The sequence below is a fragment of the Algoriphagus alkaliphilus genome, assembly GCF_900103735.1.
In the GTDB taxonomy this organism is placed as follows: Bacteria; Bacteroidota; Bacteroidia; order Cytophagales; family Cyclobacteriaceae; genus Algoriphagus; species Algoriphagus alkaliphilus.
Genome location: NZ_FMXE01000036.1, coordinates 1,707 through 46,191, shown reverse-complemented (window position 1 = coordinate 46,191; position 44,485 = coordinate 1,707). Strand labels below are relative to the sequence as shown.

Here is a 44,485-nt window from a genome sequence, read left to right as displayed (position 1 = left end):
TGATGCACGTGGACTAGATTTGGGGTATTTTGTATGCGGATACACGTCCACAGACGACTGTCAACAGTCCACAGCACATTCAATTGGAACTTAATTCTACCTTTATTTGGGTACGTGCAGCTAACCGAATACACATAAAAATTAAATTATAAATCATGAATAAATCGATTCTCCTTTTTTTCGTCACAATGGCCTCCTTTTCCTCTTTTGCTTTGGCCCAAAGCAAAAATGATGTGATTCACCTGATAGAAGGCCCTATGGAAGTTCAAGTCATAGAAGTGGGATTTAATACGATCAAGTATTCATTCCCCAACGAAAACACGGTCTATAGTATAAGTAAACATCAGGTAAGCAAAATCGAGTTTGCAAGCGGAAGAGAAGAGGTATTCAATAGCCCTTTTAAACTCGTAAATGGGCTTGACGATTTTCAGAACGTGTATATCTCCTACAATCCTGAGGATGTGGTAGGATTGGATCCTAGAGGAGAGCTTTTCAGCAAAGCCACCGGTGTCACCACTCTTTCCAGTATAAATAATGTAAAAAACAGGGCCATGGATAAGCTAAAAGCAGAAGCATCCATGCTCGGTGCAAATGTGGTATTGGTAGGTAATGTTTTCCAAAGAGGCAATCAATATGGTGGTGAAAATCAAGCCGGAAATTCCACCCAAACCACATTTTCGGGAACGGCCTACAGCACTCAAAAGCTTGATTTAGAAAAGGCAAAAAGCATGCTTTTGGATCAGTCATTCCATCATTACCAAACGCACAAACTAAATCGGAATTCTTGGAGTCCTGAACGTGCGATTGCTACTGTTTATGATAAGGACAGGAAGCCTTTGATGTTTGAATTTGATAAATTGATAGAAAAAGAAGATGGCGTTTATGTCTCAGCTTCCAAAATCCCAACCAAAACTAAGGAACTTAAGGTGATCCATGCTGATAATGAAATGGTGGTAGTAATGGAAAGAAATGACAAGATTATCACCAATTACATCCTGATCTCAAAGGACAATAAATACTTTAAAAATTTTGCTTCAAGAGTGATTCTTTAACCAAAAAAAAAAAGAGGCTGTCTCAAAAGGTTTTTCGATTTCGCTCAATGTGGTAATCGTGAATTATGAAAAAGCCTCTCTATTTTTTTACCATTGCTGGTGGACTTCCGATTTGATGTACTTTTCATAGACTTTGGCGGCACTTTCCATTTGATCCGGAGTCAAGGAAGGAAGCCCCGCAGCACTGATATTTTTCTCCACCTGATCCACACAGGATGCACCCGGGATTACTGTTCCAACCTGTTTATGCATTAAGATCCAACGAATAGCCTGCGAGGCTAAATCCAAATTTTTGGCGAAGTCATTTTTCAATTCTTCCAAAGCAGGAAAGGCCTTTTCCAAAGGCACTCCGGAAAAGGTTTCTCCTTTGTCAAAGGCTTTTCCCTCCCGATTAAAATTGCGGTGGTCATCTTTTTCAAACTTGGTTTCTGGTGTTATTTTCCCAGAAAGCAAACCACTGGCAAGAGGAACTCTCACGATCAATCCTATGTCATTTGCTGCTGCATAGTTGAAAAACAATTCAGCCGGTCGTTGTCTAAAAAGATTGAAAATGATCTGTACCGTGGAAACAATATCATATTTCATTGCCGTCATCCCTTCGTTTATCCGTTCTACACTTACCCCCATGGCTGCGATTTTTCCTTCTGCCTTCAAATCTTCGAAAAGTCTGAAAATCTCTTCCCGCTCATACACAGGTCCCGGAGGACAATGCAACTGAATCAAATCCAATTGATCCAAACCCATATTTTTAAGGCTGTCTTCCACGTATTTCCTCAGCCGCTCAGTGGTGTATCCTTCATGGGTGTGTGGCTGTATACGCCGACCGCATTTGGTCGCTACAAAAATTTTTTCACTCCGATCACGAATAGCCCTACCAACTGCCGCCTCACTCAGACCTCCATCATAAACATCCGCAGTATCCACAAAATTAATCCCCTTGTCAAAAGCCGTATGCAGGATTTCTTCGGCTCTTCTTGGGTCAAAGGGCTTCCCCCAGCCACCTCCTACTTGCCAAGTTCCCAAACCTATTTCGGAGACTTTCCAACCCGTTTTTCCTAGCTTCCTGTAATTCATAGATCAAATCTAGTATATGTTCTACTGCTCATTAATTTCATTTCAACCCTTTGATGACCACATTTCCCGTCCCACCAGACAGGCAGGGATACTGAAAGTCAGCTTTGACTCTTTTGGAGTTATTTATGGTAGCATAAAATTCATCTACATAATTGATTGTAGACTTGATAGACTTTGAGTCTAATAGTTTACTTTCAGCGTAGAGCGCATAAATCGCATCCTTTTTGGCATTAAATTCTGAAAATATCGATTCGAAAAGCTGCATTTCCTCCATACAATACCCCCGGTACCTTCGATCAGCCACCGTTGCCAACTTTAGTTCCGGCGCAGGCATGGCATAGGGAGGGCGGACTATGCCGGCATGATCAAAATCATAGGGAACTGCCACTGGTTTTTGATTTTTCGAGGGACTGATGAGTTTGATATTTTGCCTGTATTGAATAGACCAATCGGTATTGCCAATCAGGTACTGAAAAACTGATATCCTCAAAAAGTCATCGAGCTCAATGGATTCAGGCTTGACTAATTCTTTGTCAAGGGCGGCCATTTGGTTTCTTTTTGCCATCTGCTCTTCTTCCTCAATAAGGAAACCTAAAAAGGAGGCGTAATTTTTAGGCTTATCAGAATCATCTACAATAGTTAATCGGACTAATCGGACCTTAAAGCTTTTTGGCGTAAGCTGATTGTAAACTTTGTAAGCATAAAACTCTCTCAATACATATTTTTCTCCCTGACAGGGCATGACAAGTTTAAGCTTATCCTGCCCGGAAAAAATCGTATTACCCGAGTTCTCTTTGGCGAAATTCAACAGCAATGGAGGATAGTCACAGAGATTCATTTGTCTCCTGAAATGACCACGTGTCCGGACCCGCAGTGGAATTGAGTGTTGGGCTCCAAGTTCGTCAGCATATCCAAGTGAAAAATCAAAATATTGGGCCTCGCCTTTTGTGTTTTTAAAAAGTTGCCTGACATCTCCCTTTAAACTAAGCTCCAATATTTCTTCGCTTTCAAATAGAGTCGAATCTTGTCCAAAGCCGGAATTTGGCACGACGAAAACCGCAAAAAATAACAGAAAGGGCCTAAAGCAAGTAATTATCTTAGCCATGCTTGTGAAATTTTAGAAAAAAGTTTAGCGATACTTTGAAATCCAAATCAATAAATAGACAGTACAACAAACAAAGCAAACCATTCCTATTATCTAAAAGCAATTTAAATTTTTATCTTTAAAACTTGGTCAGATTGACCCTGTCAAACCTGATTAAACCGAATAAATACAATTTAACACATGACTTCACGAAGAAAAGTACTTCAAACCTTAGGCCTAGCGAGTGCTTCGGCCATTTTACCTTTTCACACAATCGCCTCAACTATGCCCTCACAAAAAATGATTCACCAAGTTTACTTTTGGTTGCACAATGATTCCGATCTAAATGAGTTCAAAACAGATGCAGCACCTATGCTTGGACGCTGCAAAGACGTAGCAAACTTTATTTTGGGAACTCCGGCACCTACTGAAAAGCGTGAGGTAGTAGATCACAGCTTCCATGTCTCCTGTACCCTGTTCTTTGATTCATTGGAGGCTCAGGCAGCATATCAAACAGATCCATTGCATTTGGAGTTTATAAAGAAGTATTCCCACATGTGGAAGGCCGTAAAAGTGTATGACATATCGATTTAGCATAAACCTAAGTTGAAGGTTTTGACGTAAAGGTTTTATTATTAATTGAAGGTGACTATGAAAAAGCTAAGATGGGTTATCGGATTGGTGATAGTGGGCATGTGGGCATGTAATCCTAAGGACGACCCAACTCCTACAATCCCGGGACAAGAAGTCAAAAAAGCAATATTTGACAGCATGACCGAATGGTATTTCTGGAATCAGGAAGTCCCGGCTTCGGTCGATTACTCAAAATTTGCAACCAATGAGGATTTACTTAACGGAATCATTTTCAAACCCTTGGATCGGTTTTCTTATCTGACCACACAGGAAGCATTCAACAATGCTTTTGTTGGCAGAAATGCTGGTCACGGTTTTGGATTTGCTTTCACAGCAGATGAAAGACTCTTTGTCTCCTTTGTATTTAGCGAAGCTCCTGCAGGAAAGGATGGCTGGAAACGGGGCTGGGAAATCACCCAAATCAACGGAAAACCAATTGCGGAATACAAAACCTCAACAGGAGGTTATGATTTCAAATTGGGAGCTCCTGACCCGGGGATCTCCAATTCATTCACCTTCAAACTTCCTGATGGCACCACAACCACACGAACCAATGTAAAAGCCGAATACCAATCCAATTCAGTTTTGGAGCAAAAAGTGTTTGATGAAGGCGGAAAAAAGATAGGCTATTGGGCCTATCAAAGCTTCAAAGCAACAGCGGGACTTACTCCGACACGAAGTGCAGAGGTACAGTCCTCTATGGAGTTTTTCCAAAGTCAGGGGGTACAGGATCTGATCATTGACCTAAGATACAATAGCGGTGGCTCGGTGGCCGTTGCGGAGCAAATATCCAATTACCTCATTCAGAGCTCCAATTCCGGAAAGCTGATGTACACCAATAAGCTGAATGCTTCGAAAAGCAGCCAAAACACTTCCAAAAACTTTACAAAAATTGGAAGTCTGCAATTTTCCCGATTGATTTTCATCACTTCGAGGGGCTCTGCTTCTGCCTCGGAATTAGTCATTAACAACCTGACTCCTTACATGCAAGTTGTGTTGATTGGAGACAGAACATTCGGAAAGCCGGTTGGATCATTTCCATTATCCAGGTTCAACAGAGTATTGAAAGACAACAACGTGGAAGTGGTACCCATTACTTTTGCCACAGCCAATTCTGCCGGAAAAGCTGAGTTTTTCGAAGGGTTCCCCGCAAATTTCAGCGTTGGTGATTCCCCTCAATTCGGTTGGGGTGATCCCAAGGATCTTCGATTAGCCGCCGCCTTGCAGTTTGTGAATAACGGAACTGTCAGCGGTAGAATCGCGGACACCTACTTCAAACCCAAATGGGAGATGATTGATGCTTTCAAAGGGTTGCAGCAGGAGTTTCCTGTCTATTGAAAAAATGAAGCCCGGTCAACTGATCGGGCTTTTTTTTTTTGAAAATTACCCACCCTTGAAAGAGGGATAAAATATTCTTTTCCTAAATGCAAAACTAAATTGGAAAACAATACCTTTTACTAGCCTATCAAATTTAAGCCCCGATGATGCCTGTGGTCTTTACCTTAATTATCTGGAATTAGAAAATCACCTCTTTTTACCAATTTTTGATCAAATAAAAGATCAGCAAGCGATTGCTGTAATTGAAGATCTTTTTCCAACAAAAAAAATCATTCCCATTTTAGGAACGGAGCCTTCAAAAGACACAGGGATAATAAATTGCCTTTCTTGGAATATCATTAAACAAGAGCCAAAGTAAGTGACACCACTCACCTATTCCAGCTAGTGAAGACACTACCTGGGCACAGAATACCAAGACAACCCTCCAAGGGATCTTAAACCCTTGGAGGGTAAATTCACTTCCCTCGCTCCGGTCTGTGTCTTCGCAGACCGGAATACAATCACTTCCCAAACTTCCCTTTCAGCATCGCCAGCTTATCGGCCATAGTCCCTTGAGGTTCTTCGGCTTTTGCATGCTTTGGTGCAGGGGAAGGATTATTTGGGTTTTTGCTCCGTTCGGCAAAGGGATCAGCTTTCATGCTCAGTCCAATTCGCTTTCTGACTATATCCACCTCCATCACGGTCACCTGTACCTTTTGATTCACGGTCACGACTTCGTTGGGATCTTTGATGTAACGATCTGCCAGATGACTCAGGTGAACCAAGCCATCCTGATGCACTCCCACATCCACGAATGCGCCAAAGGCCGTGATATTGGTTACCACTCCCGGAAGCTTCATTCCTACTTTAAGATCGGCCATGGAATTGACTCCCTCCTGAAAATTGAAAACTTCAAACGATTCACGCGGATCACGACCCGGCTTGGCCAATTCCTGTAAAATATCCTCCAGTGTAGGCAATCCCACTGTTTCGGACACATAGTTTCTCAGAATGATCTTGCTTCGCAAATCCTCCGAACTCATCAGATCTTTGACCGAAGCATTCACATCCTTTGCCATTTTCTCTACCAATTCATAACGTTCAGGGTGAACAGCCGAAGCATCAAGCGGATGTTTTGCCTTAATGATTCTGAGGAAACCAGCCGCCTGCTCAAAGGCCTTTTCTCCCAATCTTGGAACCTTTTTGAGCTGAGCACGACTCGTAAATGGCCCGTTTTCGGTTCTGAAATCCACGATATTTTGCGCCAAAACAGGACCTAAACCTGAAACGTAAGTCAGCAATTGCTTGGAAGCAGTATTCACTTCCACTCCTACTCCGTTTACGGCGGACATGACCGTGTCATCCAGAGAATTTTTCAGTGCATTCTGATCCACATCGTGCTGATATTGGCCCACACCGATGGACTTCGGGTCTATTTTCACCAATTCAGCCAAGGGATCCATCAATCGACGACCAATCGAAATCGCTCCCCGAATCGTCAAATCCAAATCAGCAAATTCCTCTCTTGCCACATCTGAAGCCGAATAAATTGATGCTCCTGCTTCATTAACCATTGTCACAATCACAGATTTGGGAAGACCCAAGCTCTTGACAAAAGCCTCCGTCTCCCGACCTGCCGTACCATTGCCTATAGCAATGGCCTGGATCGAATAACTTTCCACCAAACTTTGGACATTTTTCCCAGCCTCCACAGCTTTCCATTGCGCTTCGTGAGGGAATATGGTTTCATAGTGTAAAAACTGCCCCTGAGGGCCGAGGCACACCAACTTACACCCTGTTCTGAAACCGGGATCAATCGCCATCACAGACTTTTCGCCCAAAGGAGCACCCAACAATAGCTGGCGCAGGTTTTCTGCAAAAACCCGGATAGCTTCTTCGTCTGCCTTTTTCTTTGTCAACAGGCGGACTTCAGTCTCCATACTTGGTTTGAGGAGTCTTCGATAAGAATCCTTAATAGCCAATTTGACTTGATCCACAGCAGAATTTGCGGCATGTTCGAGGATTTCAAGTTCGATTACCGCTGTCGCGGAAAGTTCCTCAGGGCAGGAATCCAGCATCAAAAAAAGCTCTTTCTCTCCCCTCCTCATCGCCAAAACACGATGTGAAGGCGCTGTTTTGATCGGTTCAGACCACTCAAAATAATCTTTGTATTTGATGGCTTCGGATTCCTTCCCGGGAATAACCCTAGCTGTGAAAGTACCTTCATTAAGAAATAACTTTCGCATCTTTTCACGGAGATTGGCATTCTCATTTATCCATTCGGCGATAATGTCCCGTGCTCCCTGTAGAGCTTCTTCGATGGATTTCACTTCGTTCTCCTCACTGATATATTTTTCGGCCTCTGCCTCCAAGTCAAAGGAAGTCTGCCCAAAAATCCGCTCTGCAAGTGGCTCAAGTCCTTTTTCCCGGGCAATAGTCGCCTTAGTTCTTCGCTTTGGCTTGTAAGGCAAATAGATGTCCTCCAGTTTGGACATAGTCTCAGCGCCGTTGATGGATTTTTTCAGTTCGGGAGTAAGTTTCCCTTGTTCCTCGATGGATTTGAGGATAGCTTCCCTGCGCTTATCCAATTCACGAAGCTGCTCGATTCGATCACGGATAGTGGCAACCTGCACTTCGTCCAGTGTTCCTGTGGCTTCTTTTCGGTATCTGGATATAAAGGGAACTGTCGCCCCACCATCCAACAATTCGATCGTGGCCTGCACCTGATGCGGTTTTACCTGGAGCTCGGCGGCGATTTTAATCTCGTAATTCATATTCTTGGGTAATTCAATTCAAATTTGGGACTGCAAGATAAACTTCCTTCGAAAGAGAAATCCGCTTTTATGTATGACATGTCACTAAGAAGCTGGAAATGTGAGGATAAATTTGATTTTAGATTTATGACCTCATCCTTCATCATTCGAAATTCCTCATTCGACGTTCGATACTCATTATTTATGGATTGGAAAAATTAAAAATTGAAAAATTGGAAGATTGGGTTGGAAGGTGGGAATGCTGTAAGGTTGGTCAACGGTCGATAGCCGACGGACCACTGTCACAGTGCAAGGTTCAGTTGGTAGACTGTCTCCGGCATCTTCATTATTCGAAATTCAGCGTTCAGCTTTCGATATTTTCAAATTGAAATATTGGAACATTGTAAAATTGAAAAATTAGTCTTCAAACTCAAACCTTCAGGGTTACTTAAAACCTCATAGGTTGATGTGATAATCTCAGCTGCTGTAGCAGCTATATTTCTCCGCAAAGCGGAATATTTCGCGTAGCATATCTCTTTATCAAACGAGACCACAATTGTTATTCACACGATACTTTGTACTTGGTACATTGTACATTATACATCCAAAATGAAAAAAGAATTTAAATCTTGGGGCCTGATCTTGGCATTTTTTGCATTTCTTTACTTCACAGGATTGCTTCCCGTGATTCAGGGTGGACTTCAGTCTGTCTTACTTTCTACAGGTTTGATAAAACCTAAAATCGAAATCCCGGATCTGACCAACCAAAAGTTTGACTACCGGGGTCAATTCAAGGACTTTGAAGGAAACCTCATCGACCTTCAAGATTATCGGGGAAAAACTGTTTTTATCAACCTTTGGGCTTCTTGGTGCGGGCCTTGTCGAGCTGAGATGCCACACATTTCCGAACTTTACAAATCAGTAAAAGACACGCCTGATCTTGCATTCCTGATGATCGGGTTAGACAATGATTTCAATAAAAGTAAAAATTTCATGGAGGGCAAATCCTGGACTTTCCCCACTGCCCATGCAAGCTTTGGACTCAATCAAAGTCTTCAAAGCGGATCCATCCCAACTACTTTGGTGGTAAATAAAGATGGTAAAATCGTCTTTTACCAAGAAGGCATGAGCAATTTCAATACCGACGAATTCCGAAATTTTCTCCTCGCCCAATAGCAAAGCAGTCTATTTGAGCATTCAACGGGCTTTTTTAAGAAAACCGGTTGGCAGGATTAATGATTTATCATAATCTTAAATCCCAACCCAAGTAACCGATGAAAAAGACCCTAGCCATACTCCTTTGTTCATTTTTCACTGTGCTGATCACTTTTGCACAAAAATCAGTGCTTTGGTATGAAAAACCAGACGAAAAATGGAAGGATCCCCTCTCAATCGGCAATGGGCGATTTGTGGTTGGATTTTGATTGGAAAGAAATCACGGATTACAAACGAAGTCTGGATTTGGACGAAGCTATTTCCTGCACTGAATTCAAAAGCGAAGGATATCAGGTGATACAGGAGACTTTTGCTTCGGCTCCAAATCGGGCTATTTTGATAAAACTCCACACGACCCATCCCGGTGGATTCCGATGCCTGATCCGCATGGACCGTCTTTTGGATCAAAATTTCCCAACTGCTGTAACCAAAGCCATAAATAACAACCTACTCGAAATGAAGGGCATGGTGGCTCAGCGTGGCGGACAGCTAGACTCCAAGCATTACCCGATTTTGAATGGAGTCAAATTCAATGTTTTTTTTGCTGGCGCAAAATCTGGATGGCGAAATCAAGGCTACCGACGAAGGCCTTCAAGTGAACGGGGCGAAAGAAATTCACTTAAAACTGGCAGCCGAGACGAGTTATTTCCACCGGGACTTTGAAAAAACTGCAGAGGACAATCTTGATGAGATTGCCTTCAGCAGTTGGGGTCTATTACAACAAGCACATCTGCGAGAATACAAATCATGGTATGATCGGATGAGTCTGAGTTTAGGAAAACCAGCCACAGATGATACTCCCACAGATCAACGAATTCAAAATATAAAGGCGGGTCAAACAGCCCTACACCTTGGGAAATTACTTTTCGATTTTGGACACGACCTTTTCGATACTCATCCTCCTTACCAGATTGATGGAAACTTTGGATATACAGAAGGGATCGCCGAAATGCCCCTTCAGTCCCATGAAGAGGGAATCATTCGAATCCTCCCTGCCATACCAAATGCTTGGCAAAGCGGATCGGTAAAAGGACTGAAGGCAAGAGGAGGATTCACCTTGGATTTTACTTGGGAAAGTGGTGAAGTGAAAACCATCAGACTGCATTCTTCAAATGGCAGGTAGGTGATCCTTTTTGCCGATGGATCAGAAATCGATCTGGAACTGAGGGCCGGAGAAAGTATTGAGACGGAGTTCTAAAACCTTTTAAACTGCCAGATTCCAGACCTGAAAAAATTTCCTATCTTCCACAAATGAGCAAGTTGTCACCCCTAGTTATCATTGTCGGAGGAGGATTTTCAGGTATTGCTGCCGCAAAAAAACTTTACGAAGCCGGAATTTCATTCTTGGTTTTGGAAGCCAGAGAACGACTGGGAGGCCGTGTATTTACCAAAACCATTTCTGAAGGACTTTATCTTGATTTAGGAGGCCAATGGATCGGTCCAACCCAAGATCGTATGTATCAACTTTGCGAAGAACATGGCTTGGAAACCTTCGAAACCTACGATCAGGGCAAAAACATCTTGGATCTGGGAGGAAAAATCCGGACTTATGCCGGAATGATTCCCAAAATGGATCTGATTTCTTTGATAAACCTCGATCTGATCCTGAAAAAACTGGAAAAGCTAGCCCGGCAAATTGACATTAACTATCCCTGGTCTCATCCAAAAGCCAAAAAGTTCGATGCAGTTTCATTGGATCATTTTATCAGGAAAAACAGTCTGACCAAATCCTGCGAAAAGGTAATCCGGGTAGGATGTGAAACCGTCTTCGCCTGCGAGCTTAATGAAATCTCACTTTTGCATGCTCTTTTCTATATCCGATCCGGCACTTCTCTCGAATGCCTCATCAACATCAAAAACGGTGCCCAGCAGCACAGAATCAAAGGGGGAATGCAACCCTTGGTGGAACAGATGGCACTCCCCTTTCAGGATAGAATCCGATTCAATTCCCCTGTAATTAGAATTGAAAAAACAGGAAATGAAGTTCAGGTGAAAGGAAATGATTTTGAATATACAGCCCAAAAAATAATACTCTCGGTGCCTCCTCCGCTTTTAGCCAAAATCAGATTCACTCCTGATTTACCTACTGAAAAACGCCAACTCCTGGAACGCTATTCCATGGGGCATGTTGGCAAATGTTTCATGGTCTATGAAAAGCCGTTTTGGAGAGAAAAAGGATTCAGTGGTCAAGCTGTGGCAGACAAAAACTCCCCATTTCAGACCTTGTTTGACTGTTCTCCTGCTGATGGGCGATTTGGAGTTTTAATGGGATTTACTATCGGAAACAGGGCTAAATCCTTTTTTCTTCAAGATGAAAATGCCAGAAAAGCACAATTGCAGGAAATTCTGGAACTGTACTTTGGACAAGATTCAAAACATCCCATATTGTATAAAGACTTCACTATGAGCGACGAAATCTGGTCTTCGGGATGCTATGCGGGGATCATGCCAACAGGTGCATGGACAGGTTTTGAAGATGCTTACAGAAAACCTTCAAACCCTTATTATTTTGCCGGGACAGAAGCCTCTACAAGATGGAACGGGTACATTGAAGGCGCTGTCCTGGCAGGTGAAGCGGCCTCTCTTCAGGTTATAAAATCCTTGCAACATGACTAATCGGGTTATCAGTTTTCTGATCTTATGTCTGTTTGTTTGGCTTATTTGGTCCAATTCGGGCAAAAAACCTAACCTTCCTGAAACAGAGGATTTTATTTCTGTGGTACAGGAAATCAATCCTTCCGACAGCTTAACCAGCAACATTATTGGGATTCAGCCTTATATGGTCTTGGAAGATTATTTTACAAAAAACCAGTTCAAAGAAAAAATCGGGAAATACATCCGAAGAGCCGAAGCTGAAGGACTGATAAAAGACAATACGATCCTGTTATTTCCTGAATACATTGGTACTTGGTTAGTTTTGGAAGGAGAGAAAATGAGCTTGGCCAAGGAAGAAACTATGGGAAAGGCTCTCACCAAAATGGTGCTGAGCAATTTTTTCAAATTTGCATGGGAATGGTTGAATACAAGTACTGAAAAAGATAAGGCTGCGGCCGCGATTTTTCGCATGAAGTCCCAATCCATGGCGAAGAGCTATTTCTATACCTTCAGCGAACTGGCCAAGGAAAGTAATTCGTATATCGCGGCTGGATCGATCATCCTTCCTGACCCAACTGTGAAAAACGGAAACTTGAACGTCAATAGACGGGGTCCTCTCTATAACGCCTCTTTTATTTTTGGTCCGGATGGTAAAATCATAGGTGAGCCCATCTTAAAGGCCTTCCCAATTGAATCCGAATTGCCATTCGTAAGCGCAGGAGAAGTTGCGGAGATCCCGGTTTTTGACCTTCCTTTTGCCAAAACAGCCTTGCTGGTTTGTGCCGACAGCTGGTTCCCGGATGCCTACCAATCCGTCAATTCAAAAGGCGCGGAAATTCTTCTTGTACCGTCCTATTGTACAGGAGATGGGACGATGGGGAAATTATGGCAGGGATACAGCGGACAGCCTGAACCGAAGGAAACAAACCTTCAGGACATCAATTCCATTACCGAAAAAGAGGCTTGGGAGAAATATGCACTGCCCGGACAATTGAGCAAAACCAATATTCAAATTGGCATGAATGTATTCTTACGAGGAGCTCTTTGGGATTTAGGTGCTGATGGTCAACCATTGGTCTATTTCCAGGGTAACCTTATTCCAGTTTCTCATGCAGAAAAGGCCGGAATCTGGTCTTTAAATTTCTAAGCGATGTGCGACACCTTGGTTGCCCTTCCGGCAAAAACTAAAAATGGTCACTTAATCCTGGGGAAAAATTCAGACCGGGAACCACTCGAAGCCCAAGAGTTAATTCGGTTTGCCCGTAGAGAATGCGAAGAAAAACAGGTCGCATGTACATACATTTCTATTCCTCAGGTCAGGGAAACTTTTGAAGTGGTCCTCTCCAAACCTTTTCAAATGTGGGGTGCTGAGATGGGAGTAAATGAATTTGGTGTTGTAATCGGCAATGAGGCAGTTTTCACCAATGTCAAATTCCGTAAGGATGAGCTTGGACTTACAGGAATGGACCTGCTACGCTTGGCATTGGAACGCAGCACTACAGCCAAAGCCGCGTTGCCTACGATTATGGATTTACTTGAGGAGTTTGGGCAAAATGCATGCGGAGGATACCAGAACAAGGATTTTTATTACCACAACAGTTTTTTGATCGCCGATCCTGACAATGCTTTCATTCTTGAAACTGCCGGAAAATCCTGGGCCTACAGAAAGGTGGAAAACACAGGTAGTATCTCCAACGGACTGACAATCGGAGAAGATTATCTGGAAGTAAATTGGAAAAATGAGCCCCGAAACTTCCAGAAACTTTTCGCTGGTAAACGGGAGAATTTCCGGGAGTACTTCTCGGACTTACTTTATACCACAGCAGGTAAATCCAAGCTACGGCAGGCCTGTACTTTAGGCTTTTTGGAAAAAAAAGAAAAGCCAGGAGTCTTGGATTTTATTCAGGCTTTGCGCCAACACAATGTGGCATACGGTGAATTTGAATCCAAAAAAGCAACTACGGGAAGTATCTGCATGCATGCCACCGGTTTCACCAATCCATCAGACACCACAGGAAGTATGGTAGCAGAAGTCAGAAAAGGACAACCTTCAACGGTTTGGTTGAGTGGAACCTCCTACCCCTGTCTGAGCTTATACTTGCCTATTTATTTTGGAAAAGAGCTGGATCCCAAAGTATTTTCTCCTGGTGCAAATCCGGACCAAAGTCTTTGGTGGCAGGCTAAAAAAATCCATCAGCAGATTCTGAAAAATTACAAAAAGCTTCAATCTGAATACCGCATGCAGCTGGATGAAATCCAAACCAAGTGGATTGAGGAAGACTTTAAACTGATCCAACTGGGTGCCACAGAAGAGGAATTACAGTTGTTTTCAAGTTTATGCTTGGATCAATACATGGACTTACTGAGAAAATACCGGACATAGATCCATTTTTTTATGATCAAAATCAGTTGGTGACAAAGCATATAACAGCTAAGTAATATGGTTTAAGTGTGCTGTTGAAGGTAATTTTGAGTATTAATCAGTATCAATTACCCGCACACTATCAATGCATCAAACTTCAGGACTTCACACCTTTCATATCCCTGTGATGGGATTGGGATATACCGTTGACACCCCACTCAAAGTCGCCAAATTTGGAATTTCCAGTGTAGTTTCCATTATGGATGATATCCTTCTGGAAGACATGAGAAAAATCCATTCCCAAAAGCTGAATCTACCTTTTGAACCTATTTCAGAAGAGGAGGAAGACTATCGGGCCAAGCGGATTCAGGCTTACCTTGACTTTCTACATACTGTCATCCAATCGCAGCTTGAGACATTGAAGAGCGAAAATTGGAACAAAGACGGGATCATGAAGGAGCTGGTAGCACTGCTGCCCAAAGAAAATGAGATTGCCCGATTATTTGATGCCTATCTCCTCGCTGATCATTTTGAGAAATGTGATTTAAAATCTCAGATCCTCACCTTGTTGACTCCTGGATCAATCGATGTCAATATTATGACCAAGGTAGACAAGCTCAATTTCGACAAGGAAGGAATCGAACTTCCACGGGAATATTCGGATGCCTTATCAGCTTTGAGAGGCTTTGGGAAAAGTAAATTGGAAGCTGCCGTCGTTTTTTCAGCCGGAATGAATCCTGCACTTTACAGTTACGTGGAACAGTTTTCCGACTTTTTCCCAAACGAAAAAGGGGAAATCAAAAAACGAATAATTCTAAAGGTAAGTGATTATCGATCTGCCCTGATCCAAGGAAAATTTCTGGCTAAAAAAGGCCTCTTCGTGTCCGAATTCCGGATCGAATCCGGCCTAAACTGCGGAGGTCATGCTTTTGCAACAGACGGATTTCTGGCAGGACCTATATTGGAAGATTTCAAAATCAACAGGGAAGAACTCATCGAAACGATCAGGCAATCCTGCAATCAGGCATTGCTGGCCAAGGCACAGACTCCTTTGGCCAATAGTGAATCTATCAAAATCACCTACCAAGGGGGAATTGGTACCGCCGGTGAAGACAACTTTTTGAGAAATTATTATCACTTGGATAGTACAGGTTGGGGCAGTCCGTTTTTGCTCGTCCCCGAAGCCACCTCGGTAGATGATGAAACGTTACAGCGCATTATCGAAGCCAAAAAATCGGATTTTTACCTGAGCCATGCTTCACCTTTGGGTATTCCATTCAATAATTTAAGAACCAGCAGCGGGGAAAAACAACGCTTGGAGCGAATCGAAAAGGGCCGCCCGGGAAGCCCTTGCTACAAGAAGTTTTTGGCCTTCAGTACTGAATTCACAGAAAAGCCGATTTGTACAGCTTCAAGGCAATACCAAAATCTCAAGGTGAAATTATTCAATGACGGGAAAGTAAGCCGGCGTGAATTAGATGAAATCCTGGAAAAGGATTGCCTGTGTGAAGGACTGAGTGCGCCCGCTATTTTAGCACAGGGCGAACTACCCAGAAGAAACCTCAAAGCAGTGACCATCTGTCCGGGACCAAACTTAGCCTATTTCAAAGGGATCTATAGCCTCAAAGAAATGGTCGATCATATCTATGGCAAAATCACCCTCACGCTTGATTCAGACCGCCCGCATGTTTTTGTGAAAGAAGCTCAATTGTATGTGGATTACCTGAAAAAAGAATTTCAAAAACTGATTCCCGAAGCTCCCTCCAAGCAGGAGGCCTATTTGGAGAAATTCAGGAGAAACCTCGACATAGGCCTTACATATTACCAGAATTTAGTTAATTCTATCAAAATGGATTCAGAAGAAATTCTCGAAAAAATGAAAGTTCAACTTGAGGAATTGAAGGCTGAGCTAGAACAATTAAAACCGGTTCTAAGCTAATTCACCTAAAAAGGCAGCTGATAAGCTGCCTTTTTATTTTTGACCGGTTTTGTGAGTGTCCAATTTAATTCTTAAACCTATCTTGTTGCTTCGTACATCGTAGTTGGCACTTCCAGTTCAGTGTCTTTCACCTGAGAGCACCTTAAAGGAATGCAAAACAGCCGGGAAGACCGCATCCATAGATTCTCCTGCACCAGCCACCGAACCCGGCAAAGCCAAGACAAGCATCTTGCCCATCGTCCCTGCTACTGATCTCGATAGCATGGCTGTCGGGACACGCTGCTGACCGTAGCTCCGGATAGCTTCTTCAATTCCGGGAATCCGACGATCCAAAAGCGGCTCCAAGGATTCAGGTGTAAGGTCTCTGGGAGATAGTCCTGTTCCTCCTGTATAAATCAAAATATCGATTCCCAAAGCCAGGGCATCATTTGCAGCACTTTGTATTTGATCGCTGTCGTCGGGGATGACCTTGTAATCCAAGACCTGAATACCAAAGCGCTCTAATTTCCCAATGATTACTTTTCCCGATTTGTCCTCCCCCACGCCTTTGGCTATTGAGTCAGAGCAAACAATCACTGCCGCGCTTAATTCGCTGAAATCGGTCTTTTGATCTGACTTCCCTCCTCTTTTTTCAATCAATTTGATTTGCTCAATACTGATCCCCTTGTCTAATGGCTTGAGCATATCATACATCGTCAGTGCTACCACCGATGCGGCATGCATTGCCTCTACTTCCACTCCGGTTTTGTAAATCGTATGAATTTCCACCAAAATTTTGATTTCCATTTCTCCAAGTTCATAGCTCACAGCAGTGAACTCGATGGGAAGTGGATGACAATCCGGAATCATATCCGCCGTTCGCTTTGCTGCAAAAAGCCCGGCCGTCTTTGCCATCTCGAGTACATCTCCTTTGGGGACCCCATGGTTTTTTACAGCAAGAATGGTTTCCGGCTTACTGACCTTGACGATGGCCTGTGCTATGGCTTTTCTCAGCGTAGGACTTTTGTGCGTGATGTTGATCATGGTATTTTTGTCAACGGTCGACAGACGACGGTCAACCGTTTGTCTTTATTAATCTCTAAGGTTATTTCCAGAACAAAACTCGTCAAAAATCGGCTGTGGACCGTCAACTGTCGACTACACATTCACTTTCCAGACATGGTTATCCGTGTCCAGAATTTCCTTGCCCCAAACCGGAAGTTCTTCTTTGATTCGCTCCACAAGCTCATCGCAAGCTTGCATAGCAGCTTTACGGTGTTTGGAGGAGGTAAACACAAACAGACAAAGTTCACCGACTTTCACTTCTCCCAAACTGTGATAAATATGCATACAGGTCAGCGGATACTTGGCAAAAATAGCCTCACGAATCTCAAAGGCCTTCTCCAAAGCCATTTCTTCATAAGCGGTATAGTCAATGGCGATTACTTTACCTTCAGGTTTTTCATCAGATCTTACCTGTCCCAGAAAAATACTGTGCCCTCCGATCACCGTATTGGAACTGTGATTGGCAATGGACTTGGCGATTTTTTCTGGTGAAATAGGTCCCTGAACAAATATATTTTTTGGAGTCCTTACTTTTTCCATGGCCTTGTTAGTTCTTTTTTAGTGCGTTGATTCCTCCTTTGATGGAGTAAATCCGCTTTTCCGGAAATTCATTTTGGAGCTGTTCAGCCGCCTTTTGGCTTCTTATTCCGCTTTGACAAAAGAACAGGACCTCATCTGTATCTTCCAATTGGCTCAATCGATTTGCCAACGTAGATAAAGGGATTTTTATCAGTCCAGTACACTCCAAGGGAGGTAATTCTCCCGGTTCTCGGACATCGACAAAGGCGATATCCATTCCCATTTTACCCATTGCCTCATCCCATGTCAATTGCTTAATTCCCTCGCAGGCAAGTTCGTAATCCATTTGCTCAAAAGCCTGGAAAGAATTTGGAATGGAACTTCCGGAGTTTGGATTTGCTGCGATCTCTACCTCATAGGTTTGAGAGGAGCGGCTATTGAAAAAGAGTACGCGATTTTTCAGCGGCATCCCAAAATCCGTCAAAACTTTGATCACTTCCAGAGCCATAAGGTTGCCTATAATTCCCGGCAAAACACCCAAAACCCCGGTTTCAGAGCAGTTGGGAATCTCCTTTGCAGCCGGCATCTGCGGATACAAATCCCGGTAGTTGAACCCGTTTTCTCCCAGATTAAAAACAGATACCTGCCCCTCATGCTGGTAAATTGCTCCAAAAACCAGTGGTTTACCGAGTAACACGCAAGCATCATTCACCAAATAGCGCGTGGGGAAATTATCCGACCCATCTATCACCAAGTCATATTCAGCGATGATTTCCAGGGCATTTCCCACTGAGATAAATTCAGGAATAGCTTCAATTTGAATGTCGGAATATTTGCCTTTGAAGTAGGAATATACTGCTTCGACCTTAGGCTTCCCAAGGTCTTTTTCCCCGTATAATACCTGCCTGTTCAGGTTGGAAATAGATACTTCATCGCCATCCATCACCCCGATTTTTCCCACACCGGCCGCCGCAAGGTAAATCAATACGGGGCATCCCAAACCTCCTGCACCGACCAGCAGCACTTTGGAGTTTTTAAGTTTTTGCTGTCCTTCTATCCCAAAGCCGGGGAGAATAATCTGTCTTTCAAATCTGCTCATATCATCCTCCTGAGAATGGTGGTAATAATGCTATTTCGGCCCCGCTTGGGATTTCCTGATTTCCGCTGACCAGCTTTTTATTGATTGCCAGGCTGAATTTAACAGATTTCAGCACCGGGAATTTAACCAGTAAAACCTCCAGTAATTCGGAAGAATTTCCAGAATGATCAATTACCAACTCAGCCAAACCGATCCTTTCAGCGACCATTCCAAAGGCTTTGATGTGGATTGTGTTGTGCATTTTTATATTAATTCAATTACTAAGTTAAGGTTTAGTATGTCTTTTCTCCCACAGATTACTTCACAGATTATCACATAGCCTAAAAATCAGTGTTAATCTGTGTCTTTTTCTGCGAAAATCTGCGGGGAAACTTTTACCCAATAATCAACTTCACTGCCGCAAACAGCAGCACAAATGCCAAAAGATATTTCAGTAGTTGAGGACTGAATTTCCTAGCACCCAGATAGGCTCCAAATGCGCCTCCAGCAATAGTCAGCGGCAAAATAATCCAAAGCTGAGTTGTCAGTTCGATATGGAATACTGATGCTCCAAGAAAGCCTGCCACCGAATTGAGAAAAATAAACAGTGCGCTCAATGCTGCTGTTTCCTTCACTCCTGCCCAACCCAGCATCAGGATAATCGGTGTCAGGATAATGCCTCCACCAATTCCGATCATGCCGGAAAGCAAACCGATCCCAATACCCAAAAGCGGAGCCATCCACCACTTTTGCTCCACTTTTGATGTTTGAGAAACCGGGAATACTCCCGCAAACTTGAGTACGGGAAACAAGAGTAAAACTCCCAAAACCTGCTTGTAAATCCCCGCATCCAACAAAATTGTCCCGCCCAGATACGCGGCAGGAATCGAGAAAATGGTAAGGGAGAGAAACAGTTTGGTCGGAAAGACACCTGATTTCCGGTAATTCAAAAAGGCAATCATCGACACGAACATATTCAAAATCAACGCCGAGGGCCGGATCTCCTCCGGAGCAAAACCCATCAATGCCAAAATCATCAAATAGCTGCTTGCCCCTCCGTGCCCGACGGAAGCATACATAAATGCTGCAAAAGGCATCAGAAAATACAGAAACAAATCCCAAGTTTCCATTACCAAGGATAAAATGCCACCAGACTCCCTTCTTCGGTATGATCTGCATCTTGGGGGATTTCCACCAAGCCATCAGCAACCCCAAAAGGCAACAGATTAAAAGATTCCTGTCCGGGAAGAAGTTGGACTTTTCCTGAATCAATTTTTGCTTTAAGAAAAAAGGTCATCGGAATTTTTTTATCAAAATCCTTTTCAATCGGCAAATAGCTTGGTCCATTCCAAGCTTGTGGATTGCCCATCCATTCCAGCAGACAAGGCTTCACATATTGGCTAAAACAGGAAAGGACAGAAGCTGGATTTCCGGGTAGTGCGAAAATCAACTTTTCAGATCTTTTACCTACAAAAAGTGGCTTTCCTGGCCGCTGTCGTATTTTATAGAATAATTGTTCTACTCCATTTTGCTCCAAACTCCCCTTAACAAAATCATAATCCCCTACAGAAATCCCACCCGTAAGCAGTAGGAAATCAGAGTTTTCCAGTGCCTCACTTATCACTTTTGTTACTTCACTTGCTTTGTCTTTTACCTTGTAGATCTTGACTTCATGGATCCCCAGCATTTCGAAATAGGACTCTAACGCAGGGCCATTTGAATTGTAGATTTGACCCGGCAGTAGTTCATTCCCCAAATCCAAAATCTCATCTCCTGTCAGGATCAGCGACACTTTGGGAGAGGGGAAAACCGGCACTTCCCGAATTCCCAATGAGGCCAACAAGCCGATTGTTCCGGGAGTGATTTTGGTCCCTGCAGGCACAACCTCCCAACCTACTTTACACTGTGCTCCTTTTTTGCGGACATTGGCTCCCCTGAAAAACTTCTGAGCATTGAAAAAAATCATTTCATCTGTTCTGACGATTTCTTCCTGTGGAATCACGGTATCCGCTCCCTCGGGAACCGGTGCGCCGGTAAAAATTCGGACAGCTTTTCCTTTTTCCAAAACAAAATCAGGCTTGGCACCAGCCTGAATGACCTCCACTACTTCTCTACCCTCTCCTTTTTCATCCCAAATGATCGCATACCCATCCATGCCAGAGTTGTCAAAAGAAGGAACATCCATCGGTGCCAAAACCGAGGAAGCTGTGAACTTTCCCAGGCTTTTTTGAAGTGACAAATGGACGGAGCCACCCCTGATTTTCTGAGACTTTAGAATACTTTTAGCTTCTGAAACAGTGACAAATTCTTTCATTATCCTCCGATGGAAATCATGCTGCGGTTATCAATTTTGTCCGGATCGGCTTTTAAATAGTCGGATGAAAACTGTCCACCCAAAGCCTGATGTTTTCTGGAAATGGATTGTTGAATCAGCGGGATTACCTCTTGTCCGTTTCGCATTGCAGCCAAGAGATCCAGTTCCTCCTTGCCAAAAAGACAGTTTTTGATTTTACCATCTGCTGTCAACCGCATCCGATTACATTCCCCGCAAAAATGGGCACTCATCGTGGTGATAAAGGCAAAAGTCCCGGCAAATCCCGGAACCTGATATTTCTTGGCGGTATCGTGTTTTTTGTCTTCCAACTTGACGATCTCAAATTCCTTTTTAGCCAGATCAAGCATTTGAGTAGCGGTTACCACCTGCTGACTGGACCAATGATTGCCTGCAAAAGGCATGAATTCAATGAATCTCACATGAAGCGGGAGCTTTTCGGTCACCCGGATAAAATCACAGATCTCTTCCTCAATAAACCCGTGCAGTGCCACCGCATTGACTTTGACGCGAAAACCCTCCTGTAAAAGCAAAAGTATATTCTCCCAAACCTGATCAAACTGATCGCGTCGGGTGAGCTGCTTGAATTTTTCCCGATTCAGGGTATCGAGACTAACATTGACCGAGTGGACGCAGGCGCCTTTCAGATTTTGAATATGTTTATGAATTAAGATGCCATTGGTAGTGAGTGTTTGCTCCACAGGCATTTTTGCAATTCCGGCCAAGATTTTCGGGAATTCCTTCCTGACCAAAGGTTCCCCTCCTGTGAGACGGATCTTTTTTACCCCAAGGGAGACAAAAATCTCAGCCATTTTCAGGATCTCATCTTTACTCATCAGTTTGGACGAAGGCATCCACTCCATTTCCTCCACCGGCATGCAATAGCTGCAACGGAAGTTGCAGTTATCTGTCAGCGAGATGCGCAGGTAGTCGTGAATACGTCCGAAAGAATCTTTAAGCATTAGACAAGTTTAGGAAAGGATCCGCAGGAATCGAAGAATTATTTTCTAAAGGGAGATTTTAATTTTTAAGCATTTTTAATCGTCAATCAATTCGCTTAACAATGATTTTAGAAAGATTTTTTATGTGCCTTCTTCCTGTCCGGATATCGGTTTTGGAGATTAGCAGTAGTCCATCCTCCATTGCGTCGAGTGATTTTCCATCTTCGGCAGTAATGAGGTAAACTTCCTTTCCCTGTGGCTTATTAAACAGCTCATTGCAGGAAAACACCATTTTGTATCCGTCCGTTGCTTCGAAAACAAGATAAAATTCATCTTGTTTAGTTTTTCCTAAACTGTGTAGGACTCAAGTTAAGTTGCTTTTTGAAGAAATTATTGAAATGGGTGACTTCGTTGAATCCAAGTGAAAACGCTATTTCTGACACATTCCAAGAACTGTGTTTCAACAACACTTTGGACTCCTGAAGAATTCGCTTACTGATCAGTTGAGTGGTTGTTTTGCCGGTCATTTCTTTCACTGCACGATTCAGGTGATTGACATGGACATTTAATTGCTCCGCAAAATCCGAAGCGGCTCTCAGCTGAATCGAAGAATGGCTCTCATCGATCGGGAACTGACGTTCGAGCAATTCCAGAAAAATAGACGCGATTCTTAGAGATGCATTTCCATGTTGGGTATGCTGCACAGCTGCAGGCTGCAGCTTCATCCCAAAATGAATCAACTCAAAGACGAGATTTCGCAATACGTCGTATTTGTATTTGTACTCCGAATCAAACTCCCCTTTCATTCGGGCAAAGATCTCCTCCACCCTTTCGGTCTCCTCATCAGTCAGCTCAAAGACGTGGGTACCGTTGGGCTGGAATACCTCGTATTGCTGGATTTGTCCAAAATTCATGAAAAAATGAGGATTAAAAATGCAATACACTCCGGATGAATTGGTACTGATGTGATCCCACTTGTAAGGCACCAAAGGGTTGGAGAAAGACAGTGCCTTCTTTTTGACTTCATAGACACGATCCGCGTAGTGAACGATACTCGCACCTTTGAACAGCATCACTTTGTAGAAGTCCCTTCTCCGATAGGGAACCGCTTTGAGTTTTCCCTCCAGGTAAGGTTCCAAATTGAACAGATTGAAGTGTCCAAAGTCATTTTTCAGACTCTCAGGAATCCAGTTAAACTTCCGCTGGTAAAATTCTTCCAGCGTTTCTGATTTTTCCATGCCTATTTTTTAGAAAAAGTAGTTGAAAAGTTGTAGAGCAGACCCAGGTTCCAAACCAAGTCATCTCCGGGGACAGTAGAATTGATTTTCTGGTTGAAAAAAGCCTGAAAATTCACAGGAAAATCCCCTTTGGAAAATGTAAATGCCGAGTTCAAATAATAACCTGAATCCGCATCGACTTTTAGAAAGAAAACCTGGGGATTGATCCGGAGTTTGAAGTCACTGATCAATCCGATGTTAGAAATCTGGGTGTTAAAAGCCAGAAAATTGGTGTTTTGAGGCCCTAGCGCTTGAATTGCCGTTCCCCGGAGATAGTAAATCCCCATCGAAACTCGATCTGAGAGCTTATAATTGGAATTGAGCTCTCCTGCCAGGTAGCGGTTGGTTACCATCATGATTTCCTTTTTCCCGTTGACCATCATCTCTGTTTCCTGAAAAATGAAAGCCGGATGACCACCCACGGTAAAGGTAAACCGGTCTTTATTGATCAACTTATACCTTCCCCAAAGCACAAAAGCCCAAGGCTTGCCATCCATGGCAAAGCGCAACATGGGATCAAAAGAAAGGCGTTCACCGCCCATGGTTAGATCAAAGAAAACTGCTGGCCTTCCTAGGGAAAATGAAGGTATGATGGAAACACCATTGTTGGTCGCGGTGATCATTCCTCCAAGTTGGCGTTTTCCGGCTTCTTGAGCGTTGACGCCTGAATTACTAATTAAAACCAAAAACAGCCCGGTGAGCAGGAAAAGGATTTTTTTTCCAGCTTTGGCTGAAAATGAATGGAAGTTGCAAAGAGACATAGGTTTGATAGGATTTTTCGCGTTGCAAAGTTGGATAAATTCCATTCAATTTTTTGACAGTATTCAAATTAAAACTTATGTTTTTCAAACAATTCATCGTTTAATCCTACAGAACTCATTTCTCTTTAAAGAGAAATCTGATCAGCTGAATGTTTCTTATTGCCAAAAATCTCAAGATTTGATTTTGATAAGCATTTGTTTGAATCGAGTTACTTTTTAGAAGGATTGAAGGAGAAATTTGTAAGGTAGGTTTTCATCAATTTAATCGAGTCGATCAAGATTCGTCTAGGTAATTTTATAAAAACACAAGAATCAATCTTATGGAAAAGTGGATTTTAGGATCACATGGACTCGAAGTATCCCCTTGGTATTCGGCTGCATGGGCATGAGCTTTGGCTATGGTCCAGCAGCAGATAAAACCGAAATGATTGCTCTGATCCGAAAGGCGGTGGAGTTGGGTGTGAATTTTTTTGATACGGCCGAAGTCTATGGACCTTTCGCCAATGAAGAACTGGTCGGAGAAGCTTTGGCTATTTTTAAAGGAAAAGCGGTGATTGTCACCAAGTTTGGTTTTGCTCCGGATGCTTCTGAAAAATGGAGTCAGCTGAATTGCCGACCGGAACATATCAAAGAAGCTGTGGAAGGTTCCCTGAAGCGCCTCAAAGTCGAATCCATCGATTTGCTGTATCAGCACCGGGTGGATCCGAATGTTCCCATCGAGGAAGTGGCTGGTACTGTCAACGAATTGAGCCAAGCCGGAAAAGTCAAGCACTTTGGACTATCCAAAGCGGGAATCAAAACCATCCAACGTGCCCACGCCATGCAATCTGTTGCGGCTTTACAAAGTGAATATTCCATGTGGTGGAGAGAACCTGAAGATGAGATTATTCCCACCCTCGAAGAACGGGGAATAAGCTTTGTGTCCTTTAATCCCTTGGGGAAAGGCTTTCTGACCGGAAAAATCTACGGAGTTACCTCATTTGCGTCCGGAGATTTCAGAAACTCCGTGCCACGGTTTGCAGCAGAGGCTCGAAAAGCCAATCAAGCTTTGGTGGATCAATTAGAACTTATTGCCAAAGCCCATCATCAGGCCTCTCCAGCCCAAATTGCCTTGGCGTGGCTGTTAGCCCAAAATCCCCGGATCGTACCTATTCCCGGTACCACCAAACTCCACCGATTGGAAGAAAAAAAAAGCACTGCTCTGACCCTGAGTACAGATGACCTGATCACTATCGAGCAAGCTTTGGCCAACATTAAGCTTATGGGGGAACGCTACCCGGAAGCTTCTCAAAAAATGATTGATCGGTAAATTCAAACTCAACAAAAATACCATGCAAAAGCCAATTGTAAATCAGCATGCTACCCGAAGGAGTTTATCCATATCGGCGCAAGCTCCAGACCTTCTCAAGTAAATGATAGCTACCTTGGAAAGGTAATTTGAATTAGAAAATGAAGAGAGGAATGGTGTAAATTTTGACCAATCCTAAAAATTTACCCACCAGAATTCAGTAATTAGCTGGCAGTAGATCAAAAACCAGATTTCATTTGAGCCACACTGAACGTGAGAACCATTCTTATCTTTCTCCTACTTCCCTTATCACTGAAGTCCTTTGCTCAGGAAAATCTCACCGGAGACACCTTGGCCGTGAAGGAATTGAAGGAATTGGTCATCACCGCAACTCGACAGGAAGAATCTATTTTTCAATCCCCGGTAAGCATCGAAAAACTCAATCTGCAACAAATAAAAAATTCGGCTCAACCGGGATTTTTCGACGCCATCCAGAATCTAAAGGGAATCCAGGTAATTACACCAAGCCTGGGTTTCAAGGTAATCAATGCGCGTGGATTTGCCCATACCACCAATGTGCGCTTTGTCCAACTGGTGGATGGCATTGACAATCAAGCACCTCACGTCGGTGCTCCCATCGGAAATTCTCTTGGGCCCGGCGATCTTGACATTTTGGCTGTGGAGGTGATTCCCGGTTCCTCCTCTGCGATGTATGGCATGAATGCCATTAACGGAATTGCCAATTTCATCACCAAAAACCCCTTTGATTTTCAGGGAGTCAGTTTCCAACAAAAGACCGGAATAAACAATGTCAATTCTCCGGATTCCCAAAACACGATTCTAAGTGAAACTAACCTCAGAATTGCCGAGGTAATTGGGTCAAAATTTGCACTCAAGATCAACGGCACTTTCCTAAAGGGTACCGATTGGTTTGCCAATAATCAAACCGATCTCTTCTCTGGAGCAAATCTGTCGACCGGTTTGATCGGTGAATCCAATCCGGGCAAAGACCTGGTCAATGTCTACGGGGATGAATCCAGTAACAGAAGGACACTTACCCTAGGAGGAAAACAATACGTGGTCAGCCGAACAGGCTATGCCGAAAAAGACGTGGCTGACTATGACCTACAAAATCTCAAGGCGGATGTATCCCTTTACTTTCGGCCCAAAGCCCTTCAGGAATTTTCATATACCTTTCGAACCGCAAATCAGGAAAATATCTATCAGCGCACCAACAGATTCCGATTTGAGAATTACAAAACTCAGCAACACGCCCTATCCTTCCAATCTCCGAGTATTCGCTTCAAAGGCTATTACACCAGAGAGAACACCGGGGATTCCTACAACATCCGGTCAATGGCAGAAAATATCGATCGGAGCTCTAAATCAGACAATACCTGGTTTGGTGACTTTTCCAGGCAATTTAACGCCTTAACCAACTCTGGAATTCAGGTAGACGAAGCCATGCAACTCTCAAGAGCATTTGCCGATTCAGGACGGATATTACCCGATACACCTGAAATGGAAGCCAAAATCGAAGAGCTACGCACTATCAACAACTGGGATATCGGTGCAGCTCTAAGGGTGAAAGCAGCGCTGGTTCACTCAGAATTTCAGCATGATTTATCCTCCGTACTCTTCAAAAAAAGTGATTCCTTCACCTTGATGTATGGGCTGGATTTCCGTCAATACCTCATCGTGCCTGACGGAAATTACTTCATCAATCCCACCGAACCCGAGAAAAACCTCGGCTATTGGAAAACCGGGGGGTTTGTTCAAGGTTCTAAATCGCTGCTCTCCGATCGAATAAAAATTAGCGGTGTACTACGACTGGAGAAAAACCAGTATTTCCCGATCAAAGCCAATCCAAGAATTGCCTTGGTGTATTCCCCCGGCCCAAATCAGACGATTCGGTTTTCTGCACAAAATGGCTACCGCTTCCCGAGTATTTTCGAGGCGTTTTCCAACATCAACAGCGGAGGAAGAAAACGAATCGGCGGTCTTCCGGTCATGTCTGACGGGATATTTGAAAACAGCTACACCCAGGCATCCATCACCCAATTTCAGCGGGCTGTTCAATCGGCAATAAATACCAATGGTTCGTCGCTGGAGGAAGCCATCAGTCAAAATCAGGATCTCCTGGCCAAAAACCCCTACACCTATCTGGAACCTGAGGAAGTGACCAGTTTGGAGGCCGGCTACCGGGCCGTCTTAGTACAGGGAAAGTTAAGTCTGGACTTCGACGTATACTTCAATCAGTACCGAAATCTGATTGCACAGATCGACGTGAATGTCCCGAAAACTTCCGTAGCAGACAGAATCCCTTATTACCTTTTGGACCGATCCGCTCAGGATTATTACAGACTTTGGACAAATTCAAAAACGATCAGCAAAAACTGGGGTTCCACGCTGGGATTGAGTTATGAACTTTCTTCAAAAATCAAGGTCGGCGGCAACTTCACCTATGCTAACCTATCCAACCCATCACGAAGCGACGGACTGGAAGATGGTTTCAATACACCGGAATGGGTTTACAATTTATTTATCAGCAGCCCAGCCATTTACAAAACCCTTGGCTTTTCGGTCAATTTCAGGCAACAGGACGAATTTCTCTGGCAATCGGCTTTAGCCACCGGAATGGTCGACCAATATTCTACCCTGGACGTCCAGGCCAATGCCAGTTTCCTGAAGGGCTTTTTGAACTTAAAAATCGGAGCAACCAATGCCCTAAACGACTATTACTATTCCTTCATCGGAGGACCGGCGATCGGAGGATTTTACTACAGCACCTTGACCTTGGATTTAGGAAGGTAAGATTTGGCCGAAGCCATTGGCTGCTCCACTAGTCAGTACTTTTCCAAGCCTTCAGGCATGAGGTTGAACCATTCATTTTTTCTGACTTTCCATAGCAAGAAACCGGAAAAAACTGAGGGCATTTTCGAGTGAACTTAAAACCAGTTTTTGCCATTAAAAAAAATTTAATTCACCGATTCCCGATACTCCTTGGGCGACATCCCCACCTGCTGCTTGAATAGTCTGGTGAAGTGCTGTGGATATTTGAAGCCGAGTCCATAGGCAATCTCGCTGAAGGAAAGTTGCGGGTCATGAATCCGCTCTTTGGCCACATCGATCAGCTTGAGTTGGATGTATTCCAATGCTGTCTTGCCTGTTTCCTTTTTCACCAAATCCCCAAAATAATGAGGGGAAAGATTGAGTTCCCCCGCACAGTAGGTCACCGAAGGCAAGCCCACTTCCTGGGGTTTTTCTGAAGCGAAAAATTCATTCAATAAGCGTTCAAACCTTTCTAAGATTCCCTGATTAGCCAGGTCTCGGGTGATAAACTGCCGGTCATAAAAACGAAAGCAATAATTGAGCAGCAACTCAATATTATCCGCCAAAAGGGTCTTGCTGTGCTTGTCGACTGCCTGACCGAGTTCGTACTGAAGCTTGGCATAGCAATCCAACACCAAGCCACGCTCCCGCTCGGAGATATGTAAAGCCTCACTCACCTGGTAGCCAAAAAAGGTATAATCCGAAATCCGCTGCCCCAAAGATGTCCCTTTGATCAAATCGGGATGAAAAACAATCCCAAAACCTGAAGGCTGGTATAATTCTTCCCCTCCATTAGAACCAAAAATTTGTCCCGGACTGATAAACACCAGAGTTCCCTCTTGATAGTCATAGGTGTTTTTGCCATAGCGAATGTCACCGCAGACCACATCTTTCAGAATGATCAGATAGAATCCGAAATAGGTTTTCCGCAGTCTTCGGGGATTGGCTTTCGAAAAATCAATTATTGAAACCAGCGGATGCAGGGTCTCCTGATTGTTGAAGGCGTTGTATTGGCTGATGGTCTCAAATCGTAAGATATCTTCCCTGGCTTGTGCTGATTGTTAGTCAAAATTAACCAGTTACCTATCACTTTTTTAATTCCACTGCTCAATCTGTGAAAATGGTAAGTAATCCTGTGTTTTGTATAAGTAAGGTGAGAAAAATGAAGATCAACTTTGTGTCAGTTCAAATACCAATTAAAAAAACCTTCACTTATGAAATCATTAAAAATCGGGATTCTCCTTTTTCTAAGCTTAGCCATCAACACATTTGCTCAATCTCCCGCCGAGCAGGAAATTAAAAAGCTCTCCATGGATAAATGGCAATGGATGGAGGATAAGGATATCTCGAAACTTAAGCCACTGTTTCATCCACAGGCCAAATTCGTCCACATGAGCGGCACTTGGACTACCGCACGTGAACTCGAAATCATCGAAACCGGAAGCATTTGGTACAAAAAAGCTGATGTGAAAGATACCGCCATCGAGATCGTAGGAAATACAGCCATCGTCTGGAACCGAATTACGCTAACCGCCAATGTCAGAGGCAGCGATGTGGTGACGGAGTTTACCGTGACGGAAGTTTACCAAAAAGAAGGAGCTGCTTGGAAAATGCTGGCCTTGACCTTCAGCAGCGTGCGGGATACGCATCAGATTGAGAAGTGATGTGTGAAACCAACCTGACAGGTTTGAAGTAACAAAGCTCTTTGTACCTTAAAACCTAAAAAACCTGTCAGGTTTTGTGAATCCTAAAAAATCACATAACCCATTAATCAATACACTATGAAAAAGATACTCCTTGGACTAGCTCTCTTCTTGATTGGAACGCAATCCTCCTTTGCTCAAACCACTCCCGAGCAACAGGAAATCATCCAGCTTTCCAAAGACAAATGGCAGTGGATGGCCGACAAGAACGCGGACAAGCTGGCCGAGCTCTTTGACGACAAGTCTGTCTTCGTCCACATGGGCGGTGCCTGGGGAAAAGACCGGGAAGTGGAGATCATCCGCAGTGGTGGGATTTGGTACAAAAAAGCCGACGTCCATGAGGTGTCATTAGAAATCATCGAGAATACCGCCATCCTCCTCAATCGCATTACGCTTCTGGCAGTGGTAGGAGGAAATGAAGTCACCAATCCCTTTATGGTTACAGAAGTCTACATCAAAAAAGACGGAGCCTGGAAAATGGGATCTTTCCTTTACCCGACTAATGACTCCGGGAGGGCAGTAATTCTAGACTTAAAAACCTGACAGGTTTAATCCATTATTGTTATAAAAACACTTGACAAACAATCTAAACCTGTCAGGTTTGCTCTGCCTAGATCAGTGCTCCACTAACCGAAAAAATTTAATTCAAGTGAGTGGGGACACTCACTTGGGCGTTGGAAAAGGTAACCGATTGAAACATATCATTGACATAAAAAATCCACGATGAAAGTCTTCCTCTTGTGCATTTTCCTCTTTTCCTCCCTGCTTGGTTCTTGCCAAACTAAGCCAGAGGTGCGCGTGGAAAAAACTCAGGTTGAATCCGGAAAAATCCTCATCGTGTACCTCTCCCGAACCAAAAACACGAAGGCCGTGGCGGAAATGATCCATCGGGAAGTAGGTGGAGACTTGGTGGAATTGGAGCTGGTAACTCCCTATCCGGAAAATTACAGGGCAATTGTCGATCAAGTAGCGAGAGAAAATGAAACCGAGTATTTGCCTCCGCTCAAAACAAAAATCCCGGATGTACCATCCTACGAGATTGTATTCGTGGGCTTTCCTACATGGGGAATGCAGCTTCCTCCACCCATAAAAAGCTTTATCAATCAATATGATCTAACCGGAAAAACTGTCATCCCATTCAATACAAATGCCGGCTATGGAATTGGAAGCAGTTTTGAAACAGTAAAGAAACTCTGTCCCAACAGCAACATCCTCGAAGGATATTCCACCAAGGGAGGGATAGAACGGGACGGGATCCTTTTTGTCATGGAAGGGGAAAAAGAGATTCAAGTAGAGAAAGAAGTGAAAAATTGGTTGGATAAAGTTGGAATTTCATCCAGCTCAGTTAAGCACTAAGCCAAAGAAAAGGTACCTTGATCGAATCAAAACTTAACCTAAATCTGCTCTTATGTTCAAGCAATTCCTTTTTGTAATCCTCTTTATCGGAATTCAAATTCAATTCGGTTTTTCGCAAGAAAACCGGGTCATCAACCTATTTCCAGAAGGAACAAAACTCCACGGCAATATCCCCTACAATGGCGATACGCTGAAAAAACACCTCTTGGATATCTATCTGCCTCCCAATGCAAGCGGAAAAGTCCCTTTGGTGATTTGGATTCACGGGGGTGGTTGGCTGAGCAACGACAAATATTCCGACTTGGGCTACATGAAGCAGACCGTAGCCGAAATCATCAATCAAGGCTATGCGCTCGCATCGATCGACTACCGATTCAGTACCCAAGCGGTTTTCCCCGCGCAGATGCTCGACTGTAATCGGGCTATTTCCTACCTCTATGACCATGCCGACAAATACGGCTTTGACACGGATAGCTTTGCCTTGATGGGATTTTCAGCGGGAGGACATTTGGCTTCGATGGTTGGGCTTTCGAAGAATAATTCGGTTGATTCCTTCTTTATGCCCGGTTCCAGTCGAGATTTTAAAGTCAAGGCTGTAGTTGATTTCTATGGTCCGGCAGACCTAACCCTTTTTCCCGGAGCCAATGACCCAAAATCACCGGAAGGATTGCTGATCGGAGCGGCACCCTTGGATCGGCCCGACCTGGCAAAAGCAGCCAGTCCGGTGAGCTATGTGGATGAAAAAGACCCTCCCTTTCTGATTATTCATGGGGAAAAGGACGACTTGGTCTCGCCCCGTCAATCTCAACTGTTGAATGCTTGGCTTCAAGTGAAAGGTGTCCCAAGCGAACTGATTATCGTAAAAGATGCTCCCCATTTTGGGTCTATGTTTGATGTGGAGAGTATCCGAACGAAAGTCTTTGATTTCCTGAAAAACCATTTGGAATAAACCGCTCATCAATCTGTTTGAAATATATAACTCAAACAAAACCAGCCTTTACTAAATTGAAGCAGTGTAAGTTGACCCTATTTCCAATCGAATATTCTGTATGACCCAATCTGTAGATAAGCTCAACCGCCGATCGTTTCTCAAAGTCTCTGCCCTCGCAGGCGGAGGATTACTCTTGAGCTTCAACTGGCTGGGTGGTTGCAATCCCAAGGAGTTGGAAGAATTGGGCTTGCCAAAGGAGTGGTTTAGACTGAACGGCTACATCAAAATCGGAGAAAACGGACTCGTGACCTTAATGTCTCCCAATCCGGAAGGCGGGCAAAATGTCAAGACCTCCATGCCCATGATCGTGGCAGAGGAGCTCGACGCCGACTGGACCAAAGTGGTTGTGGAACAAGCTCCTTTGGACACGGATAATTTTACCCGTCAGTTCATCGGAGGCAGTCAGGCTATCCGAATGGGTTGGAAAGCCCTTCGAACTGCAGGCGCCACCGCCCGTCAACTCCTGATCCACGCGGCTTCCCAGACTTGGAACGTTCCTGCTTCTGAAATCACCACCGAACCCGGATTTTTGATTCATTCAGCAAGCGGGAAAAAGGCCCATTTTGGAGAAATGGCCTCTCTCGCAGCCACCTTGCCTGTACCCGAGGAAGTTCCGCTCAAGGAAATTTCTGAATTCAAATTGATCGGCAAATCCCACCAAAATGTGGAAGCCAAAAACATCATAACCGGAAAGCCACTTTTCGGGATCGATTATAAAAAAGAGGGGATGCAGATCGCAATGATCATCCATCCACCTGCTCACGGCATGCGGCTGAAGTCATTTGACGACTCCGCAGCCCGAAACCTCTCAGGGATCACCGACATTTTCCAGATCAAATCCCATCAGGACGACTACGAACGCACCTTTTTTGATACCACAAGTTTTACGGATTTAGTCGCAGTCGTCGGCAAGTCGACCTGGGAAGTGATGAATGCAAAAAAAGCCGTACAAGTCGAATGGGAGGAATTTTCCACCTATGATGAAAAGAGGGACTGGAACGGGAGAAAAGAAAACCGAACCATTCCAGGAGGGATGGAAAGCTGGGAGGATCAATTGGCAAAAATGGGCGTAGCTGCCAAAAAAGCTAAAACTCTCCGCAAAGACGGAAATCCTGAAGCGGCTTTCGCCGAAGCGGCCAAAGTAATCGAGCAAACCTATCGGGGACCTTTTTTGGCGCACAACTGCATGGAACCGATGAACTTCTTTGCTCATGTCCATGATGGCAAGGCAGATTGTGCCGGGCCGCTTCAGAAGCCCGAACTCACCGAACAGGCTCTTTCTTCACGACTCGGAATTCCCATCGAAAACATCCAGATCGAAATGACCCGCTTGGGCGGTGGCTACGGACGTCGTTCCTATGCCCACTGGCTGATCGAGGCGGCGGTCATTTCCCAAAAGGTTAATGCCCCGATCAAATTGATCTACTCCCGAGAGGATGATATGACTGGAGGAATCTATCGTCCGATGTATCAGGCAATTTATCGGGCTGCCTTGGACAAATACAACAATCTTATCGGATTCCATGTGAACGCGGGGGGATTAGTAGAGCCACCAATTTATCCGGATCGCTTTCCAGCGGGAGCTGTGGAAAATTACTGGGCAGAAGAATGGACGGTTCCTTCAAACATTACAGTCGGATCATTCCGAGCTCCTCGATCCAACTTTATCGCAGCGGCTGAACAGTCCTTTTTGGACGAAGTCGCGGAAGCAGCGGGCAAAGACCCGATCGATTTCCGCTTGGAGCTTTTGCAAAAAGCCAAAGAAAATCCAGTTGGAGAAAATAATGACTACGATCCTGATCGATATGCGGGAGTTTTGGAATTGGTTAAAGCCAAATCCAATTGGGGTTCGACCCAAGCCGGGATTTCCCGTGGAGTTTCGGCCTATTTCTGCCACAACAGCTACGCTGCACAAGTCCTGGATTTGAAGTTGGAAAACGGACAGGTTCAGGTGGAAAAAGTGTATAATGCCCTGGATTGTGGATTGCTGATCAATCCCGATTCTGCAAAGAATCTCTGCGAAGGTTCGGTAGTGGACGGAATCGGCACGGCGATGTTTGGGGAATTGAAATTCAACCAAGGCCTTCCAGACAAGCGCAATTTTGATCAGTATCGCATGATTCGGATGAAAGAAGCTCCGAAGGAAATAGAAACCCATTTTGTGGAAAGTCAAGTCGATCCCACAGGCTTGGGTGAGCCAGGATATCCTCCGGTATTTGCCGCTTTAGCCAATGCCTTGTATCAGGCGACAGGCAAGCGGTTTTATGACCAGCCTTTTGCGAAGCAATTGGAGGGGTGAACTTATGATTTGATCTAGGATGATTTTCTCAGATCCAATTGATTATTAAATATATCTGTTTGATTTCCGTAAGGGACGCCCCTTACAAAATGCCTAACTTTAAATTTAAAATCTGACGATCTATGGCCATTTTCAATCTCAACATCAACGGAACTTCCAAGCAGGTCGATGTGGATCCCACCACTCCGATGCTTTGGGTTCTGCGCGACCACCTGGATTTGGTAGGCACTAAGTTTGGCTGTGGCATCGCTCAGTGTGGTGCTTGTACCATTCACCTGGACGGCAACGCCATGCGATCCTGCCAACTTCCGGTTTCAGCAGTAGCTGATTCCAAAATTACCACCATCGAAGGACTCTCCGAGCAAGGTGATCATCCGGTTCAACAGGCTTGGTTGGAGCACGATGTACCCCAATGCGGCTATTGTCAGGCAGGACAGATCATGTCTGCAGCTGCACTTTTGGCGTCTAACCCGAATCCATCGGATACCGATATCGACAATGCCATGAATGGCAATATCTGCCGATGCGGAACCTATACCCGGATCAAAGCTGCCATCAAAACAGCCTCACAGAAACTCTAAACTCAGAAAAACATGACAACTGTAAACACCAAACTTGATCGAAGATCATTTTTAAAAGTGTCAGCTTTGGCAGGAGGAGGCATGATGCTGAGCTTTAGCTGGCTGGCTGGATGTAAGCCCACCGCCGAGGAAGCTTTGGGATTACCAAAAGAATGGTTTGAACTGAACAGCTATATCAAAATCGGGGAAAACGGAGCGGTGACCCTTTTCTCTCCCAACCCGGAATTTGGCTCCAATGTCAAAACTTCCATGCCGATGATCTTGGCAGAAGAGCTGGACACGGATTGGAAAAATGTAATCGTAGAACAGGCTGACTTCTATCCTGAGCGCTATGACCGACAGTTTACCGGAGGAAGTCAGGGCATCCGACAGGGATGGACTCCACTGCGAACAGCCGGTGCAACTGCCAGAGCCATGTTGGTGGCAGCAGCAGCGCAAACCTGGAAGGTTTCCGCTTCAGAAATCACCACCTCTGCAGGTATTTTGGAACATAAGGGAAGTGGCAAAAAAGCACATTACGGTGAAATGGCTTCTCTTGCTGCCACAATGGAAGTGCCTGAAGAAGTCCAATTAAAAGAACTGAAAGATTTCAAGATCATCGGTAGTTCGAAAAAAAATGTAGAGGCAAGCAAAATCGTGACCGGCAAGCCGCTTTTTTCTATTGATCACAAAGTAGAAGGGATGAAGTACGCGGCCATCGTCCATCCGCCTGCTTTCGGAATGAAATTGAAGTCTTTTGACAAAAGCTCAGTCAGCGGAATGTCCGGAATTCAGGATGTTTTTTCCATCAGTCTTTTCAAGGAGGATTATGGGAGAAACTTTTTCGACACCACCACTTTCCCGGAGATCGTTGCCATTGTGGGCAATTCCACTTGGGAAGTGATGCAAGCCAAAAAATCACTGGCTGTGGAGTGGGAAAACGCTCCTGAATCCAGTTTTGAAGTAGGCGGATTTGGTGGTCGACCAAACACCAAAGTCACTGTTCCTTCCGGCCTGGAAAACACCTCCTCCCACAAAGATCGAATGAAGGAATACATCACTAAACCCGGCACCATTGTCCGAAAAGACGGGGATCCGGAAGGTGCTTTCAAGAAGGCAGCTAAAGTGATCGAGAAAACTTATTCCGCTCCGTTTTTGGCCCATAATACTATGGAGCCTATGAACTGCTTTGCTGATGTCAAAGGAGATAAAGCCGTTGTCTACGGACCTACTCAAGCACCGGAATCCATTATGGGTACCTTGGTGCAAGCTTTGGGTATTCCAAAAGAAAATATTCAGATCAACCTTGCCCGTATGGGAGGTGGATTTGGCAGAAGGGCCTATAGTCACCATATGACGGAGGCAGCTTTGATTTCTCAAAAAATCCAAGCTCCTGTCAAAATGGTCTACACCCGAGAGGACGACATGAGCGCCGGTGTGTACCGACCTGCTTACTCTGCGACTTATCGGGCTGCCTTGGATGAAAACAACAACCTGCTTGCCCTTCATGTAAAGGCCGGTGGAATCCCTGAATCCCCCTTGCATGCCAATCGGTTTCCAGCAGGAGCCTTGGACAATTACTTGGCAGAAAGTTGGGATATCCCTTCCAACATCACCATCGGAGCCTTTCGCGCGCCCCGATCCAACTTTATCGCAGCTGCGGAGCAGAGTTTCTTGGACGAGTTGGCAGAAGTCATGGGTAAAGATCCGATCGAATTCCGGTTGGAGCTTTTGAAAAGAGCCGAAACCAATCCTGTAGGGGAGCAAAATGATTACGATGCCAAACGCTATGCCGGGGTGTTGGAGCTCGTGCGGGACAAATCCAAGTGGAATACGCCTGCAGCAGGCGTACATCGGGGAGTATCGGCCTATTTCTGTCACAATTCCTATGTGGCCGAAGTAGTGGACATCAAAATTGTAGATTCAAAGCCTGTGGTTGAAAAAGTCTATGCAGCGGTGGATTGCGGAATTGTCGTCAATCCTGATGCGGCAACAAACATGGGAGAAGGAGCGATTGTGGACGGAATCGGAAATGCGTTTTTTGGAGAGTTGGCCTTTGAAAATGGTGTGCCAAACAAGACCAACTTCGATAAGTACCGAATGATCCGTCAGAAAGAAACACCAAAGTCCATCGAAGTTCACTTCGTGGATAGCAAAGTGGACCCTACCGGGTTGGGTGAGCCATTCTTCCCTCCTGTTTTTGCAGCTTTAGCAAACTCGCTGTACAAAGCAACCGGTAAACGCTATTACGAGCAGCCGTTTGCGTCACAGCTGGAAATGCAGAATCTGAAGATGTGATTTGGAAGTAGTAGTCAAAAAACCTAAGAAAAACTAAAAATCCGGTCGTTTGTACGAGGCACACTGATAAAAAATGGCTTTACATAAAAATCCTTCTTGAGCTAATCAGGAAGGTTTTTTCTTTTTGGGGCATTTAACCCATTATGGAAAAATCTATTCATCCCATTTTGATCAAGTGAGCGGAAACCAATTTCCATCCCTCCTCTTTTTCAACCCACACATCTATAAAATTCAAGACCTCACTGAATTCCTCATCTTGTAATTTGATGTTAAAAAATCCTTCCCCTTGAACCACAGCGGTACTCCCATAACTTCTTGCCAGGATTTTCAGAACTTCAATGCCTTGAAAAACAGTTTTACCAGACTTTAGATTTGCGATAATTTCAGATTTAGTTTCTACCATTCCATCAGGATAAAAAATAAGTCCTCTTTCATCAAAGAGGAGAGAAAAAGTCTCTAAGTCAAACTCCAACAAACTGGAACATTTTTCTTGTGATAAAGAAATAGCTTTAGATTCTATCATTAAAGTCTCCATAGGTGTGGATTTGAATGTGATATTAGGGACTTGTGTGGATAGTTTTTTACTTTTTTGACTAGTGCCAAACATTCAGGTAAAAAATGTAAATCAAAGGCAATGAAATGTGCCATAAAGAAAAAGTCACGCAAAGAGATAATTATCAGCTAGGTAAGATTTCTTGCTCTCCTTGAGGCGGGCACTGGCGCAGTTTGGCAGGCCTAAACTTCAAAAATCAAATAATAAGCACTTGAAAAAATCAGTTAGAATTAAAAAAATCTAACTCACTAGAGATTTTAGGTTTCATCCATTTAGATACAATGTAAAAAATCTTCAATTCGAATCCCAAAACCGAAAGCAGTAAAGTTTGGACAATCCATTGGTGAACTTTTGTTAAATGAAATGCCTAAACAAGTATCAGTCCACTACATTTGAATCTTAACTAGCTTCCTTCCGTTGTTCAGAGGTAAGCAAAAGGTAAAAAGAAATGAAGAAAGCGATACTTATTTTCCTGGGTGTTTTTGTGTTTTTGATAGGGGCCGCAGTTGCCATACCTTTTTTGTTCAAAGACAAAATCATCGCCCGTATCAATAAGGAGCTTGATCAAGCCTTAAACGCCAAAGTCTACTATGACCCGAATCAGGTTTCACTGAGTTTGTTCCGTCATTTTCCCAATGTCAGTGCCGGACTAGGCGATTTCGGGATCGTGGGATTGGAGCCTTTCGAAAGTGACACTTTGGTCCATGCCGATGAACTGACTATGGACTTTAATCTCAGATCTGTCCTTTTCGAAGATTTCCCCACTCTTACCGGACTTCATCTCAATGGAGGGGAACTTTACATCAAAGTTTTGGAAGATGGCCGTGCCAACTATGACATTGCCAAAGAGTCAATAGGCACAGAACCGAAAGCACCCAGCAACTTTAAGCTGGGAATCGAACTTCTCGAAGTCAAGGGTGTCAGCCTGATTTTCGACGACCGCTCTCAGAAGTTGGTTATGGCTTTGGCCGAAATCGAGGCAAAAGGCAGCGGCCGGTTTACATTGGATGTCTATGACTTGCCATTACAGCTGAGCGCCATGATTGCAGATGTCAATTACGGGGGAGTTCACTACATGAGCAATAAAAAGTTTCAAGGAGAGACACTACTCCATGTTGATCTGGAGCAGATGAAGTTTACCCTGGCAGAGGGACGGTTTGCGCTCAATGACTTTCTGTTTGACCTGAGGGGGGTCATCGGACTTCCTGAGGATGGAATTGCCCTTGACCTTACTTTTGAAAGCAAGGAGACGGATTTCAAAAATATCCTTTCGCTGGTTCCGGGCATTTACACCGAAAGTTTTTCCTCCCTCAAGACCTCCGGATCGCTTTCATTCGAAGGTTTTGTGAAAGGCCTTTACGGAGAAAATGTTTTCCCCGCATTCGATGTCAAACTGGAAGTCAAAGACGGTATGTTTCAATATCCCGATCTGCCCTTGCCTGTCAGGGATATCAACCTGAATTTTCAGGCGAAAAATGAAACAACCAACCTGGACAACACGACAGTTTCCATTCCTGTATTTTCCATGAATTTGGGTTCCAATCCCCTATCCGGCAATTTCTCCCTTGCAAATCTTCGTGACTATGACATGGAAGGAAAATTGATCGGAAAACTGAACCTTAAAGAACTCACTTCCATTTTCCCGATCGATAAAACGCAATTGGCCGGAATGCTTGATTTCAACGCAAGTGCAAAAGGGCGCTATGACTCCGCTGCCAAAGTCCTTCCAAGCATGGATATCCGACTGAATCTGGAAAATGGATTTATTCAGAATACCGATTACCCTGTGCCATTGGAAAAACTTCATGCCAAAGCAACAATCCAAAACCAGAAAGGAACTATGCAGGATTTCTTCATGGATGTCAGCTCGTTCGGCTTTCATCTCGAGGGTGAAGAAATCGAAGGAAACCTGAAAATTAATGATTTCGAAGCTCTCAACTGGAATGGGGCTGTGGAAGGTGTACTCGACTTGAAAAAATTGACGGCTATCTTCCCGATTGCTGACACCAAACTGGAAGGATTGATCAAAGCCGATCTAAAGACCACGGGGTCCTATACCGATGTGGAAAAAGAACGCTACGATCGTTTGCAGGCTTCTGGCACGATGGACATCCGTAATCTTTACTACGAATCAAAAGATTTCCCACAGGGCGTGCGGATCATTGAATCCCAGGCGGATTTCAATCCCCAGCGGGCCAACCTGACCCAATTCAAATCCCAACTCGGAAAAAGTCCACTAGAAGCCAGTGGTTACCTTTCCAATTACATGGATTACTTACTTTCAGACAAAGGAGTTTTGAAAGGTCAACTCAACCTGAACAGCTCCAGATTTGATCTGAATGAATGGATGAGCAGCAGTACGGCAGACACCGGAAGTGAAGAGATGGAGGTCATTCCACTGCCCGAAAACATTGATTTCACCATGAGTTTAGCTGCCGATGAGGTGCTGTATGAAAAATTCAATCTGAAGGAAGTAACAGGAAATATGACACTGAGAAACGGGGTACTGCAATTTTCAGAAACTGGAATGAAAACTTTGGATGGACGGATCAAACTAAATGGAAATTATGATCCCAGAAATCTGGCAGCGCCGATCTTTGATTTCAAACTGGACATTTCAGAACTCAGTATTGCCAAGGCATTCGAAAGTCTGGAAACCGTCAAAGCTTTCGCTCCGATAGCCCGCGACATCACAGGAAGGGTCAATACCAACATCAGTTTCTCCGGCCTTTTAGGTCAAAATATGATGCCTGTCCTCTCTTCGATCGATGTAAAAGGGATCCTTAAAGTGGCAGAGGCTGCTCTCAAAGACAGCAAAATATTGGAGGCTGTGACCAATTTGACCCGACTTAAAGATGGCAACACGCTAACTTTGAAAAATATTTCCATCCCGATAGTGATCGAAAATGGAAGAATGGAAGTGAAACCATTCGATCTGCGTCTTTGGGATTACCAAACTACTATTCAGGGCAGCACGGGTTTTGACGGATCGATCAGCTACTTGTTGAATATGCAGGTTCCTGCCGGACAATTCGGCGCGCAGGCAAATTCTATTTTGGCTACTATCTCCGGCTCTGAGGCAAGCACATCAACTTTAATTCCGATTGCACTCAATCTATCAGGAACCTATAATCAACCCAAAATCAGCCTTGCAGGGGGCAACAGCATTGAGAATTTACTGACCAATGCATTGAAATCCCGATTTGATTCAGAGAAGGACAACTTGCAGGCAAAGGCTACGGCGCAATTTCAGGCTGCACAGGACAGTATCAAGCAGGAGATCAAATTGAAAGCAGAAGTGGTCCAGGATAGCGTCAAGAAGGAGCTGGAGAAAAAGGTAAATCAGTCTACCGGAAAAGCAGTGGATGAAGCAAAAACGCTACTGAAAGGCTTGATTGTAAGGCCAAAAGCCAAGCCTGACACGACAAAGATCAACAACTAGGAACCTTATTGGCATCGAAATTTCCGAAACCCTGCCAGCTGGTGGGCAGGATTGAAATGATTTTATTACCTCAAAGGAAAATGAGAGTAGTTAATCGACCTTCAATAGAAAGAGTGAGAGCTTAGCTAAAAATCTCAGCGGTCTCTGCCCCTCTGCGGTGATTTTATAGCATTTTTTTCACCGCAAAGGAAAAAGAGATGGACTAATCAATCCCCAAGAGGTGAGATCCAGTCGCTCTCGCTCTGATTGAGGACACAAAGATGGCAGATTCAAACCTTTAAAGGAGCTTCTGAAAATCCGCGAAGGTCTGCGTCTTTTTCCGCGTATAACTTGCCTGACGGCAGTCAGGTCTGCGGGAAACTCTTAGGGGATTTATCAAAAACTTTGTGCCTTATGGCCTTTGTGGCAAATATTATTCCCCTTAGGATTTCTCTCCAAAAAAATCCGCAGCGATCTTCAAAGGTCGGTATACCAGTCGGTTTTTGACACGAAGGGCAACACTCCGCTGAGAAATATCACGAAGTGTCTTTAAGACCTCCATCGTGTGTTTGCCTTTGTTGATCATGATGCATTCGGCCCTTGAGGCATGGCCTGCATCAGTAACCTCAGCGCGCGTGGCCACACCCGATTTATGCAGATTTTCCAGCACCTGAGTGGCCCATATTACCGGTACATGTGCCGCTTCGCAAAGCCACAAAATCTGATCCTGAATCTCCACCAATCGCTCAAAGCCGATCTCTACGGCCAAGTCTCCACGCGCAATCATCACTCCAAAATCAGCGTCTTTCATTCCTTCCAATAGTAAGGAAGGTAGATTTTTGACTGATTCATGTGTTTCAATTTTTAGGATCATAAAAGGGATATCAGCCTCTACCTCCTTCAAAGCGGCCCGCAAATCAGCAATATCCCGACTGGACCTTACAAAAGAAAACCCTACTGTATCCGCATTTGCGCAGACAAAGGGAAGACACTTTTTATCAAAATCCGTAAGCGAAGAAACCTGTAGGGAACAATCCGGAAAATTAATTCCTTTTTCAGCTTTAATAAATGGTTTTTTGGAAGAAATACGCTCAATCTTTAGCAAAGCTTTGTCCTTATCAACCCTCTGCACCAAGCACATAATTAATCCATCATCGATAAAAACCCGATCTCCAATCTTCAAACCAGCGATCACTCCAGATTCATTGGGGCTAATCACAATTTCTTTGGCTTTAAACCCTTTGGCTGAATCACTCAGCCAAATCGTTTCTCCGATTTTTATCTTAACCCGCCCTTTGTCTTTCCCTTTTGTCAGCAGTTTGGTTCTGATTTTTGGCCCTGCGAGATCCACGTGAATTTTGCAGGGAAGGCCCGTAATTTTACTTGCCAGACGGATTTTGTCCACCATTTCCTGCCAAACAGATTCATCATCGTGTGCGCAATTGATCCGTGCAGTGCTCATTCCCTTTTTCAAAAGCTTCGGGATCAGATCTTTTTCTGCTAAAAATACCGAGTCAAATGTCACCATTATGGAAGCAAACCAATTTTCTGGCTTTGGACCAAAAAGCTGTTGACTACTTTCTTCGATTTTTTTACTCCCAAAATCCGTCGTGCAGGAATCCAGTTTCTCAAACTTCTCACCCAAATGCTGGAGAGTCATTTCTATTTGCCGCTGCGTATGGCTTTCACAACTCGCCAAAGAAGAAAGCCCATTTTCATGAAGCAGGATCTGAAGGTCTCGAACGTCTGTTTTGCGGAGAATCAGATACTTTAAAAAATTGATTGCTGATATGCGGTTATGTGGAGGAATATCGGCAAGCAAGCCTTCAAACTCCTCTTCCACCCGATTCATCGATTGACGAAGGGAGTTCAATTGCATTTTCATTTGGTTCATCGAATCGAGCATTAGTCTGGTAGATTTTCGGCAAGTTCCATATTCTTTCGCTTATCCATTCAAAAATTTGATTCTAAGAACACTATTTTTCAATATATTTCATATACTTAAAACTTGCTGCTCCGGTGACTTTGTGTCAAAAACTCTCTGTACACCCTACCTACGGCAGACAGGTCTGCGCTGAACTTTTTACTGCAACGGAAAAAGAGCACAAGTAATCAATCCTTCTTAGGTTTAATCGAGTCATCTTCGCTCCGATAGCGGGCGCAAAAATAGAGGGATCAATCCTCAATGGAACAAGTGAGGACGGATGTGTTATTTTTTTTGGAATACCTGAAGCGAAAATATGCCATACATCGTCATAGAGACAAATTTGAAAACCTAATCCCAACATTTATGAGTATCCGTTCAAATATTAAAGCCATCACCCGCAAGGGATTGATGATGGCTTCAGGAATTCTTGCCGGCTCCCTTCTGCTTACGGGCTGTCTGGATAACCTCGACTCTCCCAGTTTGCCACCGGCAGCCTACGTCTCCATTTTTCAGGGAGCTTCGGGGGCTCCAGCCATGGATATCTTTGCCAATCAAAACCGGGTCAATCAGACGCCTGTCGAGTATACACAGATTTTACCTTACAGTGCTTTTTACCCTGGCTCCCGAAACTTTCGTTTTTCGGCTTTCAACTCCGCTACTTCCCTACTGGAAAAAAGATTTGTGCTGAAAGCAGATACGGTGTATTCAGTTTTTGTGGCAGATAAAGCTTCCGGGATCGATGCTATTTTGGTAAAAGATATCTGGAAGGAACCAAGCTCCTCAAAAACGCAGCTACGCTTTGTTCACCTCTCACCTGACACGGAAAAAGTGTATTTGGAACTATCCGGAATAAGTGCTCCGCTGGTTTCAGATTCTGAGTTCAAGTCAGTTTCTGAATTTAAGGAGTTGAATCCGGGTAATGTCACGCTGAAAGTAAAATCCAAGGCAACCGGCGAAACACTGATCCAATCCGGGACCTTGGATCTGAAAGGAAACCGGGTGTACTCGCTGATTTTAAGAGGACTAAGCGCCGAAAGTACAGGTAGTAAAAAACTTGATATTCAGCTAATTACCAACTTTATCAACTATTAGAATTTTTAAATACGCCTTATTTTTTTTGTTTTTCCCGAAGCTTGGGTGAGCTTCGGGATTTTTTTTGTGAAGGGGGAAAATTATTCAAGGCAACTTTTCCAAAGTTCTAGAATTTTGGAAAAGTTCTTGGGGATAATTAATTGTCAACTGTTAGTTTCCAGTGGAAATCACAGCTTGCCCCGGTGAGTG

The 44,485-nt window shown here is 44.1% G+C and carries 38 protein-coding genes; 22 read left to right on the top strand and 16 right to left on the bottom strand.

Annotated features, from left to right (window positions below):
* Positions 1-155: 155 nt before the first annotated feature.
* The gene (locus tag BLQ81_RS18850) at positions 156-1,052 is read left to right on the top strand and encodes a hypothetical protein (protein ID WP_139183677.1); all 897 of its coding nucleotides are present in this window, start codon (positions 156-158) and stop codon (positions 1,050-1,052) included.
* 87 nt (positions 1,053-1,139) lie between these two features.
* On the opposite strand, the gene BLQ81_RS18845 is transcribed toward BLQ81_RS18850, so the two are convergent.
* Both BLQ81_RS18845 and BLQ81_RS18840 read right to left on the bottom strand, forming a co-directional pair.
* Positions 1,140-2,126, bottom strand: coding sequence for an aldo/keto reductase (locus tag BLQ81_RS18845; protein ID WP_092733601.1), 987 nt, complete (start codon positions 2,124-2,126; stop codon positions 1,140-1,142).
* A 37-nt stretch (positions 2,127-2,163) separates the two neighbouring features.
* A complete protein-coding gene (locus tag BLQ81_RS18840; RefSeq protein ID WP_092733598.1) occupies positions 2,164-3,231 on the bottom strand; it encodes a CotH kinase family protein in 1,068 nt (355 codons plus the stop codon).
* A 180-nt stretch (positions 3,232-3,411) separates the two neighbouring features.
* Between BLQ81_RS18840 and BLQ81_RS18835 the strand changes: the two genes are divergently transcribed.
* The 3 genes from BLQ81_RS18835 (at position 3,412) to BLQ81_RS23195 (ending at position 5,539) form a co-directional block, all read left to right on the top strand.
* Positions 3,412-3,804 (top strand): Dabb family protein, encoded by a 393-nt coding sequence (locus BLQ81_RS18835; protein WP_092733595.1) that lies wholly within the window; start codon positions 3,412-3,414, stop codon positions 3,802-3,804.
* Positions 3,805-3,861: 57 nt separating this feature from the next.
* A complete protein-coding gene (locus tag BLQ81_RS18830) occupies positions 3,862-5,181 on the top strand; it encodes a S41 family peptidase (protein WP_092733592.1) in 1,320 nt (439 codons plus the stop codon).
* 73 nt (positions 5,182-5,254) lie between these two features.
* Positions 5,255-5,539, top strand: a complete 285-nt coding sequence (locus tag BLQ81_RS23195) for an agmatine deiminase family protein (protein WP_092733610.1) — start codon at positions 5,255-5,257, stop codon at positions 5,537-5,539.
* 142 nt (positions 5,540-5,681) lie between these two features.
* Here BLQ81_RS23195 and BLQ81_RS18820 read toward each other — a convergent pair whose 3' ends face one another.
* Complete coding sequence (locus BLQ81_RS18820; protein ID WP_092733589.1) at positions 5,682-7,934, bottom strand: Tex family protein; 2,253 nt, start codon at positions 7,932-7,934, stop codon at positions 5,682-5,684.
* Positions 7,935-8,522: 588 nt separating this feature from the next.
* Between BLQ81_RS18820 and BLQ81_RS18815 the strand changes: the two genes are divergently transcribed.
* The 7 genes from BLQ81_RS18815 (at position 8,523) to BLQ81_RS18785 (ending at position 16,024) form a co-directional block, all read left to right on the top strand.
* Positions 8,523-9,089: a TlpA family protein disulfide reductase gene (locus tag BLQ81_RS18815; RefSeq protein WP_092733586.1), complete on the top strand. Its 567-nt coding sequence runs from the start codon at positions 8,523-8,525 to the stop codon at positions 9,087-9,089.
* Between the two features lie 177 nt (positions 9,090-9,266).
* Complete coding sequence (locus BLQ81_RS18810; RefSeq protein ID WP_092733583.1) at positions 9,267-9,791, top strand: glycoside hydrolase N-terminal domain-containing protein; 525 nt, start codon at positions 9,267-9,269, stop codon at positions 9,789-9,791.
* Entirely contained in the window at positions 9,724-10,251 is a 528-nt protein-coding gene (locus tag BLQ81_RS23190; protein WP_407640253.1) for a glycosyl hydrolase family 95 catalytic domain-containing protein, read from the top strand. The genes BLQ81_RS18810 and BLQ81_RS23190 overlap by 68 nt, the downstream gene beginning before the upstream one ends.
* Before the next feature lie 128 nt (positions 10,252-10,379).
* On the top strand, positions 10,380-11,744 hold the full coding sequence (locus BLQ81_RS18800) for a flavin monoamine oxidase family protein (RefSeq protein ID WP_092733580.1): 1,365 nt from the start codon (positions 10,380-10,382) through the stop codon (positions 11,742-11,744).
* A complete protein-coding gene (locus tag BLQ81_RS18795) occupies positions 11,737-12,870 on the top strand; it encodes a nitrilase-related carbon-nitrogen hydrolase (RefSeq protein WP_092733577.1) in 1,134 nt (377 codons plus the stop codon). The genes BLQ81_RS18800 and BLQ81_RS18795 overlap by 8 nt, the downstream gene beginning before the upstream one ends.
* Before the next feature lie 3 nt (positions 12,871-12,873).
* Positions 12,874-14,106: a peptidase C69 family protein gene (locus BLQ81_RS18790; protein WP_092733574.1), complete on the top strand. Its 1,233-nt coding sequence runs from the start codon at positions 12,874-12,876 to the stop codon at positions 14,104-14,106.
* 124 nt (positions 14,107-14,230) lie between these two features.
* Positions 14,231-16,024 carry a hypothetical protein gene (locus tag BLQ81_RS18785; protein ID WP_092733571.1) on the top strand — a complete coding sequence of 598 codons (1,794 nt, stop codon included), beginning with the start codon at positions 14,231-14,233 and terminating at the stop codon, positions 16,022-16,024.
* A 117-nt stretch (positions 16,025-16,141) separates the two neighbouring features.
* On the opposite strand, the gene moaCB is transcribed toward BLQ81_RS18785, so the two are convergent.
* From moaCB to BLQ81_RS18735, 10 genes are all read right to left on the bottom strand, one after another.
* Positions 16,142-17,047, bottom strand: coding sequence for a bifunctional molybdenum cofactor biosynthesis protein MoaC/MoaB (gene moaCB, locus BLQ81_RS18780; protein ID WP_092733568.1), 906 nt, complete (start codon positions 17,045-17,047; stop codon positions 16,142-16,144).
* Positions 17,048-17,161: 114 nt separating this feature from the next.
* Positions 17,162-17,608, bottom strand: coding sequence for a molybdenum cofactor biosynthesis protein MoaE (locus BLQ81_RS18775; RefSeq protein WP_092733565.1), 447 nt, complete (start codon positions 17,606-17,608; stop codon positions 17,162-17,164).
* Positions 17,609-17,615: 7 nt separating this feature from the next.
* Complete coding sequence (locus tag BLQ81_RS18770; protein ID WP_092733562.1) at positions 17,616-18,686, bottom strand: HesA/MoeB/ThiF family protein; 1,071 nt, start codon at positions 18,684-18,686, stop codon at positions 17,616-17,618.
* Between the two features lies 1 nt (position 18,687).
* Positions 18,688-18,927 (bottom strand): MoaD/ThiS family protein, encoded by a 240-nt coding sequence (locus tag BLQ81_RS18765; protein ID WP_245693311.1) that lies wholly within the window; start codon positions 18,925-18,927, stop codon positions 18,688-18,690.
* A 133-nt stretch (positions 18,928-19,060) separates the two neighbouring features.
* Positions 19,061-19,795 carry a sulfite exporter TauE/SafE family protein gene (locus BLQ81_RS18760; protein WP_092733559.1) on the bottom strand — a complete coding sequence of 245 codons (735 nt, stop codon included), beginning with the start codon at positions 19,793-19,795 and terminating at the stop codon, positions 19,061-19,063.
* Positions 19,795-20,979 carry a molybdopterin molybdotransferase MoeA gene (locus BLQ81_RS18755; protein ID WP_092733556.1) on the bottom strand — a complete coding sequence of 395 codons (1,185 nt, stop codon included), beginning with the start codon at positions 20,977-20,979 and terminating at the stop codon, positions 19,795-19,797. Before BLQ81_RS18755 ends, BLQ81_RS18760 begins: the two co-directional genes overlap by 1 nt.
* Positions 20,979-21,959, bottom strand: a complete 981-nt coding sequence (gene moaA / locus BLQ81_RS18750) for a GTP 3',8-cyclase MoaA (RefSeq protein ID WP_092733553.1) — start codon at positions 21,957-21,959, stop codon at positions 20,979-20,981. The genes BLQ81_RS18755 and moaA overlap by 1 nt, the downstream gene beginning before the upstream one ends.
* Positions 21,960-22,041: 82 nt before the next feature.
* Complete coding sequence (locus BLQ81_RS18745) at positions 22,042-22,230, bottom strand: hypothetical protein (RefSeq protein WP_092733550.1); 189 nt, start codon at positions 22,228-22,230, stop codon at positions 22,042-22,044.
* A gap of 46 nt (positions 22,231-22,276) precedes the next feature.
* Positions 22,277-23,176, bottom strand: a complete 900-nt coding sequence (locus tag BLQ81_RS18740) for a helix-turn-helix domain-containing protein (protein ID WP_092733547.1) — start codon at positions 23,174-23,176, stop codon at positions 22,277-22,279.
* Between the two features lie 2 nt (positions 23,177-23,178).
* Positions 23,179-23,976, bottom strand: a complete 798-nt coding sequence (locus tag BLQ81_RS18735; RefSeq protein ID WP_139183676.1) for a hypothetical protein — start codon at positions 23,974-23,976, stop codon at positions 23,179-23,181.
* Between the two features lie 328 nt (positions 23,977-24,304).
* Between BLQ81_RS18735 and BLQ81_RS18730 the strand changes: the two genes are divergently transcribed.
* Positions 24,305-25,285, top strand: coding sequence for an aldo/keto reductase (locus BLQ81_RS18730; RefSeq protein ID WP_317042039.1), 981 nt, complete (start codon positions 24,305-24,307; stop codon positions 25,283-25,285).
* Positions 25,286-25,537: 252 nt separating this feature from the next.
* Positions 25,538-28,078 (top strand): TonB-dependent receptor plug domain-containing protein, encoded by a 2,541-nt coding sequence (locus BLQ81_RS18725; RefSeq protein ID WP_092733541.1) that lies wholly within the window; start codon positions 25,538-25,540, stop codon positions 28,076-28,078.
* 164 nt (positions 28,079-28,242) lie between these two features.
* Here the strand turns inward: BLQ81_RS18725 and BLQ81_RS18720 are convergent, their stop codons facing one another.
* Positions 28,243-29,133, bottom strand: coding sequence for a helix-turn-helix domain-containing protein (locus BLQ81_RS18720; protein ID WP_092733537.1), 891 nt, complete (start codon positions 29,131-29,133; stop codon positions 28,243-28,245).
* Positions 29,134-29,310: 177 nt separating this feature from the next.
* Here BLQ81_RS18720 and BLQ81_RS18715 point away from each other — a divergent pair, with 177 nt between their 5' ends.
* From BLQ81_RS18715 to BLQ81_RS18685, 7 genes are all read left to right on the top strand, one after another.
* Positions 29,311-29,760, top strand: coding sequence for a nuclear transport factor 2 family protein (locus BLQ81_RS18715; RefSeq protein ID WP_092733533.1), 450 nt, complete (start codon positions 29,311-29,313; stop codon positions 29,758-29,760).
* 117 nt (positions 29,761-29,877) lie between these two features.
* Positions 29,878-30,342 carry a nuclear transport factor 2 family protein gene (locus tag BLQ81_RS18710; RefSeq protein WP_139183675.1) on the top strand — a complete coding sequence of 155 codons (465 nt, stop codon included), beginning with the start codon at positions 29,878-29,880 and terminating at the stop codon, positions 30,340-30,342.
* 180 nt (positions 30,343-30,522) lie between these two features.
* Positions 30,523-31,155, top strand: coding sequence for a flavodoxin (locus tag BLQ81_RS18705; protein WP_092733530.1), 633 nt, complete (start codon positions 30,523-30,525; stop codon positions 31,153-31,155).
* 52 nt (positions 31,156-31,207) lie between these two features.
* Entirely contained in the window at positions 31,208-32,104 is an 897-nt protein-coding gene (locus BLQ81_RS18700; protein WP_092733527.1) for an alpha/beta hydrolase, read from the top strand.
* Between the two features lie 100 nt (positions 32,105-32,204).
* A complete protein-coding gene (locus BLQ81_RS18695; protein WP_092733524.1) occupies positions 32,205-34,445 on the top strand; it encodes a xanthine dehydrogenase family protein molybdopterin-binding subunit in 2,241 nt (746 codons plus the stop codon).
* A gap of 122 nt (positions 34,446-34,567) precedes the next feature.
* Positions 34,568-35,026 carry a (2Fe-2S)-binding protein gene (locus tag BLQ81_RS18690; protein WP_092733521.1) on the top strand — a complete coding sequence of 153 codons (459 nt, stop codon included), beginning with the start codon at positions 34,568-34,570 and terminating at the stop codon, positions 35,024-35,026.
* 12 nt (positions 35,027-35,038) lie between these two features.
* On the top strand, positions 35,039-37,303 hold the full coding sequence (locus BLQ81_RS18685; protein ID WP_092733518.1) for a xanthine dehydrogenase family protein molybdopterin-binding subunit: 2,265 nt from the start codon (positions 35,039-35,041) through the stop codon (positions 37,301-37,303).
* 157 nt (positions 37,304-37,460) lie between these two features.
* Here the strand turns inward: BLQ81_RS18685 and BLQ81_RS18680 are convergent, their stop codons facing one another.
* Complete coding sequence (locus tag BLQ81_RS18680) at positions 37,461-37,838, bottom strand: nuclear transport factor 2 family protein (RefSeq protein ID WP_175454279.1); 378 nt, start codon at positions 37,836-37,838, stop codon at positions 37,461-37,463.
* Between the two features lie 466 nt (positions 37,839-38,304).
* Here BLQ81_RS18680 and BLQ81_RS18675 point away from each other — a divergent pair, with 466 nt between their 5' ends.
* Positions 38,305-41,298 carry an AsmA family protein gene (locus tag BLQ81_RS18675; RefSeq protein WP_092733512.1) on the top strand — a complete coding sequence of 998 codons (2,994 nt, stop codon included), beginning with the start codon at positions 38,305-38,307 and terminating at the stop codon, positions 41,296-41,298.
* Between the two features lie 421 nt (positions 41,299-41,719).
* Here BLQ81_RS18675 and BLQ81_RS18670 read toward each other — a convergent pair whose 3' ends face one another.
* A complete protein-coding gene (locus BLQ81_RS18670; protein WP_245693310.1) occupies positions 41,720-43,156 on the bottom strand; it encodes a pyruvate kinase in 1,437 nt (478 codons plus the stop codon).
* A gap of 411 nt (positions 43,157-43,567) precedes the next feature.
* Between BLQ81_RS18670 and BLQ81_RS18665 the strand changes: the two genes are divergently transcribed.
* Positions 43,568-44,296: a DUF4397 domain-containing protein gene (locus BLQ81_RS18665; protein ID WP_175454278.1), complete on the top strand. Its 729-nt coding sequence runs from the start codon at positions 43,568-43,570 to the stop codon at positions 44,294-44,296.
* Positions 44,297-44,485: the final 189 nt, after the last annotated feature.

Excerpts from the sequence above, each read along its gene's own strand:
- BLQ81_RS18850 (WP_139183677.1), top strand. The coding sequence starts at position 156 with ATGAATAAATCGATTCTCCTTTTTTTCGTCACAATGGCCTCCTTTTCC.
- BLQ81_RS18845 (WP_092733601.1), bottom strand. The coding sequence starts at position 2,126 with ATGAATTACAGGAAGCTAGGAAAAACGGGTTGGAAAGTCTCCGAAATA.
- BLQ81_RS18840 (WP_092733598.1), bottom strand. The coding sequence starts at position 3,231 with ATGGCTAAGATAATTACTTGCTTTAGGCCCTTTCTGTTATTTTTTGCG.
- BLQ81_RS18835 (WP_092733595.1), top strand. The coding sequence starts at position 3,412 with ATGACTTCACGAAGAAAAGTACTTCAAACCTTAGGCCTAGCGAGTGCT.
- BLQ81_RS18830 (WP_092733592.1), top strand. The coding sequence starts at position 3,862 with ATGAAAAAGCTAAGATGGGTTATCGGATTGGTGATAGTGGGCATGTGG.
- BLQ81_RS18820 (WP_092733589.1), bottom strand. The coding sequence starts at position 7,934 with ATGAATTACGAGATTAAAATCGCCGCCGAGCTCCAGGTAAAACCGCAT.
- BLQ81_RS18815 (WP_092733586.1), top strand. The coding sequence starts at position 8,523 with ATGAAAAAAGAATTTAAATCTTGGGGCCTGATCTTGGCATTTTTTGCA.
- BLQ81_RS18810 (WP_092733583.1), top strand. The coding sequence starts at position 9,267 with ATGAAAAACCAGACGAAAAATGGAAGGATCCCCTCTCAATCGGCAATG.
- BLQ81_RS18800 (WP_092733580.1), top strand. The coding sequence starts at position 10,380 with ATGAGCAAGTTGTCACCCCTAGTTATCATTGTCGGAGGAGGATTTTCA.
- BLQ81_RS18795 (WP_092733577.1), top strand. The coding sequence starts at position 11,737 with ATGACTAATCGGGTTATCAGTTTTCTGATCTTATGTCTGTTTGTTTGG.
- BLQ81_RS18790 (WP_092733574.1), top strand. The coding sequence starts at position 12,874 with ATGTGCGACACCTTGGTTGCCCTTCCGGCAAAAACTAAAAATGGTCAC.
- BLQ81_RS18785 (WP_092733571.1), top strand. The coding sequence starts at position 14,231 with ATGCATCAAACTTCAGGACTTCACACCTTTCATATCCCTGTGATGGGA.
- moaCB (WP_092733568.1), bottom strand. The coding sequence starts at position 17,047 with ATGATCAACATCACGCACAAAAGTCCTACGCTGAGAAAAGCCATAGCA.
- BLQ81_RS18775 (WP_092733565.1), bottom strand. The coding sequence starts at position 17,608 with ATGGAAAAAGTAAGGACTCCAAAAAATATATTTGTTCAGGGACCTATT.
- BLQ81_RS18770 (WP_092733562.1), bottom strand. The coding sequence starts at position 18,686 with ATGAGCAGATTTGAAAGACAGATTATTCTCCCCGGCTTTGGGATAGAA.
- BLQ81_RS18765 (WP_245693311.1), bottom strand. The coding sequence starts at position 18,927 with ATGCACAACACAATCCACATCAAAGCCTTTGGAATGGTCGCTGAAAGG.
- BLQ81_RS18760 (WP_092733559.1), bottom strand. The coding sequence starts at position 19,795 with ATGGAAACTTGGGATTTGTTTCTGTATTTTCTGATGCCTTTTGCAGCA.
- BLQ81_RS18755 (WP_092733556.1), bottom strand. The coding sequence starts at position 20,979 with ATGAAAGAATTTGTCACTGTTTCAGAAGCTAAAAGTATTCTAAAGTCT.
- moaA (WP_092733553.1), bottom strand. The coding sequence starts at position 21,959 with ATGCTTAAAGATTCTTTCGGACGTATTCACGACTACCTGCGCATCTCG.
- BLQ81_RS18745 (WP_092733550.1), bottom strand. The coding sequence starts at position 22,230 with ATGGTGTTTTCCTGCAATGAGCTGTTTAATAAGCCACAGGGAAAGGAA.
- BLQ81_RS18740 (WP_092733547.1), bottom strand. The coding sequence starts at position 23,176 with ATGGAAAAATCAGAAACGCTGGAAGAATTTTACCAGCGGAAGTTTAAC.
- BLQ81_RS18735 (WP_139183676.1), bottom strand. The coding sequence starts at position 23,976 with ATGTCTCTTTGCAACTTCCATTCATTTTCAGCCAAAGCTGGAAAAAAA.
- BLQ81_RS18715 (WP_092733533.1), top strand. The coding sequence starts at position 29,311 with ATGAAATCATTAAAAATCGGGATTCTCCTTTTTCTAAGCTTAGCCATC.
- BLQ81_RS18710 (WP_139183675.1), top strand. The coding sequence starts at position 29,878 with ATGAAAAAGATACTCCTTGGACTAGCTCTCTTCTTGATTGGAACGCAA.
- BLQ81_RS18705 (WP_092733530.1), top strand. The coding sequence starts at position 30,523 with ATGAAAGTCTTCCTCTTGTGCATTTTCCTCTTTTCCTCCCTGCTTGGT.
- BLQ81_RS18700 (WP_092733527.1), top strand. The coding sequence starts at position 31,208 with ATGTTCAAGCAATTCCTTTTTGTAATCCTCTTTATCGGAATTCAAATT.
- BLQ81_RS18695 (WP_092733524.1), top strand. The coding sequence starts at position 32,205 with ATGACCCAATCTGTAGATAAGCTCAACCGCCGATCGTTTCTCAAAGTC.
- BLQ81_RS18690 (WP_092733521.1), top strand. The coding sequence starts at position 34,568 with ATGGCCATTTTCAATCTCAACATCAACGGAACTTCCAAGCAGGTCGAT.
- BLQ81_RS18685 (WP_092733518.1), top strand. The coding sequence starts at position 35,039 with ATGACAACTGTAAACACCAAACTTGATCGAAGATCATTTTTAAAAGTG.
- BLQ81_RS18680 (WP_175454279.1), bottom strand. The coding sequence starts at position 37,838 with ATGGAGACTTTAATGATAGAATCTAAAGCTATTTCTTTATCACAAGAA.
- BLQ81_RS18675 (WP_092733512.1), top strand. The coding sequence starts at position 38,305 with ATGAAGAAAGCGATACTTATTTTCCTGGGTGTTTTTGTGTTTTTGATA.
- BLQ81_RS18670 (WP_245693310.1), bottom strand. The coding sequence starts at position 43,156 with ATGCAATTGAACTCCCTTCGTCAATCGATGAATCGGGTGGAAGAGGAG.
- BLQ81_RS18665 (WP_175454278.1), top strand. The coding sequence starts at position 43,568 with ATGAGTATCCGTTCAAATATTAAAGCCATCACCCGCAAGGGATTGATG.